This is a genomic window from Polaribacter glomeratus, assembly GCF_002954665.1.
Lineage (GTDB): Bacteria > Bacteroidota > Bacteroidia > Flavobacteriales > Flavobacteriaceae > Polaribacter > Polaribacter glomeratus.
This window is the reverse complement of the sequence record NZ_MSCM01000001.1, coordinates 1,670,480-1,728,150: the sequence shown is the minus strand read 5'-3', so window position 1 is coordinate 1,728,150 and position 57,671 is coordinate 1,670,480. Positions and strand designations below refer to the sequence as shown.

General features: G+C 30.9%; 52 protein-coding genes (1 of these 52 cut by a window edge). 30 read left to right on the top strand and 22 right to left on the bottom strand.

From position 1 onward, the window contains the following. Nucleotides 1-342: the 5' portion of a TrmH family RNA methyltransferase gene (locus tag BTO16_RS07350; protein ID WP_105020966.1), read on the bottom strand. The gene continues 168 nt to the left of window position 1, outside the view; the window shows 342 of its 510 coding nt (coding positions 1-342); it begins with the start codon at nt 340-342; its stop codon lies off the left edge, out of view. Between the two features lie 120 nt (nt 343-462). After that, entirely contained in the window at nt 463-1,347 is an 885-nt protein-coding gene (locus tag BTO16_RS07345; RefSeq protein ID WP_105021547.1) for a helix-turn-helix transcriptional regulator, read from the bottom strand. Nucleotides 1,348-1,541: 194 nt separating this feature from the next. Here BTO16_RS07345 and hemA point away from each other — a divergent pair, with 194 nt between their 5' ends. The 11 genes from hemA to BTO16_RS07290 all read left to right on the top strand — a co-directional run bounded on the left by hemA (nt 1,542) and on the right by BTO16_RS07290 (nt 14,009). Beyond that, entirely contained in the window at nt 1,542-2,777 is a 1,236-nt protein-coding gene (gene hemA, locus BTO16_RS07340) for a glutamyl-tRNA reductase (RefSeq protein ID WP_105020965.1), read from the top strand. Nucleotides 2,778-2,787: 10 nt separating this feature from the next. Then, the gene (gene hemC, locus BTO16_RS07335; protein ID WP_105020964.1) at nt 2,788-4,380 is read left to right on the top strand and encodes a hydroxymethylbilane synthase; all 1,593 of its coding nucleotides are present in this window, start codon (nt 2,788-2,790) and stop codon (nt 4,378-4,380) included. A 91-nt stretch (nt 4,381-4,471) separates the two neighbouring features. Next, complete coding sequence (gene hemB, locus BTO16_RS07330) at nt 4,472-5,437, top strand: porphobilinogen synthase (RefSeq protein WP_105020963.1); 966 nt, start codon at nt 4,472-4,474, stop codon at nt 5,435-5,437. Between the two features lie 88 nt (nt 5,438-5,525). Then, nucleotides 5,526-6,815, top strand: coding sequence for a glutamate-1-semialdehyde 2,1-aminomutase (gene hemL / locus BTO16_RS07325; protein ID WP_105020962.1), 1,290 nt, complete (start codon nt 5,526-5,528; stop codon nt 6,813-6,815). A 67-nt stretch (nt 6,816-6,882) separates the two neighbouring features. Then, nucleotides 6,883-7,911 carry a uroporphyrinogen decarboxylase gene (hemE, locus tag BTO16_RS07320; RefSeq protein WP_105020961.1) on the top strand — a complete coding sequence of 343 codons (1,029 nt, stop codon included), beginning with the start codon at nt 6,883-6,885 and terminating at the stop codon, nt 7,909-7,911. Between the two features lie 176 nt (nt 7,912-8,087). Continuing rightward, the gene (locus BTO16_RS07315) at nt 8,088-8,576 is read left to right on the top strand and encodes a DUF6973 domain-containing protein (RefSeq protein WP_105020960.1); all 489 of its coding nucleotides are present in this window, start codon (nt 8,088-8,090) and stop codon (nt 8,574-8,576) included. Between the two features lie 76 nt (nt 8,577-8,652). Beyond that, entirely contained in the window at nt 8,653-10,008 is a 1,356-nt protein-coding gene (locus tag BTO16_RS07310; protein WP_105020959.1) for a TrkH family potassium uptake protein, read from the top strand. A gap of 1 nt (nt 10,009) precedes the next feature. Continuing rightward, entirely contained in the window at nt 10,010-10,768 is a 759-nt protein-coding gene (locus BTO16_RS07305; RefSeq protein ID WP_105020958.1) for an EI24 domain-containing protein, read from the top strand. Continuing rightward, complete coding sequence (hemF, locus tag BTO16_RS07300) at nt 10,758-11,660, top strand: oxygen-dependent coproporphyrinogen oxidase (protein WP_105020957.1); 903 nt, start codon at nt 10,758-10,760, stop codon at nt 11,658-11,660. The genes BTO16_RS07305 and hemF overlap by 11 nt, the downstream gene beginning before the upstream one ends. A 182-nt stretch (nt 11,661-11,842) precedes the next feature. Next, entirely contained in the window at nt 11,843-13,165 is a 1,323-nt protein-coding gene (locus tag BTO16_RS07295) for a dihydrolipoamide acetyltransferase family protein (protein ID WP_105020956.1), read from the top strand. A gap of 112 nt (nt 13,166-13,277) precedes the next feature. Continuing rightward, nucleotides 13,278-14,009, top strand: coding sequence for a hypothetical protein (locus tag BTO16_RS07290; RefSeq protein WP_105020955.1), 732 nt, complete (start codon nt 13,278-13,280; stop codon nt 14,007-14,009). Nucleotides 14,010-14,114: 105 nt separating this feature from the next. On the opposite strand, the gene BTO16_RS07285 is transcribed toward BTO16_RS07290, so the two are convergent. The 5 genes from BTO16_RS07285 to BTO16_RS07265 all read right to left on the bottom strand — a co-directional run bounded on the left by BTO16_RS07285 (nt 14,115) and on the right by BTO16_RS07265 (nt 19,055). Beyond that, entirely contained in the window at nt 14,115-14,801 is a 687-nt protein-coding gene (locus tag BTO16_RS07285; RefSeq protein ID WP_105020954.1) for a GNAT family N-acetyltransferase, read from the bottom strand. A gap of 64 nt (nt 14,802-14,865) precedes the next feature. Further along, nucleotides 14,866-16,512 (bottom strand): dihydrolipoamide acetyltransferase family protein, encoded by a 1,647-nt coding sequence (locus BTO16_RS07280; protein WP_105020953.1) that lies wholly within the window; start codon nt 16,510-16,512, stop codon nt 14,866-14,868. Between the two features lie 3 nt (nt 16,513-16,515). Beyond that, on the bottom strand, nt 16,516-17,505 hold the full coding sequence (gene pdhA, locus BTO16_RS07275) for a pyruvate dehydrogenase (acetyl-transferring) E1 component subunit alpha (protein ID WP_105020952.1): 990 nt from the start codon (nt 17,503-17,505) through the stop codon (nt 16,516-16,518). 128 nt (nt 17,506-17,633) lie between these two features. Next, on the bottom strand, nt 17,634-18,305 hold the full coding sequence (locus BTO16_RS07270) for a hypothetical protein (protein ID WP_105020951.1): 672 nt from the start codon (nt 18,303-18,305) through the stop codon (nt 17,634-17,636). 78 nt (nt 18,306-18,383) lie between these two features. Next, nucleotides 18,384-19,055, bottom strand: a complete 672-nt coding sequence (locus BTO16_RS07265) for a M15 family metallopeptidase (RefSeq protein ID WP_105020950.1) — start codon at nt 19,053-19,055, stop codon at nt 18,384-18,386. A 64-nt stretch (nt 19,056-19,119) separates the two neighbouring features. Between BTO16_RS07265 and BTO16_RS07260 the strand changes: the two genes are divergently transcribed. After that, nucleotides 19,120-19,527 carry a DUF2721 domain-containing protein gene (locus BTO16_RS07260; RefSeq protein WP_105020949.1) on the top strand — a complete coding sequence of 136 codons (408 nt, stop codon included), beginning with the start codon at nt 19,120-19,122 and terminating at the stop codon, nt 19,525-19,527. A gap of 12 nt (nt 19,528-19,539) precedes the next feature. Here BTO16_RS07260 and BTO16_RS07255 read toward each other — a convergent pair whose 3' ends face one another. The 7 genes from BTO16_RS07255 to BTO16_RS07225 all read right to left on the bottom strand — a co-directional run bounded on the left by BTO16_RS07255 (nt 19,540) and on the right by BTO16_RS07225 (nt 25,055). Next, nucleotides 19,540-20,319, bottom strand: coding sequence for an NYN domain-containing protein (locus tag BTO16_RS07255; protein WP_105020948.1), 780 nt, complete (start codon nt 20,317-20,319; stop codon nt 19,540-19,542). 14 nt (nt 20,320-20,333) lie between these two features. After that, on the bottom strand, nt 20,334-20,843 hold the full coding sequence (locus BTO16_RS07250) for a DUF3124 domain-containing protein (protein ID WP_105020947.1): 510 nt from the start codon (nt 20,841-20,843) through the stop codon (nt 20,334-20,336). A gap of 338 nt (nt 20,844-21,181) precedes the next feature. Next, complete coding sequence (locus tag BTO16_RS07245) at nt 21,182-21,685, bottom strand: nuclear transport factor 2 family protein (protein WP_245892017.1); 504 nt, start codon at nt 21,683-21,685, stop codon at nt 21,182-21,184. A gap of 37 nt (nt 21,686-21,722) precedes the next feature. Beyond that, nucleotides 21,723-22,448, bottom strand: coding sequence for a head GIN domain-containing protein (locus BTO16_RS07240; protein ID WP_170064422.1), 726 nt, complete (start codon nt 22,446-22,448; stop codon nt 21,723-21,725). Between the two features lie 97 nt (nt 22,449-22,545). Then, entirely contained in the window at nt 22,546-24,273 is a 1,728-nt protein-coding gene (locus BTO16_RS07235) for a PspC domain-containing protein (RefSeq protein ID WP_105020946.1), read from the bottom strand. Beyond that, nucleotides 24,266-24,610, bottom strand: a complete 345-nt coding sequence (locus BTO16_RS07230) for a PadR family transcriptional regulator (protein ID WP_104808597.1) — start codon at nt 24,608-24,610, stop codon at nt 24,266-24,268. The genes BTO16_RS07235 and BTO16_RS07230 overlap by 8 nt, the downstream gene beginning before the upstream one ends. A gap of 10 nt (nt 24,611-24,620) precedes the next feature. Continuing rightward, nucleotides 24,621-25,055: a DUF4870 domain-containing protein gene (locus BTO16_RS07225; RefSeq protein WP_105020945.1), complete on the bottom strand. Its 435-nt coding sequence runs from the start codon at nt 25,053-25,055 to the stop codon at nt 24,621-24,623. Between the two features lie 154 nt (nt 25,056-25,209). Here BTO16_RS07225 and BTO16_RS07220 point away from each other — a divergent pair, with 154 nt between their 5' ends. Beyond that, the gene (locus BTO16_RS07220; RefSeq protein ID WP_105021544.1) at nt 25,210-25,662 is read left to right on the top strand and encodes a DUF4442 domain-containing protein; all 453 of its coding nucleotides are present in this window, start codon (nt 25,210-25,212) and stop codon (nt 25,660-25,662) included. Nucleotides 25,663-25,666: 4 nt separating this feature from the next. On the opposite strand, the gene BTO16_RS17565 is transcribed toward BTO16_RS07220, so the two are convergent. After that, the gene (locus tag BTO16_RS17565) at nt 25,667-25,813 is read right to left on the bottom strand and encodes a hypothetical protein (protein ID WP_170064421.1); all 147 of its coding nucleotides are present in this window, start codon (nt 25,811-25,813) and stop codon (nt 25,667-25,669) included. A gap of 151 nt (nt 25,814-25,964) precedes the next feature. Between BTO16_RS17565 and BTO16_RS07215 the strand changes: the two genes are divergently transcribed. Both BTO16_RS07215 and BTO16_RS07210 read left to right on the top strand, forming a co-directional pair. Beyond that, nucleotides 25,965-26,354, top strand: coding sequence for a hypothetical protein (locus tag BTO16_RS07215; protein ID WP_105020944.1), 390 nt, complete (start codon nt 25,965-25,967; stop codon nt 26,352-26,354). Between the two features lie 114 nt (nt 26,355-26,468). Then, nucleotides 26,469-27,269, top strand: coding sequence for a TIGR00266 family protein (locus BTO16_RS07210; RefSeq protein WP_105021543.1), 801 nt, complete (start codon nt 26,469-26,471; stop codon nt 27,267-27,269). A gap of 341 nt (nt 27,270-27,610) precedes the next feature. Here BTO16_RS07210 and BTO16_RS07205 read toward each other — a convergent pair whose 3' ends face one another. After that, entirely contained in the window at nt 27,611-28,327 is a 717-nt protein-coding gene (locus BTO16_RS07205; RefSeq protein ID WP_105020943.1) for a YebC/PmpR family DNA-binding transcriptional regulator, read from the bottom strand. A 165-nt stretch (nt 28,328-28,492) separates the two neighbouring features. On the opposite strand from BTO16_RS07205, the gene BTO16_RS07200 reads away from it, so the two are divergent. After that, on the top strand, nt 28,493-29,644 hold the full coding sequence (locus tag BTO16_RS07200; RefSeq protein WP_170064420.1) for a T9SS type A sorting domain-containing protein: 1,152 nt from the start codon (nt 28,493-28,495) through the stop codon (nt 29,642-29,644). An 80-nt stretch (nt 29,645-29,724) separates the two neighbouring features. On the opposite strand, the gene BTO16_RS07195 is transcribed toward BTO16_RS07200, so the two are convergent. The 5 genes from BTO16_RS07195 to BTO16_RS07175 all read right to left on the bottom strand — a co-directional run bounded on the left by BTO16_RS07195 (nt 29,725) and on the right by BTO16_RS07175 (nt 37,334). Next, on the bottom strand, nt 29,725-30,909 hold the full coding sequence (locus BTO16_RS07195) for an acetate/propionate family kinase (protein WP_105020941.1): 1,185 nt from the start codon (nt 30,907-30,909) through the stop codon (nt 29,725-29,727). 2 nt (nt 30,910-30,911) lie between these two features. Beyond that, nucleotides 30,912-33,005, bottom strand: a complete 2,094-nt coding sequence (gene pta, locus BTO16_RS07190) for a phosphate acetyltransferase (protein WP_105020940.1) — start codon at nt 33,003-33,005, stop codon at nt 30,912-30,914. An 82-nt stretch (nt 33,006-33,087) separates the two neighbouring features. Then, the gene (locus BTO16_RS07185; protein WP_105020939.1) at nt 33,088-34,167 is read right to left on the bottom strand and encodes a hypothetical protein; all 1,080 of its coding nucleotides are present in this window, start codon (nt 34,165-34,167) and stop codon (nt 33,088-33,090) included. A 16-nt stretch (nt 34,168-34,183) separates the two neighbouring features. Continuing rightward, entirely contained in the window at nt 34,184-35,812 is a 1,629-nt protein-coding gene (locus tag BTO16_RS07180; protein ID WP_105020938.1) for an acyl-CoA carboxylase subunit beta, read from the bottom strand. 37 nt (nt 35,813-35,849) lie between these two features. Then, nucleotides 35,850-37,334, bottom strand: coding sequence for a helix-turn-helix domain-containing protein (locus tag BTO16_RS07175; protein WP_170064419.1), 1,485 nt, complete (start codon nt 37,332-37,334; stop codon nt 35,850-35,852). A 128-nt stretch (nt 37,335-37,462) separates the two neighbouring features. Here BTO16_RS07175 and aceB point away from each other — a divergent pair, with 128 nt between their 5' ends. Then, a complete protein-coding gene (aceB, locus tag BTO16_RS07170) occupies nt 37,463-39,058 on the top strand; it encodes a malate synthase A (RefSeq protein WP_105020937.1) in 1,596 nt (531 codons plus the stop codon). An 82-nt stretch (nt 39,059-39,140) separates the two neighbouring features. Beyond that, nucleotides 39,141-40,772, top strand: a complete 1,632-nt coding sequence (locus BTO16_RS07165; RefSeq protein WP_105020936.1) for an isocitrate lyase — start codon at nt 39,141-39,143, stop codon at nt 40,770-40,772. Nucleotides 40,773-40,836: 64 nt separating this feature from the next. Here the strand turns inward: BTO16_RS07165 and BTO16_RS07160 are convergent, their stop codons facing one another. Then, on the bottom strand, nt 40,837-46,332 hold the full coding sequence (locus tag BTO16_RS07160) for a T9SS type B sorting domain-containing protein (RefSeq protein ID WP_105020935.1): 5,496 nt from the start codon (nt 46,330-46,332) through the stop codon (nt 40,837-40,839). A 204-nt stretch (nt 46,333-46,536) separates the two neighbouring features. Here BTO16_RS07160 and BTO16_RS07155 point away from each other — a divergent pair, with 204 nt between their 5' ends. The 12 genes from BTO16_RS07155 to BTO16_RS07100 all read left to right on the top strand — a co-directional run bounded on the left by BTO16_RS07155 (nt 46,537) and on the right by BTO16_RS07100 (nt 57,550). Next, nucleotides 46,537-47,880 carry a coiled-coil domain-containing protein gene (locus tag BTO16_RS07155; RefSeq protein WP_105020934.1) on the top strand — a complete coding sequence of 448 codons (1,344 nt, stop codon included), beginning with the start codon at nt 46,537-46,539 and terminating at the stop codon, nt 47,878-47,880. A 274-nt stretch (nt 47,881-48,154) separates the two neighbouring features. Beyond that, nucleotides 48,155-48,400 (top strand): CopG family ribbon-helix-helix protein, encoded by a 246-nt coding sequence (locus BTO16_RS07150; RefSeq protein ID WP_105020933.1) that lies wholly within the window; start codon nt 48,155-48,157, stop codon nt 48,398-48,400. Beyond that, on the top strand, nt 48,400-48,732 hold the full coding sequence (locus BTO16_RS07145) for a type II toxin-antitoxin system PemK/MazF family toxin (RefSeq protein WP_105020932.1): 333 nt from the start codon (nt 48,400-48,402) through the stop codon (nt 48,730-48,732). Before BTO16_RS07150 ends, BTO16_RS07145 begins: the two co-directional genes overlap by 1 nt. 2 nt (nt 48,733-48,734) lie before the next feature. After that, nucleotides 48,735-49,784 (top strand): hypothetical protein, encoded by a 1,050-nt coding sequence (locus tag BTO16_RS07140; RefSeq protein WP_105020931.1) that lies wholly within the window; start codon nt 48,735-48,737, stop codon nt 49,782-49,784. A gap of 114 nt (nt 49,785-49,898) precedes the next feature. Continuing rightward, nucleotides 49,899-50,258, top strand: a complete 360-nt coding sequence (locus BTO16_RS07135; protein ID WP_105020930.1) for a four helix bundle protein — start codon at nt 49,899-49,901, stop codon at nt 50,256-50,258. Nucleotides 50,259-50,306: 48 nt separating this feature from the next. After that, complete coding sequence (locus BTO16_RS07130; protein ID WP_105020929.1) at nt 50,307-52,268, top strand: AAA family ATPase; 1,962 nt, start codon at nt 50,307-50,309, stop codon at nt 52,266-52,268. Further along, on the top strand, nt 52,258-52,845 hold the full coding sequence (locus BTO16_RS07125) for an NUDIX domain-containing protein (RefSeq protein ID WP_105020928.1): 588 nt from the start codon (nt 52,258-52,260) through the stop codon (nt 52,843-52,845). The genes BTO16_RS07130 and BTO16_RS07125 overlap by 11 nt, the downstream gene beginning before the upstream one ends. Nucleotides 52,846-52,956: 111 nt before the next feature. Further along, nucleotides 52,957-54,192: a DUF6638 family protein gene (locus BTO16_RS07120; RefSeq protein ID WP_105020927.1), complete on the top strand. Its 1,236-nt coding sequence runs from the start codon at nt 52,957-52,959 to the stop codon at nt 54,190-54,192. 42 nt (nt 54,193-54,234) lie between these two features. Next, entirely contained in the window at nt 54,235-54,750 is a 516-nt protein-coding gene (locus tag BTO16_RS07115; protein WP_105020926.1) for a hypothetical protein, read from the top strand. Between the two features lie 127 nt (nt 54,751-54,877). Then, complete coding sequence (locus BTO16_RS07110; protein WP_105020925.1) at nt 54,878-56,566, top strand: hypothetical protein; 1,689 nt, start codon at nt 54,878-54,880, stop codon at nt 56,564-56,566. Nucleotides 56,567-56,766: 200 nt separating this feature from the next. Further along, nucleotides 56,767-57,300, top strand: a complete 534-nt coding sequence (locus BTO16_RS07105) for an NADPH-dependent FMN reductase (protein ID WP_105020924.1) — start codon at nt 56,767-56,769, stop codon at nt 57,298-57,300. Nucleotide 57,301: 1 nt separating this feature from the next. Further along, on the top strand, nt 57,302-57,550 hold the full coding sequence (locus BTO16_RS07100) for a glutaredoxin family protein (protein WP_105020923.1): 249 nt from the start codon (nt 57,302-57,304) through the stop codon (nt 57,548-57,550). The last annotated feature ends 121 nt before the right edge of the window (nt 57,551-57,671 follow it).

Genomic DNA, 57,671 nt, shown 5'->3' with positions numbered 1-57,671 from the left:
TTCATGATTTTTAAAATCAAAATCTTGAATATTGATGCTTTTATCAGTAATTTCTATACCAATAATTGTGTTTCCCTCTGCTTTTAATTGATGAATAATCGTATCAAAATCAGTATAAAAACCATGTTCTATTTGATTGATGGTATTTCTAGCAGTATTTATAACTTTTCTGTTCTCTAGAGAAGGCGAATTTGTATGAAAATAGATTTTTTGCACACCAAAACTTTCAGAAATACGAAAACACATTCCTATATTTTCTGGAGTTCTAATCGCGTCACAAACAATCGTTATTGGAAACTGTTTATGGTTATTTTCGATATCGTAATGCGTAAGTTGTTTCAAAATCTATTTTTTTAAATGTGTAAACTGCCACTGAATACTGCCACTGAAAACTGCCACTGAATACTGCCACTAAATACTGCCACTGAATACTGCCACTGAATACTGCTACTAAATACTACTCTACTGATTCAAACTCATTACATATTTCTTTGGGGTTGTGCCAAATTTCTTTTTAAAAGCTGCAATAAAATGGCTCGCAGTACTATAGCCAATTTGTATACCAACTTCATTCACGTTAAATTGGTTGGTTTCTAGCAATCTTCTGGCGTGTTCCATTTTATAATCAAACAAAAAACTAAACACAGAATCGCCATAAATTTGCTTAAAACCTTCTTTTAATTTTTTGATATTAAGGCCTATTTCATTTGCTAATTCTTGCAAACTTGGTGGTTCTGCCATTCTTGAAATAATAATTTCTTTTGCTTTTCTAATTTTTAAAACATTTTGTTCATCCACTAAAAAAGGACAATATTCACCATCTGCCGTTTCGTCTTTTTGAAAATGCAAGCTTAACAATTCATACACTTTACCTTTTACGTATAATTCTCTTATAGAACTGTTGATGTTAGAGTTGATGATTTGTTGCAAAACAATTGATACTGTTGGTTTTATTTCTTTGTCATCGTAGTATTTTTTATTGCTATTTTCGTTGCTTAAAAAAGGAATGTAACCAGATTCTTTAGAAAATAAAGAGTGAAACTTTTCAATAGAAATCAATAGAGAAATTAAAGTTGTTTTTGGCTGAATTTCTAAATTAATAGGCAAAACTCTTTGCGGATTGTATAATAAAATAGATCTGTTGTCTAAAACATCAAAACAATAAGAACCATTATTAAACAGAAATTTAGAGTTACCGCGCAAACAAAAATGCATCTGGATAAATGTGCTATTAATTTCCCTTTCAAAATTTTGAACAATATTGCTTTCATTCTGAAAATGAAGTACATAAAAACCTTTTTCTAATGTTATTTCATCAAAAGAACTTTCGCCGACATTTTTAAACATAATTTTTGTTTTAGTTCTATTTAGAATCATTCTACATAAAACTTGATTGTACCTTTAATTCTCCTACAAAAATAAGGGTTTCTTTAAATTTATTATGTTAAAATTTAACAAAAAACTGATATCGTTATAAAAAGTACTTTTAGCGACATTTTTTTATTAATGAAGTATTTACTTTTGCATAACTATTACAAATTATGCTAGAGAACAGGCAAGAGTACTTTTACAATATTGGAGTTAGTTATAAAAAAGCAGATGCTAAAACACGCGGTAAATTTTCTTTGTCAAAAGAAAATCAAATCGCTTTATTAGAACTTTCTAAAGTAAAAGGCTATACAGGAGTATTTATTTTATCAACATGTAACCGAACAGAAATTTCTGGATTTGCAGAAAGACCTTGTCAGTTAATAGAGCTTTTATGCGAATTTTCTGAAGGTACAATCGATGAATTTTCCAGAGTATCTAATGTTTATAAAGATCAAGAAGCAATCAATCAGTTATTTAGAATTGGCACAGGTTTAGAGAGTCAAATTTTAGGTGATTACGAAATTGTTAGTCAGTTAAAACAATCTTTTAAATTAGCAAAAGCTGTAAAAACGACAAATGCGTATTTAGAAAGATTGATAAACAGTGTTTTACAGGCTAGTAAACGTGTTAAAAATGAAACTAAATTAAGCTCAGGAACTACCTCTGTTTCTTATGCAGCTGTGCAATATATCATCAAAAATTTACCAGATTATAACTCTAAAAATATTTTAGTTTTTGGATTGGGAAAAATGGGAAAACATACTTGTAAAAATTTAGCAGAGTACACGCAAAATAAATCAGTTTGTTTAATAAATAGAACCGAAGAAAAAGCGACTAGATTTATAGAGGAACATGCCTCTATTAGAAAATCGGTTATCGAAAACTTGTCAGAAGAAATAGAAAAAGCAGATGTTTTAATCGTTTCTACAGGTGCTATTAGACCAACAATTACAAAAAAACATATTGACAAAAATAAGGAATTACTTATTTTAGATTTGTCAATGCCAGAAAATGTTGCTCGAGACGTAACCGATTTTAAAGGTGTTTCTATTATAAATGTAGATGAGCTTTCTAAAGTTACAGACGAAACTTTGGCAATTCGTTTGCAAGAAGTTCCTTTAGCAGAAAGCATTATAGAAACCCACAAAAAGGAGTTTAAAAGTTGGTTAAATCATAGACGGTTTACACCAACAATTACTGCTTTAAAGATTTCTTTAGAGAATATTAAAAATGATGAAATCAAGTTTCAGAAAAAGAAGATAAATAATTTTGATGAATATCAAGCAGAAATCTTAACTTCACGCATCATTCAAAAAATTACAACACAGTTTGTGAAACATTTAAAAGATGAAGAAACTTCTGTGTCCGAAAGTCTTCAAGTAATTAATAAAGTGTTTCAACACTAACAAAAAATACATGCAAAAAATTATAAGAATTGGTACGCGCGAAAGTAAATTAGCTCTTTGGCAGGCAAATAAAGTCCGTAAAGAATTAGAAATTTTAGGCTATCAATCAGTAATCGTTCCTATAAAATCTACAGGAGATCTTATTCAAGATAAACCCTTGTACGAATTAGGAGTTACAGGTATTTTTACCAAAAACCTAGATATTGCCATGCTAAATGGCGATATCGATATTGCTGTGCATTCAATGAAAGACGTGCCAACTGTTTTACCAGAAGGTATTATTCAAATTGCTGTTTTAAAACGTGCAAATTATACAGATCTGTTGGTTTTAAAAGATACAGAGGAGTTTTTTGGACAGCCAAACGGCATCATAGCAACCGGAAGTTTACGCAGAAAAGCACAATGGTTAAACAGGTATCCTACGCATAAAGTTGAGGATTTAAGAGGAAATGTAAATACGCGTTTAGAGAAATTAGAAAATAGCGAAACTTGGAACGGTGCACTTTTTGCCGCTGCAGGTTTAGAAAGATTAGGCATAAGAGATGCTGGCGCAATACCATTAACGTGGATGATTCCTGCACCAGCTCAAGGAGCAATTATGATTGCTTGTTTAGAAGATGATGAGGAAGTAAAAGAAGCTTGCGAACAATTAAACCATTACGAAACTAGAGTTTGCGTTGGTATCGAACGTGAGTTTTTACATCTTTTAGAAGGTGGTTGTACAGCGCCAATTGGTGCATTAGCCTATGTTGATGAAAAAACGCAAGAAATCAATTTTAAAGGAATTTTACTTAAAAGAGATGGTTCTAAAAAAATTACAGTAACCCAAAATGTAAAAATGGGAAGCCACAGACTTTTAGCTAAAGATTGTGCAGATTATGTAATTAATAGAGGAGGAAAAGAGTTAATGTTAGAAGATCAAGATGTTTCTACCAGTCTTCAATCTGTATATTCTACTAAAAAACTTTCTGAAGCTCAAAAGGAAATATTATCTCATGCAATTGGTATTCATGATAGCGATTTTATCAAAATTCGTTTTAATAGAATTTCACCAAAAGTGATGAAAACTCAAATAGAAAACGTTGTTATAACGAGTCAAAATGGAGTAGAAGCAATCTTAAACTCTTTTACAAAGGATGAAATAAAATTCAAGAACATTTTTTGTGTTGGTAGAAGAACTAAAAAATTGATTGAAAATAGAATTGGTAAAGTAGCTCATGTATCAAAAAATGCAAAAAATTTAGCAGAATACCTATCCAAAGAATTAGAAAACAAAGAAGTAACTTATTTTTGTAGTAATGTAAGATTAGATATTTTGCCAGCTTATTTACAAAACCATGATATTGTTGTAAACGAAGTTGAGGCTTATAAAACAATGTTAAGTCCGGTAGAAATTGGTGACGAAGTTGCTGGAGTTTTATTTTACAGTCCTTCAGGAATTGAGAGTTATCTGCAAAAAAATAACACAAATAAAGTTGCTTTTTGTATTGGTGAAACTACTGCATTAGAAGCAAGAAAATATTTTGAAAAAGTAGAAGTTGCCCATCTACCAAGTGTTGATAGCGCTTTGGAATTGGTCAACACTTATTTTTCAAAAGAATAACCTCAATGCTAGAAAGAATAACGAAGCAATCTTACGCTTAAAAAGTAGATTACTTTTGTCTAGCTCAAAATGAAATAAAGAAATTAATTTTATGTTTCGTACAAGAAGATTAAGAAAATCAGAAGGAATTAGAAGACTAGTAAGAGAAACTAAACTATCTGTTGACGATTTTGTATATCCATTATTTATTGAAGAAGGAGAAAATATAGAAACAGAAATTGTTTCAATGCCAGGCATCAAACGTTTTTCTTTGGATAGAATTTCGAAAGAATTAGACGAGGTTGTCTCTTTAAATATTCCAGCAGTTTTGCTATTCGGAATTCCATCAACCAAAGACGATCAAGGCACAGAAACTTGGAATGATAACGGAATTATGCAACAAGCAATTCGTTTTATCAAGAAAAACTACCCAAGTTTATATGTAATTACAGATGTTTGTTTTTGCGAATATACGTCTCACGGTCATTGTGGAATCATCCATGACAATGATGTTGATAATGATGCAACTCTTGTAAATATTGCAAAACAAGTAATTTCTCATGCAAAAGCGGGTGTTGATATGGTTGCCCCTTCTGGAATGATGGACGGAACTATTTCGATGGTTCGCGAAGCTTTAGACAATACAGGTTTTGTAAACTTGCCAATTATGGCGTATTCTGTAAAATATGCATCTGCTTATTACGGTCCTTTTAGAGAAGCTGCAGATTCTGCACCCACTTTTGGTGATAGAAGAACCTATCAAATGGATGCTGCAAACAGAGATGAAGCCCTGCGTGAAGCAACTTTTGACGATCAAGAAGGCGCGGATATTTTAATGGTAAAACCAGCATTATCTTATTTAGATATCATTAGAGATTTAAAAAATAACTTTGACAGACCAATTGCTTGTTACAATGTAAGTGGAGAATATGCAATGATCAAAGCAGCCGCAGAAAAAGGTTGGATTGACGGTGAAAAAGTAATGATGGAAAGTTTGCTATCGATGAAAAGAGCAGGAGCAGACATTATTATTACTTATTTTGCCAAGGAAGCAGCAAAGGTTTTGTTAAAAAAATAACGTTATTACGAAAAAGTACGACAAACTAATCTCTTAATTAATAAGCAGCTTGTTTTAATACGTTCGCAATGACATAAAGCAATAAAAAATGAAATTCGAAAAATCACAAAAATTATACGAAAAAGGATTAGTTCATTTAGTAGGAGCTGTAAATTCTCCAGTTAGAGCATTTACTTCTGTTGGTGGAAATCCGTTATTTATTAAAAAAGCAAAAGGAAGTAAAATTATAGATGCGGATGACAATGAATATATAGATTTAGTACTTTCTTACGGCCCTATGATTTTAGGTCACCGTCATAGAAAAGTGCAAAAAGCAGTTAAAAAAGCACTAAAAAATGGCTATTCTTATGGAGCATCTACAGAAAGCGAAATTGATTTAGCAGAAATAGTTTGTAGCGCTTTTCCAGGAATGGACAAAGTACGTTTTGTAAGTTCAGGAACGGAAGCTGTATTAAGCGGAATTCGTTTAGCAAGAGCATTTACAGGAAAAGATAAAATTATAAAATTTGCGGGTTGCTATCACGGGCACCAAGATGCATTATTAGTCGCAGCAGGTTCTGGTTTAGCAACATTAAGTTTACCAGGTTCAAAAGGTGTTCCTGAGGGCGCTGTAAAAAACACGCTAATTTCAGAATTCAATGATTTAGAAAGTGTAAAAAAACACTTTAAAAAGCATGATGATATCGCTGCAGTAATTATAGAACCTATTACAGGAAACATGGGTGTTGTACTTCCTGAAGATAATTTTTTAGTAGAATTAAAAAAGTATTTAGAATCTAAAGGAGCACTTTTAATTGTTGATGAAGTAATGACAGGTTTCCGATCTAAATTTGGAGGAGCTCAAGAATTACTGGGAGTTCAAGCAGATATTACGTGTTTAGGAAAAGTAATTGGTGGTGGTTTCCCTGTTGGTGCTTATGGTGCAAGAAATGAAATTATGGAGCAAGTTGCACCATTAGGAGAAATGTACCAAGCAGGAACTTTAAGTGGAAATCCCATTGCTATGGCAGCAGGAATTGCAACTTTAACCGAGTTGAAAAGACAAGATCCCTACGAGCAATTTGAAGAGCACGCAAGTATTATAGAAGTTATTCTGGTAGAAACTGCAAGAAAATACAAAGTAAATATTGTTGTTAATAGATTTGGTTCTATGCTAAATCCCTTTTTTAGAAAAGGAGAAGTTACCAACTTTGAAGAGGCAAAAGCTTCTGATGCTAAAAAGTTTGCAGTCTTCTTTTGGGAGATGATTCACAACGGAGTTTTCTTACCTCCAAGTCAGTTTGAAGCTTGGTTTTTAACATCAGCATTAACAGACAAGGATATTAAAAAAATAGCAGACGCAGTTGATAAAGCGATGTTAGCTGTATCAAAAATGTAAAAAAAAATGCTTTACGCAATATGCTTTACGCGCTATGTAGCCTTAAGCAATATATTAAAGATTAAGTATGATAAAAAACGATTTATTTTTAAGAGCCTTAAAAGGCGAAACTGTAGACAGACCACCCGTTTGGATGATGCGTCAAGCAGGTAGATATTTGCCAGAGTTTCAAGTAATCAAAAAGAAATACGATTTCTTTACACGTTGCCAAACACCAGAATTAGCATCAGAAATTACAGTACAGCCAATTCGTAGATACGGCATGGATGCTGCAATTCTATTTTCAGATATTTTGGTAATTCCGCAAGCAATGAATATTGAAGTACAAATGAAACCAGATTTTGGTCCTTATTTACCAAACCCAATTCGTACTCAAAAAGACTTAGATCGTGTAATTGTTCCTGATGTTCATCAATCTTTAGGCTACGTAATGGAAGCAATAAAAGCAACTAAAGAAAAGCTAAATGATGATGTGCCGTTAATTGGATTTGCAGGTTCACCCTGGACAATTTTATGTTATTGTGTACAAGGGCAAGGTTCTAAAAACTTTGATAAAGCCAAAGAATTGTGTTTTACAAATCCGGTTTTAGCGCATAGTTTACTGCAAAAAATTACAGACACAACAATTGCCTATTTAAAAGCAAAAGTAGAAGCAGGTGTAAATGCAGTTCAAGTTTTTGATTCTTGGGGCGGAATGTTATCTCCGGTAGATTATCAAGAATTTTCTTGGCAATATATGCAACAAATTATTGATGCTTTAAAAGATAGTATTCCAGTAATTGCTTTCGGAAAAGGCTGTTGGTTTGCCTTAGATAAAATGTCTAAATCAGGCGCTTCTGCTTTGGGTGTAGATTGGACTTGTTCTGCAAGAAATGCACGTTATTTATCTGGCGGAAATATTACGTTACAAGGTAATTTTGATCCATCAAGATTGTTGTCTCCACCATCAGAAATTAAGAAAATGGTGCACCAAATGATTAATGAATTTGGAAAGGATAAATATATTGTGAATTTAGGACACGGAATTTTACCAAACATTCCTGTAGAAAATGCGAAAGCATTTGTAGATGCAGTAAAAGAATATAAAGTTTCATAAAATAATAATTAGGGCGTTACCACGCAAAAAAGCGTGGTCGCGCTTTTCGTTATATCTTTTTGCCAAAAAAGGCAAAAAGGATGCCACTTCAATCGCTAACGCAAGTCTTTGCCAGCTCATTGAAAATAGAATAACTTTAACGATTTTTAAAAGTTAATAGCCAAAACAAACAATAAATGTCATTTTGGAACATCATTAAAAGTTTAGATTTCAAACAAATATGGGTTTTATTTCTATGGTTTCTAAAACATCCATTATTTATGTTTGCAACAGTAAAGGCTACATTTTTTACAATGAGAATTGCTCAAAGAGAATTTCCATACATACATGGAAAACATAATAAAGCAAATGCATTTAGACATGCTTTGTGGAATTTATCAATAGCAAATCAAAGCAAAAACTTTAGTACAGATTTAGATTCCATTTTAAACTGGACAAAAAAAATCACAGATTGGCACGAGCAATTTTCACCAAATAAAGAAATGCCTAGACTAATGGATTTGCATAATAATGCATTCGGAAGAAAAAAGTTTATAGAATGGCAGCAGCATTTACCCAACGAATTTGTAAATATGCTCAAATACGAACTATCTAAAGCTATTTTGGTAAAACAAAAATCAGATTTTAAGAATTATGAAAACCAATTGGTTTATTTAGAGAAATAAATTAAATTAGAGATATAAATTTATAATGCCATAATAAAGCGTCTAAAAGCAGGTAAATTATAATTGAAAAAGAAAAATGGAAACTAAGTTAAAGAAATTAACTAAAAAATACGCCCTTTTAAAAAAAGGCTGGAGTCCACAACAAAACCTCTTTTATGGTTTTCTAACCTATGTTTTAGTGGGTTTTTTACTTTTGTTGATTCCATTATTTAGTAAAGTTCACGCACCCGCATTAGATCATTTGTTTATTGCAACATCCGCAGTTTCAACAACAGGTTTGGTTACAATTTCTATTTTTGATACCTATAATTTTTTTGGTCAATTTATTGTGATGGCTTTATTTCAGTTAGGCGGAATAGGGTATTTATCATTTACTACTTTTATGATTTTATCTACAACCAGAAAGATTACCGTTTGGCATAAAAAAATACTATCCACAGAGTTTACGTTACCAAATACTATAAAAATAAACGACTTTTTAAAATCTGTAATCCTGTTTACGTTAATCATGGAAACCTTAGGCGCAATTTTGTTTTTTATCGCTTTTAAAAATGAGGGGATGCCTACTTTAGAAGCAGTTTGGTCTTCTATATTTCATAGTATAAGTACATTTTGTACCGCTGGTTTTAGTTTGTTTAACGATGGTTTTACAGGTTATGTAGACAATCATTTTATAAATATTATTATTTCTATGTTAGCAATTTCTGGATCTTTAGGGTTTATTGTGATTACAGATTTTGGAATGTGGATTAAACACAAAGCACATAAACTGAGTTTTACCACTAAAATAATTTTTTATGGTTTTGTTTTGTTATTAGCATTTGGCACCACTTTTTTCTATTTTTTTGAACCAAGTATTACCTCGTTACAAGGCGATTCAAGATTCTTATCTGCTTTTTTTCAATGTATGTCTGCAATGACTACTGTTGGTTTTAATACTGTAGATTTTGGTGCATTTTCTCAAGCCATGCTAATTATCTGTATCTTTTTAATGTATATAGGTGCCTCTCCTTCAGGAACTGCAGGCGGAATAAAAATTACGACATTAACTGCCATTTTAGCAATCGTTAAAAGCAGATTACAAGGAAGCAAAAATGTTACTTTTTTGGGTAAGAAAATACCAATGGAAAGATTATATATTGCAACATCAGCCTTTATATTTTATACCTCATTAATTGTAATTGGTACTTTTTTAATCACTTTTACCAACGATTTAAAATTAGATGATATTGTTTTTGAAGTTTCATCAGCATTAGGTACCGTTGGTATAAGTAGAGGTATAACTTCTGATTTAAATACATTTGGTAAATGGGTAATTATCTTTTTAATGTTTATTGGTAGATTAGGTGTTTTAACTTTTGGATTGGCTATTTGGGCGCGTAAATCTACCAATGAGAATAACGAAATTTTAATAGAAGATATTGCTGTTTAGTATGATTAAAAACATCATTTTAGGAATTAAAGAATATGCAGGAGCTTTTGGGTTAATCTCAAAATTAAAACTCTGGAAATATTTTATAATTCCCATTTTAATAAGCATTATAACGGCGGTTTTAATAGGAATTGAAGCCTATGTTTTATCGGATAATATTGGTATTTATATTGCAAAACTTTGGATTTGGGATTTTGGCAAAGAAACATTTACTTCTATCAGTAATTTTGTAGGTGGAGTTATAATTGTCATCATTGGTTTAATTTTGTATAAACACATTATAATGGCACTATCTGCACCATTTATGAGTGCTGTTTCAGAGAAAATTGAGAAACATTTTTATACTGATACAGCACATTTGTATAGAAAATCGTCATTTACAGAACAATTAGTAAGAGGAATTAGAATAAATCTTAGAAATTTAATAAGAGAACTCTTAATTACAATACCAATTTTAGTACTCAAGTTTATACCAATTGTAAATATATTTTCGACGATTTTATTGTTTTTAGTGCAGGCGTATTATGCCGGTTTTGGAAATATGGATTATACGTTAGAACGACATCTAAATTATAAAAAAAGTGTTCAATTTGTTAAAAAATATAAAGGAGTTGCAATTGGTAACGGAATTGTTTTTATGCTATGCTTATTGATTCCCGTAATTGGCATTATCCTCGTTTTACCTTTATCAGTTACCGCAGCAACCACAAAAACACTATCATTGTTGCACAATAAACAAAAATTAGTTTATGAAAAATAAATTTTACAAATACATAGAAAATTTACAGAATACAATTACCGCTAAGTTAGAAGAAGTAGATGGATCGGCTAAATTTAAAGAAGACGTTTGGTCTAGAAAAGAAGGTGGAGGAGGAAGAACGAGAGTTATAGAAAATGGCGCAATTTTTGAAAAAGGAGGTGTTAATATTTCTGCAGTGCATGGCGAATTACCAGAGGTTTTAAGGAATCAATTTAAAGTAAAAGAAGGTGTTTTTTTTGCTTGTGGGTTAAGTTTAGTTTTACATCCAACAAATCCTTTTGTGCCAACGGTTCATGCAAATTGGCGATATTTTGAAATGTACGATGAAGCAGGAAACATTGTTACGCAGTGGTTTGGTGGCGGTCAAGATTTAACACCGTATTATTTATTTGATGAAGATGCAACTCATTTTCACACGGTTTGTAAATCCGCTTGCGATAAACACAATCAAAGTTTTTATCCGAAGTTTAAAAAAACCTGTGATGAATATTTTTGGAATGCTCACAGAAATGAAGCACGCGGAATTGGGGGTTTATTCTTTGATTATTTAAAAGAAACAGACGATTTTTTAATAGAAGATAGATTTAACTTTGTTACAGAAGTTGGTAATAGTTTTTTAGAAAGTTATGTGCCAATTGTTGAGAAAAGGAAAGAGATTAAATTTACAACAGCCCACAAAGATTGGCAAGAAGTTAGAAGAGGCCGTTACGTAGAATTTAATTTAGTGCATGACAGAGGTACACTTTTTGGTTTAAAAACGAACGGAAGAATAGAAAGTATTCTTATGAGTTTACCACCAATTGTGCAGTGGAAATACAATCATCATCCAGAAAAAAATTCTGAAGAGGAAAGACTTGTACATGTTTTAATGAATCCTAAAGATTGGGTTTAATTAATTAACGAATTACTAGCTTTAGAGTTTAAAAGTAAAAGATATGTTAAAATAAAACATTCTATGGCTTTGTATTTTACGAATAACATAAAATCACTTTATTTATTATTTTATTTTCATTCGTAAATTTGTGTAAAAATCAGTGAATTTTAGTATTTTTGCAATCTGAAAATCAGTTAAAAATGGCAAGATTTGAATTAAAGTTACCTAAAATGGGCGAAAGTGTTGCAGAAGCAACGATTACTTCTTGGTTAAAAGAAGTAGGAGATACCATTGAATTAGATGAAGCTATTGTAGAGATTGCTACAGATAAGGTCGATTCTGAGGTTCCGAGTGAAGTAGAAGGGACTTTAATTGAAATTTTATATCAAAAAGATGATATTGTTGCCGTTGGTGAAACTATTGCAATTATAGAAACGGAAGCAACAGGTGCTATTGCTGTTGAGGCAAAACCTACAGTTGAAACTTCTAAAGAAGTTAAGGAGGTTGAGAAATCAATAGAAAAAGCTGCAGACATTGTTTCTGCTCCAATTTCTAAAACTTCAGAATCAGGTAAATTTTACTCACCTTTAGTAAGAAATATAGCACAAACAGAAGGCGTTTCTATGCAAGAATTAGAAACTATTTCTGGATCCGGCAAGGATGGAAGAGTTACTAAAGAAGATATTCTAACTTATATAGAACAGAAAGTAAAATCACCACAAATAGTAGCTACACCAGCAGCAGTATTAAAAACGGAAACACCTAAACAAGTAGAAAAAATAGTAGCAAAAGTTGCTCCAGTCTCTATAAACGGTGAGGATGAAATTATCGAAATGAGTAGAATGGGGAAACTCGTTGCTAAACATATGGTAAATTCTGTGATGACTTCTGCTCACGTGCAATCGTTTATCGAAATTGATGTTACCAATATTGTAAAATGGAGAGATAAAGTAAAAGATGGTTTCTTTAAAAGAGAAGGAGAAAAGCTTACGTACACGCCAATATTAATGCAAGCTGTAGCAACTACAATTAAAAAATATCCGTTAATTAATATTTCTATTGATGGTGATCATATTATTAAAAAGAAAAATATAAATTTAGGAATGGCAGCTGCTTTACCTGACGGAAATTTAATTGTACCTGTTATAAAAAATGCAGATCAATTGAATTTAGTTGGCATGACAAAAGCAGTAAATGATTTGGCTACAAGAGCAAGAAATAATACTTTAAAACCAGATGATATTCAAGGCGGAACTTACACTGTTACCAACGTTGGTGGCTTTGGTTCTATAATGGGAACACCAATAATAAATCAGCCACAAGTTGCAATTTTAGCTCTAGGTGCTATTAGAAAAGTACCAGCCGTAATTGAAACTCCAGAAGGTGATTTTATAGGAATTAGACAGAAAATGTTTGTATCGCATTCTTACGACCATAGAGTTGTAAACGGTGCTTTAGGCGGAATGTTTATTAGCACTCTTAAAGAAATTTTAGAAGCTTGGGATCTTAACCAAGATTTTTAGTTTTTTTACTACATAATTTAAAACAAAAAACGCTTGGAATTTTCCAAGCGTTTTTTGTTTTAAACTAGTATCTTCGTTTGAACAAAAAAATATTAATTTAAAATCAAAAAAAATGAAAAAATTGTTAGTTTTATTTCTAGTTGTCTCATCCGCAATTAGCTTTGGTCAAGAAACCGTAGTATTAAGATTAAATTATAAAAAAGGAGATGTTTTTAAAGTGAACATGGCTATGTCTCAAGAAATGGGAACCGAAATGTCTATGGGGATGAACATGGATATGGATATAAATGTGATTGATGCTACTGAGGATACAAACACCAGTGAAATGAGGATTACAAAAATGACAATGGATATGTTGCAAGGTGGAAATGTAATGAGTTTTGATTCTACGAAAAGTGACGAAGAATTAGATCCTATGGCATTAATGATGAAAACGCAAATGGCACCAATGTTACAAGCGGTGCTTACAGCTAAGGCAAATAATTTAGGTGAAGTTCTAGAAGTTACTGCAGAACCAAATGTTCCTGGAATGGATGAATTTGCAAATCAAACGAATGTAGTCTATCCAAAAGAAGCTTTAAAAGTGGGGTCTACTTGGTCTTTTCAGAAAGATGAAAAAGGAATGATTTTAGATTTTATGTATAAAGTTACTTCTATTTTAAAAGACAAAGTCGATTTAGAAATTACTGGTAAATCATCAGGATTGGCAACTGGCGATATAACAGGTACTATGGTAGTTGACAGAAAATCTGGAGTTCCGTTAAGTTCTTTAATAGAAATGGGTCTTTCTATTGATGGTCAAGAAATGAATTCGAAAGTTACAATGACAATGACTAAATTGTAAGTTTACTTTTTTAATAAATTAAAAATCCTTGAGAAATTAATTTTTCAAGGATTTTTTTATGCTATTAAAACTTAAATTTTATAGAAATTAGATATACGTATATTGTTACTTTTTACAAAACAACCACCAATTCATATCTCTGGTTATTTTGTATCCTAGCTTTTCATAAAGCCCTATTGCAGGATTTCCTTTGTTGGTATGCAAAATAGGTAGTTTATTTTCCTTTAATATTTGCTTTGTGGTGTATGCAACTAATTGTTTTGCATATCCTTTTTTTGTATACTCTGGATGTGTAACTACGCCACTAATTTCAATAAAATCATCAGTTTGCATTCTTTGTCCAGTAATAGAGATTAATTTGTTTTCTTTAAAGATACCATAGTATAAACCCATTTCAAAACCCCTTTTTTGATAAAATCCAGGCATTACCAACCAGATTAAATCATAAATTTCATCAATATACTTTTCTGATAATAAAACAATATTTTCGGTAATTTCTAGGTCGATTAAATTTTCTAAAACCATCTGGCAACCATCAATTTTCTTTTCTAAAATTACATAATTGGTATCTATTACTGGTATTTGGTTTTCTGAAACTAAAAAGAATTTATCTGCAATTTTTGAATATTCATTTAATGCTTTAGTTGTTTTTGTTTCATCAAAAAAAGCACCAAAACGATTAACATCGGGTTGATAAAATTGCACACCATCAAATTCTAATAGAAATTTTTTGTGAGTTTCGTTTAATGAATACCAAACCGGATTTTTAAGTTTATCTTCTAAATTATTCATTTGTTTTAACTATAAAAAAAGCTCGCAAATTGCGAGCTTTTTTATGAAATATAATTTTAAAAATCTACGCTAACATGGTAACCGGATTTTCTATAAACGTTTTTAATGTTTGTAAAAATTGAGCTCCAACAGCACCATCAACAGTTCTGTGATCGCAAGTTAATGTTAAATTCATTGTATTACCAACAACTATTTGACCGTCTTTAACAACAGGTTTTTGTACAATTGCACCAACTGATAAAATAGCTGAGTTAGGTTGATTGATTATAGAAGTAAAGTTTTCGATACCAAACATCCCTAAGTTAGAAACCGTAAAAGTACTGCCTTGCATTTCTGTAGGCGCTAATTTTTTATTTCTTGCTTTACCAGCCAAATCTCTAACACCTGCACCAATTTGCGTTAAACTTAACTGATCTGTATGTTTTATAACAGGTACTAATAAACCATCATCTACAGCAACAGCAACACCAACGTGGATATGACTGTGATAAACTGTATTTGCTTCTGTCCAAGAAGTGTTAACTTGTGGGTGTTTTTTTAATGCCATTGCACAGGCTTTAACAACCATATCATTAAATGATACTTTGATATCTGGCATTGCATTTATGGTACTTCTAGAAGCCATTGCATTGTTCATATCAACTTCAATATTTAAACTGAAATCTGGTGCACTAAATTTAGAATTCCCTAAAGATTTTGCAATTGCTTTACGCATTTGAGAATTCTTAACTTCTTCCGATTTTTCCTCACCAGGAGCAACATAACTTATTGTAGGTGCAGTAGTAGTGTTTGTAGTAGCGGACTCAGTTTTAACAGCTTCAACTGGATTAGCAGAAGGTGTATAGTTTTCTATATCTTTTTTAATGATTCTTCCATTTTCTCCAGAACCATTTACATCTGCTAAATTAATTCCTTTATCAGAGGCAATTTTCTTAGCTAAAGGCGATGCAAAAATACGTCCTCCAGAATTATTTGTTGAAGTAGTAGCCGCTGAAGTTGTTTCAACTGTCTCTTCTTTTTTCTCTTCTTTTTCTTCGGATGAACTTGCTTTCTCTGTAGAATCATTAGAAGATGTACTTCCTCCATTTGCAACAATTGCAGAAACATCAGTACCTTCAGGCCCAATAATAGTTAAAAGGCTATCTACAGGTGCCGTTTCACCTTCTTGAACACCAATGTATAAGATTGTTCCTTCATAGAAACATTCAAATTCCATTGTTGCTTTGTCAGTTTCAATTTCTGCTAAAATATCTCCTTCTTCAACTTTGTCTCCAACTTTTTTTAACCAAGTAGCCACTGTACCATCTGTCATTGTATCACTTAAACGGGGCATCGTAATTACTTCTACACCTTTAGGTATTACAACAGCATCAGTATTTGAAGTTTCAGAAGTTTTTTCTTCCCCTTCTTTTTCTTCGGTTTCTAATTTTGTAGTTTTAGAACTGTCATTTAAGATTTCAGAGATATCTTCACCTTCATCACCAATGATAGCTAGTAAAGTGTCTACAGGAGAAGTTTCACCTTCTTGAATACCAATGTATAATAAGGTTCCTTCATTAAAAGACTCAAACTCCATTGTGGCTTTATCTGTCTCAATTTCGGCTAAAATATCGCCTTCCTCAATTTTATCTCCAACACTCTTTAACCATTTTGCCACAACACCTTCTTCCATGGTGTCGCTTAGTCTGGGCATGTTTATAATTGTAGCCATATTTTAACTTATAAAAGGATAATCTTTTTGTTCATAAACCATATCATATAATTGTTGTGGTTCTGGATAAGGTGAATCTTCTGCGAACTTTTCGCATTCTCTCACCATTCTTTTTACTTCTTTATTGATAGCATCTATCTCTTCTTCTGTTGCGTAATTTTTTTCTTTAATTACATCTAAAACCTGAGTTATTGGATCTATTTTTTTATACTCTTCAACTTCATCTTTAGTTCTATAATGTTGTGCATCAGACATTGAGTGACCTCTATATCTATATGTTTTCATTTCTAAGAAAGTTGGCCCATCACCACGTCTAGCTCTTTGAATCGCTTCATCAACAGCTTCTGCAACTTTTATTGGATTCATAGCGTCAACTGGTCCACAAGGCATTTCGTATCCTAAACCAAGTTTCCATATATCTGTATGATTTGCCGTTCTGTCTACAGAAGTTCCCATTGCATATCCGTTGTTTTCAACAATAAAAATTACGGGCAATTTCCACAACATAGCCATGTTAAACGCTTCATGTAAAGATCCTTGTCTAGCAGCACCGTCACCAAAACAAGTTAAAGTAACAGCGTCGCTTCCTTTATATTTATCAGCAAAAGCTAAACCAGCACCTAAAGGTATTTGACCACCAACGATTCCATGTCCTCCATAAAAACGAAATTCTTTAGAGAAAATATGCATAGAACCACCCATTCCTTTAGAAGTACCAGTTACTTTACCATACAATTCTGCCATTACTTTTTTAGGATCTTCACCCATACCAATTGGCTGAACGTGATTTCTGTATGCAGTAATCATTTTATCTTTCGATAAATCCATTGCATGCAAAGCTCCTGCTAAAATAGCTTCTTGACCGTTGTAAAGGTGTAAGAATCCTCTAACTTTTTGTTGAATGTAAACTGATGCTAATTTATCTTCGAACTTACGCCAGAATAGCATGTCTTTGTACCAATCTAAATAGGTTTGTTTGGTGATTTTTTTCATTCTTGATTTATTGTTTGTTGTATAAATTATATATTTATCTTATATAACCGAGTTACAAAAATAACTGTTTTCTAAAGAATAAAAAAACTTGAGTTTTTTAAATTAGCGCAAACGATTTCGTTGGCTATTTATTTGTCTTTAGCAATTATTATTGTAGCTTTTGCATCTGTTGCTAAATTCCATTCGTTAGAAGAAATTAACATTCCTGCATCATTATAAACTTTAAAAGCGGCAGTATTTGGCCCAGAAGTACCTTGGTTTAAGGCTTTAAAAGCAATTTTGTTAATACCAACTTCTAGAGGGATATTAAATTTTTGATAACTATTAGTTAAAACTATATTGTGCACAACAGGAATTTCGTTTACAAAAATAGTAACTCTATCACCATCTGGATATTGAAAATCTCTACAAATAATATTTACACTTTTAGAATCTGTTCTAAAACTACCTAAATCTTGATCTATTTTAGGAATATAATATTGGCCATTTATTTTTTTGAATGATTTTAAAAAGTTTTCTTCATTTATTTTCTCTTGAGTAAGAATACCTTTGTTTTTTAAATCGTCTTCTTTTTGTTTCTCTTTTAGTTTTTCGTTTTCGTCATCAAACGCTTTTTTAAAACCATTTGAGCCATCTAAATCTAACGCTTTTGGTTTACTAACTTCTTTAGAGTTGTTTAAAATAATTGCTTTTATTTTACCTTTTTCTTTGCTGCCATTATTGCCATCTAATTGCGCAGTTAATGTTGCTGTTAAAAACAGACAACTTACAAAAAGTAAAGTATTAAAAATTGATTTCATATTTAATTTAATTTCTAGCAATCTACTTTACAAATATAATGCCGATTTTTTTGCAAGCTGTTTTTAAACTGTTAAAAATTAACCTTTAATAGGAAAGTTAAAATAGGTTATTGGAAAAGGTTCGTTTCTTAACGTAAAATGCCACCACTCATTATTGTAAGGTTTAAAATTATTTGCCATCATAACCTCTCTTAGATAAAACCTGTTTTTTTTCTGTTTTTCTGATGTATTTTTATAAAAAGGATGAGATTCAACTCCGAAGAAATCATACGGACTTCCCATATCTAATTCTTTGCCTGTTTTGATATCTATAATTGTTAAATCTACCGTGCTACCTCTAGTATGACCAGATTTTGATGCAATATACCCTCTTTTAAATAATTCTGATTTTGGCACTTCAGGATAATACTGATGTTTCATTAAAGTATCATTTAAAACTCTTGCCCATTTTACAAAATGATCTACTGCTTGTTGTGGTCTATAAGCATCAAAAACTTTAAGACCCAAACCTTTTTTCGTCAAAACTGTTTGCACTTTTTGCAAAGCATCTGCGGTTTCTTTGGTAACAATTACACAATTATCATAATAACCATTAATTGTTTTGCCAATAAAATTATTGTTACTTAGGTATCTTAATTCAGATTGAATGGTGGCATCAACATCAGAAAGAAATACAAAACCTTTAGGCAGCTTTTGTGCGCATACGGTTAGACTTATAATGAATGTAGAAAGGAGAACTATATTTTTCATGTTTCAAAAATACAAAATTGATTTTATTCATTTAAACTAGAAAATTTATTTAATTTTGCTTTTTATGGAAGAACTTACTTTAACAACACCAGCCGTATTATTTTCTGCAATTTCATTGATAATGCTAGCGTATACAAATAGGTTTTTAGCTTATGCGGCGGTTATCAGAAATTTACATGATAAGTATTTAGAGAAAAAGGATGATTCTTTATTAAGACAAATTAAAAATTTAAAATTGCGTTTAAATTTAACTCGATGGATGCAGATTTTCGGAATTTCGAGTTTGCTTTTTTGTGTTTTAACAATGTTTATTATTTACATTGATTATCATAGAGTAGCGGAATATGTTTTTGGTTTTGCGCTTATTTTGTTAATTATTTCTTTAGCACTTTTGATTAAAGAAATACAGATTTCTGCTGAAGCTTTACAACATCATATTGCAGATATTGAGGAACATTTAGAAAACAAATAACAAAATAATCTTTTATTTCATTCTTAATAATGGATGATTTAAACCGCCAACTTCATTTTTAATTACTTCAAACTTATCGATACTTTCAAAAAGTTTGGTTAAGTTTTTAAAACCATAACTTCTAGGGTCAAAACTAGGATCAATTTTTCTGATATTTAAGCCTAACGTTGAGATGTGTGCTTTGTCTTCTTCGTTTATTGAAATGTCAAAAGCTTTGTCAATTGTTTTAGAATCTTCTTCGGATAGTTTTATTTTCTTAGTAACTGCTTTTACCTTTTTACTTGGAGTTTGTTTTTTTGATTTAGGTGTTGTTTTGGTTTCATTTTCTACAACTTCTTCTATTTCTTCAATCTCAACAGTTTTTAAGTTTTCTGTGTAGGTAAAAACTTCACATGATTTTACAAAAGCCGTGGGCGTTTTTTTCTCGCCAATACCCATTACAAACAAGCCTTCTTCTCTAATTCTTTTGGCTAAACCAGTATAATCACTATCACTAGAAACAATGCAAAAACCTTCTGTATTTTTACCATGTAAAATATCCATAGCATCGATTATGAGTGAACCATCCGTAGAGTTTTTACCTGTTGTGTAAGAAAATTTTTGAATAGGACTTATAGAATGTTGATTAATAATTGCTTTCCAACTATTCATTTGCTGCGAGGTCCAGTCTCCATAAATTCTTCTTATGGTTGCTTTGCCGTATTTAGAAACCTCTTCAATAATCTCTTTTATTAATTTTGGTTGGGCATTATCTCCGTCTATAAGTACTGAAATATTAAATCTATTTTCCATGTTTTGTTGTGTAATTATCTAATTCTTTTTGCATAGGTTGTAAAAGACAAACCTTGTTGCCCAATTGTTGAGCTCATAATACCTTCAAAAAGAGGTTCTGGGCAATTTTTAGGAATCTTCCACTCAAAGATAAAGTTAGAACCGGTTCCGCCAGCAACATCAATTTCATCAATTATTATTTCTGTAGTTTCCATAGGAGCTAAATAGATTGGAAAGTCAAAATATTTTCTGATAAGTTTTCCATGTGTATCATAATAAAATGCTTTAAGAATGTAAATTGAATCTGTATCGCTGGTATTTCGCAAACTGGCCATTGCTGTTAAATTATGCGTTTTATGTTCAGACATGCTATAGATTTGAGAATAAATGGATAAGTAAGATTTACCGTATTCAAGCGAATCTTTAGTGCTCATATTTGCAGTTCTCTTATACCAGTTTTCTAAATTTATAGAGCTTAGTTCCTTTTTTTCGTTGCAACTAAAAAGTACTATTAATAATAAAATTGATAGCTGTTTTATTTTCATTTTTAGATTTTATTTTAAACGATATTAAAATATTATTTAAATTATTTTAAACATTCAATTAAGATTAGTAAAACTAACTGAGATTATTAAATAAATTATTTCTATAAGTAAAGAAGCGAAGTTAATTTTTTTAAAGTTTAGATACAAATTTAATAAGATGCTTAAATTGTTAAAGCGACTCTAAAAAAAACTTTAATAAAAAGTAGCAGCAATACTACATAAAAAAAGTAAGCGCCGTTTTTAAAAAAAACGACGACTTACCAAGTAAACTAATAAAACCAAGTATTAGTACTGCTATTAGAGTTAGCTATTCTAATTAATACAGTTTTTTTAATATTTTAATGAAGGCTAATAACTTTTGTCATTTTCCAGTTTTCGTCTTCTTTTTTCCAAACTACAATAAATTTACTAGGAATAGATGCAGCATTAGGTTCTAGTTTATTGTAAAATTTATGATAACCAATTTGTATTGCGCCATAATTATTTATAGTATATACTTCTACACTTCCTTTAATTAAAGTTCTTGTTACTTTATTACAAATGTTTTCTTCTAACGATTTTAATAGCACATCTTTATCAGTTAATAAACCACCTTTGTCATGAAAAAATTCAATTTCATCAGCATAAATAGCAGCTTGCGTTTTTAGATCACAAGTATTATAAGCTGTAAAGTAGATACTATCCATTTTTAAAATGTCATTATACAAATCAATATTTAATGGTTTGTATGCAGGTATTTCATCAACTTGTGCAGCGGTTATCAAACTATAAAAGAAGAATGCAATAGCAAAAAGTACTTTTAAAATGATCGATTCTCTAAAAGGAGTTAAAAATGAATTCATGGTTGGTTTGGTTTAAGCTTATGGATTTTTCTTTAAATTATTGCGCAGAAATACTGCCACCAGAAGATGATTTTTTATCAACTTTTTTAGGGTTTCCTTTAAAATCGATGTCTCCGCCACTTGTAGCTTTTGCATTGATACTTTCGGTTGCAAATACATTAATAGCTGCGCCACTGGTAACTTTTACAGTTGCATTTTTGCTTTTTAACTTGTAAGCATCTATAGAAGCGCCGCTTGTAGCATTAGAAAAGTAGTTGTTAGTAAGTCCAGAAATTTCAATATCAGATCCACTTGTTGCATTGGTTTCAAGAGTATCTGCATCCACAGAAATTTTAATGTCTGCACCACTTGTTGCACTAATTTTTAAATTCGTTACTTTAAGGGTTTCTTTAGTGTAAACATCTGAACCACTTGTTGCTATTAAATTTTCTAGACTATTTATAGTAACATGTATTTTTCTAGCTTTTGCTCTCCAAATATTTTTTTCTGAATAAATTTTTAGCTCGCCATTAATCACTTCTGTTATAATAATTTCTTGTAGATTTTCGTCAGCTTCAACAGTAATTTTGTTTTTAGCTCCTTGAGAAATATACAAATCTAAACCGGTACTCACTTTTATTTTCGTAAAAGCTTCCTTTGTAGTTCTATCTTCGGTAACGACGTTTCTATCTCCATTAACTCTATTAAACATATTTATATTACAAGAATTTAAAAATGTTGCAAGAAACAGAACGGTTAAAATTTTAGTGGTTGTTGTTTTCATTATTTTTTATTTTATAGATACATCAAATGTCTTTAAATTGCTGTTTAAAAAGAAAAGGAAGTAACTCAGTTGTCATTTTTTTAGGTTGAACTGTTTTTTAAATTGTTTCTTCTAATCTTTTATCCGAAGAATTATCAATTTTATTGTTGATTTTCTTTTCAATCACATCTTTTTCTTCTTCAATTTCAGCTACACAATCGGTACATTTTAGGGTGCTTTCTGTAACTAAAAAGTAATGATTTACCATTTCTTTGTCATAAATTTCGGTTTCATTATCTACATCATCTAAAAAGTTTTTTGTAGAATTATCAAAATATACAATTGCATTTTCTACAACATAAATGGTGACGTTAATTTCTTCATCTTTCCACATATTTTTATATGCTGATAAAAAGTAAGCATCTAACACAATTGTATTATCAATAATCTCGTATTTATACTTTATGTTTTGCGCGTTTTTGCTCGCATTACTTTTATTTTTCCCTCTAGATTCTCTTTGAATAATTACATAACTTTCATCGGTAGCGCTTCTTTTTACATCTACTTTTATATCATTTGAATAGGTCATCATCTTACCATCAATTTCTACTTCTTCTTGAGACGAATTTCTTCTTAAATTATGACGATAATAAATGGTATCATCATTAATCATTTTTATGGTTAACGTATCGTTTTTAGCAATATTTAAAGTATTTTTTTTAGTAGAATGACCATAGTTAGCGTAAGATGTACCGTACTCTAAACCTGTAAAAATCATTGCTAATAATGCCAAAATCCAAACACCTAAAAGGGTTAAAGAAGCCGGTCTGCTTAGTTTTCTTACACTGCTTGATAAAATTCGTAATCCTAAAATAAATAAGATTAAAAACGGAATACCAATTAATAAAAATACACTTAAAACCAGTAACCATTTTGGCAACGCTGCGTCATAGAAAAATGGTGGATATTGTAAAAACTGACCATCTACATTTAACCATTCTAGACTTCCTACAGAAAACCCTCCAATAATTAGAGATAAAATAACGGCAGCAGAAACAAATATGATAATTACGCCAATAAACTTACCGATTACTTTAAAAATGGCAAGAATAATTTTTCCTAAAGTTTCAAATAAATCTTGAATTCCGTTATTTTTTTTTGTCTTTCCTGAAAAAGTTTGATTCATTTTTTCTGAAAATTCGCTAGCGCCATCTTTTATTTTTTCGGATGCTTTATTTGCAAATTCTGACACATTTTCTGATACATTATTAAATTCTTTACGAATCTTTTTCTCAATATTATCAATATTTACTGGTTCACCTTCCATTTGTAATTTCTCTGCCGTTGTTTTTGCTTCTGGCAATAAAACCCAAAGAATAATGTAGATTAAAAACCCAAATCCTGCACCAAAGAAAAGTGCTAACAATCCAAGACGTACCCAAATGGTATCGATATCAAAATAATGAGCGATTCCAGAAGCAACTCCTCCTAAAAATTTATCATCACCATCTCTAAATAATTTTTTTCCAGATGCACTGTTTCTATTATAAGAATAAGAAGATTCGTTATAGCTTTCTTCCGGCTCTGCATAATCTTCTGGTTGCCCCATTATTTTGATAATATCATCTATATCACTTTCGTTTACAACTTGCCTTGCGTCTGTGATTTTTTCTGATAAAAGCTCACTAATTCTAGCTTCAATATCAGCAATAATTTCATTTTTTCCTTGAGGGTCGTCACTTAACGATTTAGAAATTGATTCTAAATATCTTCTTAGTTTCTGATAAGCTTCTTCGTCAATATGGAAGAAAAATCCGCCTAAGTTTATGTTGATTGTCTTATTCATTTGTGGTTGATTTTTTACTAGTTACTTGGTGAACTGAATTTACTAAATTATGCCATGTTTTGTCTAATTCTTTTAAAAACATGCCTCCGTTTTCTGTTAATACGTAATATTTTCTTGGTGGTCCTGAGGTTGATTCTTCCCATCTATAGGTTAATAAACCAGCGTTTTTTAAACGGGTTAATAACGGATAAATGGTTCCTTCAACCACAATCATCTCTGCACTTTTTAAGCTCGATAGAATTTCAGAAGTATATGCATCACCATTTTTTAAGATGGATAAAATGCAGAATTCCAAAACACCTTTTCGCATTTGTGCTTTTGTGTTTTCAATCTTCATGTATGTGGTTTTATTTTATAAATTTTATTGTAAAAGGATACTTATAATTTTCGCCTTCTTTTGCTTTTAAAGATGCAATGATAACTAACGCAATCCCTAATAGATAAACAATACCTGTAATAGAACCTAAACCTATAAATCCGTACAGATTATCAAAGTCAAAGTCAAAATTAAACTGATTATTATTCCAGAAATCATTATTATTTCTAAAAATAGAACCTATTGCAAAAGGAATAAACGTTAGCGTTAAAAGAAAAATATAAAGCGTGTAACTAATATTAAAATTTACAGCTTCTTTGCCTTGTTCGTCTAAAAAAGTACTTCTATCTTTTAATGTTTGCCATGCAATTAATGGCGTAATTATATTGCCAAAAGGAAACATAAAACCAGCAAAAGCAGAAATATGGATTAAAAAAGCGTTTGTATTTTCGTTGTTTTTTTTCATGATCTAAAATTATATATAATACTTTCTTATGCAAATATATATCCTAAAGATAGTATTATGCAATACATAGTACTAAAATTAACATAATTTTAACATTTGTGTTTTCTGTTTTATTTCATAAAAAAGTGGTAAATTGCCAGTAAAATCAGTACTTATGAAGATAACTCCTAGTAAAATAAATACGTTTATGTTTTTTAAATTACCATTAGGTTGGTGGTCTGGAATGCGTGTAATAAGCTTAACAGATACAACTGCAATTGTAAAAATTACCCATAAATGGATCAATCAGAATCCTTTTAAAAGTATGTTTTGGGCAGCACAAGGTATGGCTGCAGAGATGAGTACAGGTGTGTTAGTGATGCAAGAAATAGAACATTCTAAACGTAAAGTTTCTATGTTGGTTACGCATCAAGAAAGTGATTTTTTTAAAAAAGCTACAGGTACTATTTTGTTTACGTGTCAAGGAGGAGTTGAAATTAGAAAAGCTATTGAAAAATCAGTAAAAACGGGCGAAGGTCAAGTTATTACACTAATTTCTGAAGGTGTAAGTGAAGATGGAGTAGTCGTTTCAAATTTTAAATTTCAATGGAGTTTAAAAGTAAAGTAATATACTAGTTTTTATTTTTTTTTTGATGAGTTATTTCTTCAGTTGCATCACAATCTTGAAAAATGCCGCAAGAAATACTTTTACGTGCTAACGATTTTGTGATTTCAAATTGTTTATAAAAAGCTTCTATTTCAGGAGATAAGTATTTCATCGTTTTTAGATTTCTAATTATAGTTCTTTTATCAAAGATAAGATTTTTTATAAAATTTGATGAATAATTGAAACATCAACCTAAAATAAGAAGGGTTATGAAATATTGGTATAAAGTTTGATTTGTAGAGTGAAACTAAAATTTAAATTTTATGAAACTAAAAACACCCTATTTTTTCATTCTTTTTATCTCGATATTATTTTTGCAATGTAGCCCAAGACTAAATTATTTAGGTAATTATAGTTCGCCAACAGAAAACGTTTCTATCTTTTTTAATGCTGATGAAATAGATCGAGAATATGCAATAATGGGTTTATTAAATACTGTTTTTGTGCCTAGTTTTTTAAGTTCTAATGAAGAAGATATAACAAATTCAATTATCAATAAAGCAAAAAAAGTTGGTGCAGATGCTGTTTTAATCACCAGGTTTTCCAATGAAAGATATCAAGAGTTAGCAGAAGATATCAATACAAAACAAGTAGTAACTCAAAATACGAACAACATATCAATTGAAGCAAAATTTCTTAAATTTAAAGATTAATTAGAAATTCTTGTAACAAAACATGCTAAAAGCACTCTTATAATTATAACTTAAAATATTTTTACGATGTTCCAAGATAATCTACCAAACAATCCATCAAACAGAAATAACACAATGAATTCGCATGAAATTGATTATAAGATTTTCGGTGAAGAAATGCAATTTGTAGAAATTGAATTAGATCCTCAAGAAGGTGTTGTTGCAGAAGCTGGTACTTTTATGATGATGGATGATAACATTAAAATGAATACAATTTTTGGTGATGGTTCAAATCAAGATAAAGGAATTTTAGGTAAAATATTTTCTGCTGGAAAACGAATTTTAACTGGCGAAAGTTTATTTATGACCGTTTTTACAAACGATGGAATAGGAAAAAAGCAAATTTCTTTTGCATCTCCTTATCCAGGTAAAATTATTCCTATTGATTTAAATGAATTTGGCGGAAAATTCATTTGCCAAAAAGATGCTTTTTTATGCGCTGCAAAAGGCGTTTCAATTGGTATAGAATTTTCTAAAAAATTAGGAAGAGGTTTATTTGGTGGTGAAGGTTTTATCATGCAAAAAATGGAAGGTGATGGTTTAGGTTTTATTCATGCAGGTGGAACCATGGCAAAAAAAGTATTAAAAGCTGGGGAGGTTTTAAAGGTTGACACTGGTTGTATTGTTGGTTTTACAAAAGATGTACAGTATGATATTGAATTTGTTGGTGGCATAAAAAACACGGTTTTTGGTGGCGAAGGTTTGTTTTTTGCAACTTTACGTGGACCAGGAACTGTATATATTCAATCCTTACCTTTTAGTAGATTAGCAGGCAGGGTTTTGGCAATGGCTCCACAAACAGGAAATGGAAGTAGAGGAGAAGGTTCTGTTTTAGGTGGTATTGGTAATTTGTTAGATGGAGATAATAAGTTTTAAAAACTCTAATTTTCTGCTAAAAAGTTAACGAATTGTTAGTTCGAGTCATTTCGATTTTTCCCGAAATTGTATCGAGAACTTTTTAAATCAACAAATAAATATTTTTTTTCGATAAAAATTTATTTGTTACATCTAAACTAATTTTTATTAATATGTTCTATTTCTCATTCATAAACATAAATTCTGATAGAAAACAACCTTATCCTTTTGATGTTCTTGCAGTTAAATTTGCTTTATAATTAATTGTCACAAATTCATGAATTATATTTTATGAAGTTTAAAATTCTTAAAAAAAAATCCCAAACTGCACGTTTGGGATTTTGTGTAAAATATTTATAAAATTAAGATTCCATAGAATGATATACATTTTGCACATCATCATCTTCATCCAATTTTTCTAATAATTTTTCAACATCAGCTTGCTGTTCTTCGTTTAATTTTGTCGTCGTTGTAGGAATTCTCTCAAATCCAGAAGATAAAATTTCGATATTATTTTCTTCAAAATACGATTGTAAAGAACCAAATTGCCCAAAAGGAGCATATATAATTACACCTTCTTCATCATCAAAAATTTCTTCTACTTCATAATCAATTATTTCTAATTCTAATTCTTCTAAATCAACAGTAATATCTTCTTTTTTAATAGTAAAAGTACATACATGATCAAACATAAAAACAACCGAGCCAGAAGTGCCTAGATTTCCATCGCACTTATTAAAAGCAGATCTAACATTAGCAACTGTTCTGTTATTATTGTCTGTTGCAGTTTCTACAACTATTGCAATTCCATGAGCTGCATAGCCTTCAAACAAAGCCTCTTTGTAGTTTTCAGTATCTTTATCAGAAGCTTTTTTTATGGCACGTTCTACATTTTCTTTAGGCATATTAGCTGCCTTGGCATTCTGAATAACTGCTCTTAAACGAGAGTTTGTCTCAACATTTGCACCACCATCTTTAATAGCCATTACAATGTCTTTACCAATTCTGGTGAAAGTTTTAGCCATTGCTGACCAACGTTTCATTTTGCGACCTTTTCTAAGTTCGAATGCTCTACCCATTTCTAATGATTGTTTTAATTAAAATGTAGACAAATGTAAAAATTAGAATGCTCTTTTGCACTATTATCGATAGAAATTTCTGAATAATAAATACCTATTTATAGGTATTTTTTTATCCATAACTTTTCAATACATTTAATTATATATAATTTTAAAAAAAATATGATGAAAAAAACTACTTTTTTATTTTTTACAATAATCTCAGTTTCTCTTTTTGGGCAAACTAAACTAACTTCTAGTTTATCTGAGTATTATGATGGCACAAATTGGGTGAGTTCTAATAAAACAGCCTTTATCTATGATGCCAACAATAATTTAACAGAAGAAAAAGAGTTGTCTTGGGATGTTTCCTCAAACCAATGGCAAACGGATCGTAAAAATTTGTATACATACAATTCAAACAATAAAACAATAGTTGAATTGTATCAGTCTTATGATGCGAACACTATCGTGCATCAAAGTAGAACTACAAACACGTATAATTCTAGTGGTAATTTGATGCAAATTTTAGATGAAAAATATGAAAATTCAGTTTGGATAAATTCTTCTAAAGTAGATATTACCTATTCAAACAATAGAATTGTTTCTGGTTTAAGCTACGATTGGAACGGAACAGCTTGGGCATATGGTGATGATTCAGGACAAACAATAATTAATTACAATACAAACGGAACGATAAGTAGTTCGGTTTCTGAAAGTTGGGATGGAAGCAATTGGGTAGCAGATTATAAAGCTGCATATTCTTATAATGTAGACAATAAAGTATCTATGGAGGAAGATCAAACCTGGGATGGTACTGCATGGATTGTAGAATATAGAACAGAATATACGTATGATGCTAATGGAAATGTTGTAGGTGAAATGCAAACTTATTTTAATGAAGGAGTTGAAGCCGGTTCTAATAATGAAACGTATTTTTTTGATACTACTAAATTAATGTCAAGTTTTACACATCCTTTTAACGATAAAACAGGTATTGAATATTTATTTTCAGTAAACAAATTTGTAAACAAAATTCTAAGTGAAGCAAGTAATAATTACCGATTAACATATAATTACGGCGAAGCAACTGCAGGTGTAAATGATTTTAGTTTGGTTAATTTTGCCGTTTATCCAAATCCAACAAACAATAAGTTATCTTTAGATGATAGTGGATTTTCTTTAAAAAATGTTGAACTTTTTAATATCCTTGGAAAAAAGGTGATGACATCAACGACCAATCAATTAAATTTAGAAAACTTAGTAAATGGAATTTATGTACTAAAAGTACAAGATGAAAAAGGAAATATTGCTTCAAAAAGAATTGTAAAGAACTAATTCTAAATGCTTTTTAGAGTTTCTTGTAACAAAAGACCTTTCAGTTTTAAAAAATTGAAAGGTCTTTTTGTGAATGTATATTATTTTAAAAGTTGATAAGATTGTTTTGCAATTTCAATTTCCTCATTAGTAGGGATTACCAATATTTTTACTTTTGATGTTTTTGACTGAATTTCTGTAATTTCTTTCGATCTAATTTTGTTTTTAAGCTCATCTAACTCTATGCCTAAAAATTCTAGATTTTCACAAGCCATTTCTCTCATTAAACCAGAATTTTCCCCAATTCCTGCTGTAAAAATAAGTGCATCTAATCCGTTTAAAATGGCAGCATAAGCGCCAATATATTTTTTAATTCGATGACTTGCCAAGTTTAACGCATTTTGGCAATTGAGATTTCCTTTAGTTGCTTTTTCAGAAATTTCTCTTAAATCAGAAAAACCGGTTAAACCCTTTAAACCAGATTCTTTTTGCAATATATTATTTACTTCTTCTGCTGATTTATTGAGTTTTTTCATCAGAAAGAAAATTACAGATTGATCAATATCTCCAGCTCTAGTACCCATAATCAACCCATTTGTTGGTCCTAAACCTAAAGAGGTTTCTATACTTTTCCCATCTTTTATGGCAGTCATACTGCAACCATTTCCTAAATGGATGCTAATAATATTGGATGATTTTTCTCCTAAATATTCGATTGCTTTTTCTGATACATATTTATGACTTGTACCGTGAAAACCATACGCTCTAATTTTGTAATCTTCTAAATATGAATTCGGAATTGCATATTGATACGCCACTTTTGGCATTGTTTGATGAAAAGCAGTATCAAAAATAGCAATTTGTTTTGCGGATGTAAAAATCGTTTCGGCAATTTCTATTCCCGTTAAGTTTGCAGGATTATGCAAAGGAGCTAAATCAAATAATTCCCTAATATTATCTTTAACTTCTTTATTTATAAGTGTTGTTTTACTAAATTTACTTCCTCCATGAACAACTCGATGACCAACCGCTTCAATTTCATCCACAGTATTTATAACACCAATTTTAGCATCTAATAAAGTCTTTGTAATTTTTTGTAAACCAACTTTATGATTTAAAATTGGTAAAATTTCAGAATATTTATCTTCCGATTTTTCATGCGTAAAAATGGCATCATCCATGCCTATTCTTTCAATTAAACCAACACATTTTACGGTTTCACTTGGCATTTCAATTACTTGATACTTTAACGAAGAAGAACCTGCATTTAAAACTAAAATATTCATATTTATTCTTGATTTGCTTGAATAGCCGTTAATAAAACGGTGTTAAAAATATCTTCTACAGTGCAACCTCTACTTAAATCGTTTACCGGTTTGTTTAAACCTTGCAACATTGGGCCAATAGCCAAAGCACCTGTTTCTCTTTGAATTGCTTTGTAGGTATTATTACCCGTATTTAAATCAGGAAAAATTAATACAGAAGCTTGGCCAGCTACTTTAGAATCTGGCATTTTTGTTTTTGCGACAGACATATCTACTGCTGCATCATATTGAATAGGACCTTCAATTAATAAATCTGGATTTAATTTTTTAGCAATTTCTGTAGCCTTTCTAACTTTTTCTACCTCTTCACCTTTTCCAGAACTTCCAGAAGAATACGATAACATGGCTACTCTTGCTTTAATACCAAATGCTTCCGCAGATTGTGCCGATGAAATTGCTATTTCTGCTAATTCTTCTGCATTCGGATTTGGATTTACAGCACAATCGCCCATTACAGAAACTCTATCTGATAAACACATAAAAAAGACAGAGGAAACTACATTAACTCCGGGTTTGGTTTTAATAATTTGTAAGGCGGGTTTTATCGTGTGCATCGTTGTATGAACTGCGCCAGAAACCATTCCGTCGGCCAAACCGTTTAAAATCATTAAAGTTCCGTAATAAGAAACATCTCGGGTTAAATCCATTGCTGTAGTTTCTGTTAAGCCTTTGTGTTTACGAGCTTCATAAAGTGTTTTTGCAAAGTCTACATTATGAATAGAATCTTCAGGATTTAAGATATTTATTTTCTCTAAATCAATTTGTAATCCTAATTGATCTGCTTTTTGCTGAATTTCTCTTCGATCGCCTAAAAGTGTTAAATCAACAATATTTAATAATTGTAAACGAGCAGCAGCTTCCATAATTCGCTCATCATTTCCTTCTGGTAAAACAATATGTTTTCTGCAGCTTTTTGCTCTTTGCAATAAATTGTATTGAAACATGCTCGGCGTTAATTTATCCGAACTAAATTTAGATAATATTTTATTAAGTCTTTCTACATTTATATAGGTGTCAAAAGTATCTAAGGCTAACAATATTTTTTTACTGTTGGATGCATAAATTTTAGATTTTACAGCACCAATTTTATTTGATATTCCAAAAGTTCCACCATCTACAGAAATAATAGGAACGGTAGATTGGATCCCTTCAATTAATTTTAAAATAGAATCTTCTGGAGTTAAATTACCTGTTAAAATAATTCCTGCAATTCTTGGATAATTGCTAGATGCGTTTACTTGTATTGCGCCTAAAATAATATCTGCTCTGTCTCCAGGTGTAATTACAAGAGCGTTTTCTTTGATGCGTGTCAAATAATTTCGCAGTTGCATAGCTCCTGTGCTGTAGCTTCCTATGGAATTATCTAAAAACTGTTCACCAAAAAGTATTTTTCCGTTTAAGGCTTCAGCAACTTCTTTTACAGTAGGGTTTGCTAAAAAATTTACTTTAGGAACTACATCAATATGTATTTCTTTCGGAATTACTTTTCTTAATTCAGTTTTTATATACTCCATTTCATCCACTTCAATTTTATTGGCAATTACACCAATAACATCTACTTCTTTTTGAATAAATGAATTGTAAGAAAGTTGCATTGTATTTATAAAATCTTTCTTCTTTTTATCATTTCCAGCACCAACAATTAACACAGGAATTCCTAAGTTTTTTGCAATCATTAGGTTTACATCCAATTCAGTAAAACCACCTTCGCCAGAAAAATCGGTACCTTCAACTAAGACATAATCGTATTTTGCTTCAAGGCTTTTATATTTTTTAATAATATCATGTATAACTTTTTCTTTTTTTCCTTCGCTTAATAATTCAACAACTTCACTTTGTTCAAAAGCATAGCAATCTTCATATTTTATATCTAGATTAAAAAAATTAATTGCGGTGTATGTATGATCGTCGTAAAGGCCGTTTTTGTCTTTGTTGATGATAGGTCTAAAATAACCAACTTTAGAAGATTGATTTAGCATCATTCTTAAAAATCCTAAAGACACTAAAGATTTACCGCTGTTGGGTTCTATAGTAGTAATATAAATTGATTTACTCATTTTCTAGAAATTATTATACAAAAATAAGCCATAAAAAAATGACTAATTGTGATATTAGTCATTAAATTAGGATCCATATTGTTTAGTAAAGGTGCGTAAACTCCATTATGCCTCCCTTTTTTATAATCTCTTTTGCTTTTTGGTGATTTTCCTCAAAAGTTTCTAAGTCAGTAAACTTGCAAATTCCATAAGAATAATGGTATTTAATAATTTCAAAATCTAATTTTGTCAATTCTTTTTTACTAGAATTACAATTAGAAAATACACTATTACAAGGTAGTTTTGATGTTGTAAAAAAACGACCTAATGTTTGATAAAAATTTTGAAGTAAAATAGCCGCATTTTCTTTTTTATCAATTGTACTATTTTCTAATAGGTTGATTTCTAATTTTGTATCATAAATTCTTCCTTTATTCCAATTGATATAATAATCTACATATTTATTTTTTTTTAAATTATCAGAATATTGATAGCTATTTTTATCATCAATTTGATATATAATATAGTTAGATTTATTGAGATTTTTAACAAACGAAATTTGTAAAGAATCTATAGAAGATAGTTCTTTTACGGCCTTTTTTATAGCTCTTTTATAGTGTTTGTCTAATTTTGGCGCAAAATAAATTTTTATAGGCGCTTCCCATAAACGCATATATTCTTTTTTTCCTTTACGGATGTTGCCATAAGAATTGTGTTTTTTGAAAACTACATCTTTGTAGGTCTTTAAAAACGCATCACTTTTTGGCTCATACGGAACAGAAACTCGTTTTTGATTTTTATAAAAATCTTTATCACTAATAAGTATTAAGGTATCTTTTTCTTTAAAAAGAAAATTGATTGAATCTTTTTTAGTGATTGCTTCTTTATGTGTTTTTTTATATTGCCAAAGTGGCATATAAGCTCTCGAATGATTTTTAAAAGAAATTTCTTTTACTTTTGAAGCTTTTCTTCTAAATTTTTTAAAATTCGTAACGAGTACTAAGGTGTCCCCACCTGTAATTTTAATTCTTTCTGAAGCTATATTTGTTAACTTTTCGTTTTTAAAAACTTTCTGATAAAGTTTTAACTTTATATATGTAGAGTCTTTATGTATTTCTTTTTTCTGACCAAAAATAGCGAAGGAATAAAGAGTTATTAAAGTGATAAAAATTATGTTTTTCATAGCATTTTTTTTCTTTTTAAACCTGCAAAATTCCCATATTAAATTTCTTTTCAATGGGTGCATGGTTTGCAGCTTCGATTCCCATAGAAATCCAAGTTCTGGTATCTAACGGATTTATAATTGCATCAGTCCAAATTCGTGCAGCTGCATAATACGGAGAAATTTGTTTGTCGTAACGCGATTTTATTTTGTCAAATAATTCAGCTTCTTTTTCCGGAGTAATTTCTTCTCCACGTTTTTTTAGCGACGCTGTTTCTATTTGTAGTAACACTTTTGCAGCAGAATTTCCGCTCATAACTGCCAATTCAGCACTTGGCCAAGCAACGATTAATCTTGGGTCGTACGCTTTACCGCACATTGCATAATTACCCGCTCCATAAGAATTCCCTATCACAATCGTGAATTTTGGAACTACAGAATTGCTAACTGCATTAACCATTTTTGCGCCGTCTTTTATAATACCACCATGTTCAGATTTACTACCAACCATAAAGCCGGTAACATCTTGTAAGAATACTAATGGTATTTTTTTCTGATTACAATTTGCAATAAAACGAGTTGCTTTATCTGCAGAATCATTATAAATTACACCGCCAAATTGCATTTCTCCTTTTTGTGTTTTTACTAATTTTCGTTGATTTGCAACAATACCAACTGCCCAACCGTCAATTCTGGCATAACCAGTTAAAATGGTTTTTCCGTAACCTTCTTTGTATTGTTCAAACTCAGAATTATCAACTAAACGTTTAATGATTTCTACCATATCATATTGCGCATTTCTTTCTTTTGGCAGAATTCCGAAAATATCATCTTCTTTTTCTTTTGGCGGAAAAGATTCAGTTTTGCTAAAACCAGCTTTGTCGTAATCGCCAATTTTATCAATAATAAATTTTATTTTATCAAGTGCGTCTTTGTCATCTTTTGCCTTGTAATCTGTAACTCCAGATATTTCACAATGTGTAGTTGCTCCACCTAAAGTTTCGTTGTCAATACTTTCGCCAATGGCAGCTTTTACCAAGTAACTTCCGGCTAAAAATATACTTGCAGTTTTGTCAACAATTAAAGCTTCATCGCTCATAATTGGTAAATAAGCACCACCAGCAACACAACTTCCCATCACCGCAGAAATTTGCGTAATGCCCATACTACTCATGATTGCATTGTTTCTAAAAATACGTCCAAAATGTTCTTTATCAGGGAATATTTCATCCTGCAAAGGCAAGTAAACACCAGCAGAATCTACTAAATAAATAATAGGTAATTTGTTTTCTATGGATATTTCTTGCGCACGTAAATTCTTTTTTCCTGTGATAGGAAACCAAGCACCCGCTTTTACAGTAGCGTCATTTGCAACAACAATACATTGTTTATTTTTGATATATCCAATTTTTACAACAACGCCTCCTGATGGGCAGCCACCATGTTCTGCATACATTTCTTCACCTGCAAAAGCGCCAATTTCTATTGATTTAGAATTGCTATCTAACAAATAATCAATGCGTTCTCTTGCCGTCATTTTGCCGTTTAAATGGTGTTTATCAATTCTTTTTTGACCACCGCCTAATTTTACTTTTGCAAAACGTCTGCGCAAATCTGAAACTAATAACTTATTGTAATCTTCGTTTTTATTGAAGTTGATATCCATGAAAATGTTTGTATTTATCTGCTAAAATAATAAAATTTTAACTGTAAGAATTAATAATAGTGTCTACTGTTTTTGCAATTTCTCTATGTTGATTTCGCTTTTCTAATCGGGCTGGAGCTGCAATTCTTTCTGCGCAATTTTTTACAGAGCAAGTTTCGCAAGTTACGCCAACTATGTTTTTCTCAAAAGTATTTTCTTTTAAGAATGTAAGTTTCTTTTTTAAATGTGGGGAAAGTAACATTCCTAAGCTCACGCTTCTGTTAATATCTTCTCTAAAAGGATCTGGAGTAGCTGATGAAAGTACTAAGTATTCGTTTTTTTGATTTTCATAAGAAGAAATTTGAATGCCAAAAGTGGCTCTTTCTTTTGACGATTTTTCTAAATCCTGAATGGTTTTAATAGATATCCAACGTCTGCAATAATGCTCATGATTCCTGTTTGCATGCGGTGCTTGTTGCTGTGTAATATGCAATTCTTTGCTTAATTTATATTCTAACGAATCTTCTTTGTGTGTAAATCGTAAGAAAAACAAATTCTTTATATTAAAATATTTAGGTAAAATAGTTGTTAAACGTTGATAAAAGGTTTCTTGAGAGCAATTGTAATGTTTAATTATTTGATGTAATTTTAAAGGTTTCCACTCTTCTAATTCAAAGAAATTTGTTAGTTTTTCTGTAAGAGAATTTCTAGAAATAATTAAAGCACCAGCAAAATAAGACGCAATAAAATTATTTAAAACTTGGTCAAAACTTTCAAATTTAACCCACGGAAACGTATAAAGTCTATCTTTAATTTCTAAATAATTATACGCCAATTCTTTTGCGTAAATAAATGTTTTTTGAGCTTCAGAAATATTTTTATCAATTAATAAGGTTTTGTTTTTTGGGATGTAAATATTTCTTAAAACACTTAAATTATCATATTTAGAAAGTTCTTGATCATCAATTTTGTAGCCAAATTCTTCAATTAATATTTCTTCTAAATGTGCGGATGAAATTCTTTTTGATAAATCTAAATGATAGGATTTAGCAAATTTTTCTACATCAATTTCTATGTCTTCAAAATAATTATTATGCGCTTCTTGGTAAGAACGCAAAGAGGCTAAAAAGAAACTTTCTCTTGTTAGGTTATAGTTCTGTGCAATCTTTATAATAGTGCTAATAAAGGCATTTACTTTTGCGGGCGCATTGGCAATAATGTCGATTAAATTATTTTCTTTAATACCAAACAACTCTAAAGGTATTTCTTTTAAGATTTTAGATTGTAAAATATCGCCAATTGGCGCAAGGTTCTTGTCTAGTTTTAAGGATACAAAATGGTCATAAGGAACTTCTAAACTCTCTGAAAGTAATAAAATTTTATCTGTCTTCGGATATTTTTTTCCTTTCTCAATTTCATTTAAATAGGATTTTGAGAGTCCGGATAATTTTGACAAACCAAATAGCGAAAGGTTCTTGTCTGTGCGTATTTGCTTGAGTTTTAAGCCGAAAATTAATCGGATGTATTCGTCTTCTACCATCATATAGTCAAAGATAAGAATAAATAGCGAATGAATTAAAAAAAAGTTTTTTAGTAATTTAGCGAACGTTCGCTTGTGGAGTTCAAAAATTAATTATATCATTGCAGTGTAGAAATTAAATTAGTCTAATTATGGAAGAAAATACAATTACAAAAGAAATCAGTTTTAATGGCTTTAAGGTTTCTGATTATCAGGATGTTTTAACAAATGAAGCACAATTATTTTTGTTAGAATTACATGAAAAATTCAATCAAAGAAGATTAAAGTTATTGGAGGAAAGAGAGGTTGAACAAGCTTATTTTGACGCTGGCAATTATCCATCTTTTCCAAAAGAGACCAAAAAAATTAGAGAATCCGATTGGGTTTGTGCTCCTTTACCAGCAGATTTGTTGGATAGAAGAGTAGAAATTACGGGTCCTGTAGATCGTAAAATGGTTATCAATGCGTTAAACTCCGGAGCTAAAACTTTTATGGCAGATTTTGAAGACAGTAATTCTCCAAATATTCATAATAATTTACAAGGTCAAATTAATTTAAGAGATGCCATTAATAAGACAATTACCTATCAGGATGACAAAAAGAATAAAACGTATCAATTAAATAATAATACGGCAACTTTAATTGTAAGACCAAGAGGTTTGCATTTAAACGAGAAGCATTTTGCGATTGCTGGCGAAGAAATGTCTGGTTCTTTAGTAGATTTTGGATTGTATTTTTTCCACAACATTAAAACATTACAAGCACAAAATTCTGCAACCTATTTTTATTTGCCAAAATTAGAGCATTATTTAGAGGCTCGTTTATGGAATGATATTTTTGTTTTTGCGCAAGATTATTTACATATTCCTCAAAACACGATCAAAGCAACAGTTTTAGTAGAAACAATTACGGCAAGTTTTCAGTTAGATGAAATTATTTATGAGTTAAGAAATCACATGGCTGGATTGAATTGCGGTAGATGGGATTATATTTTTTCATATATCAAAAAATTTAGAAATCATGCAAATTTCATGGTTCCTAATAGGGATCAAGTAACTATAAAAACGCCTTTTATGCGGGCTTATTCCTTGTTGGTTATTCAAAGATGTCATAAAAGAAATGTACATGCAATGGGCGGAATGGCAGCTCAAATTCCGATTAAAAATGACGAAATAGCAAATAACAATGCGTTTGCAAAAGTATATGCAGATAAAGAGCAAGAAGTAAAAAATGGGCATGACGGAACGTGGGTTGCGCACCCAGGATTGGTTTCTGTAGCTATGAATGTTTTTAACGAAAATATGCTGACGAAAAATCAAATTCATGTAAAAAGAAGTGATGTAAACGTTGGTGTAAATGATTTGGTTGAAATGCCAAAAGGAACCATTACTGAAGAAGGAATTCGTAAAAACATCAACGTCGGAATTTTGTATATAGAAAGTTGGTTGCGTGGAAACGGAGCAGCAGCAATCTATAATTTAATGGAAGATGCGGCAACTGCAGAAATTTCTAGAACACAGGTGTGGTTATGGCTTCAAAAGGAAGTAACAATAGAAAACGGAGAAACATTTAATACAAAAGTTTATGAAAAATTCAAACATCAGGAGATTGAAAAAATTAAAGAGTATGTTGGACAAAGTGGATTTGATACTGGCAAATTCAAGGAAGCAATACAGTTATTTGACGAACTTGTTTTAACAGAAAATTTTCAAGAATTCTTAACCTTAAAAGCGTACGATCATATATAAAAAAATGTCTCGCAACTACTGAAATAGTTTACGAGACGGAATTATCAAAATCTAGAAAACCTTAATAATTAAATACAAAATTATGAAAAATTTATCACAAAACAGTTATAGTTCAGCTTTAGACGCCGTAAGAAATTTAAAACAAAAATATGGTACTTCTTGGGATGCTATAAATTCTGAAAGTGCAGCAAGAATGGTTTCTCAAAACCGATTTAAAACGGGTTTAGAGATTGCAAAATATACTGCTGCAATTATGCGAAAAGACATGGCAGAATATGATGTAGATTCATCAAATTATACACAATCTTTAGGTTGTTGGCACGGTTTTGTGGCGCAACAAAAAATGATTGCAGTTAAAAAACACCACAAAACAACAAGCAAAAGATATTTATACCTTTCTGGATGGATGGTTGCTGCTTTGCGATCGGAATTTGGTCCGTTACCAGATCAATCGATGCATGAAAAAACAGCAGTTTCCTCTTTGATCGAAGAAATTTATGATTTTTTACGTCAGGCAGATGCAATTGAGTTGAATGATTTATTTAGAAGACTTGAAAAAGGCGAAGATGTACAAAGTAAAATAGATAATTTTGATTCACATATTGTACCCATAATTGCGGATATTGATGCCGGTTTTGGGAATGAAGAAGCTACTTATTTATTGGCTAAAAAAATGATTCAGGCAGGCGCTTGTGCTATTCAGATAGAAAATCAGGTTTCTGATGCAAAACAATGTGGTCATCAAGACGGAAAAGTAACGGTGCCTCACGAAGATTTTATTTCTAAATTAAATGCAATTAGATATGCGTTTTTAGAATTAGGCGTTGACGAAGGAATTATTGTTGCAAGAACAGATTCAGAAGGAGCAAGTCTTACTCAAAAATTACCGGTAAGTCAAGAACCTGGCGATTTAGCTTCGCAATATTTAGCTTTTGTTGAAGCAGAAGAAATCGGAATAAACGAAGCAAAAGAAGACGATGTTTTGTTAAAAAGAGATGGTAAATTAGTTCGTCCGGTAAGATTGGCAAACGGTTTGTATAAATTTAAAGACGGTTCTAATATTGATAGAGTTGTGTTAGATTGTATTACAAGTTTACAAAATGGAGCCGATTTATTATGGATAGAAACGCCAACTCCAAACGTAAAACAAATAGCACATATGGTAAACCGAGTAAAAGAAGTTGTGCCAAATGCGAAGTTGGTTTACAATAATTCGCCTTCATTTAATTGGACGTTAAACTTTAGACAACAAGTTTATGAAGAAATGCTTAGTGAAGGAGAAAATATGACGGGTTACGATCAAAATAATTTAATGGCAGAACAATATGATGCTTCAGAATTAGGGTATCGTGCAGATCGAAAAATTAAAACTTTTCAAATTGATGGCGCAAAAGAAGCTGGTATTTTTCATCACTTAATTACATTGCCGACCTATCATACAACAGCTTTACATATGAATGATTTGACTGAAGGTTATTTTGGTGAAGAAGGAATGTTAGCGTATGTAAAAGGTGTTCAAAGACAAGAAATTAGAAAAGGAGTTGCTTGTGTAAAGCACCAAAGAATGGCAGGTTCTGATTTAGGTGATGATCATAAAACTTTTTTTGCAGGTGATAAAGCGTTAAAAGCTAGTGGTGAAAATAATACTTCAAATCAGTTTGAAGTTGCTGAAGAGTCTAAAAAAGTTAGAAATAAAATAGGAAAAGTAGCCTAATGATTTAAGTTAGTTAGTGGATAAAACCTCTTTGAAGTATTTCAAAGAGGTTTTTGTTTGTCTTCTATTTTCGAATCAAAGAAAAATTTCCTTTTTTGCTGATGGTTGGTTTTGTGGTATCCGCAGGAATTAGCGTTATATTAAACCAATAATCATCCGAAGAAAGTGTTTTTCCACCATAGGTTCCGTCCCAGCCTTGGCCGTCAATTGCTATTTGAGCAACCAGTTTTCCGTATCTATTAAATATGTTGATGCTACTATTTGGATAAAAAGTTTTGTTGGCACCTTTTACAATCCAAGTATCATTCTCACCATCCGCATTTGGTGTAAAGAATTTTGGAAACTGAATTACAGAAACTAGCAACGTTGTGTCTGGTGAACATCCGTTTTTGTCATTTACAAGTATTTTGTAAATTCCGCCTTCTAAATTTTCGAAAATAGGTTCATCTTGAAAACCAGCAAAAGGAGTTCTTGTGTTATCTTCTGTATTTAAAATTGCAAATTGATAGTCGCCTTGTCCTAGGTCATTATCAATTGTATTTATAGAAATTGACAAATTACTTTCACTACCAATATTGTTAGATTCATCAATAATGGTAATAAAACTACGTTCTAAATTTGCAATATTCGATTCGTTTATAACAATTGTTTCTGTTCTAGAGCAATTAGTTCCGTTTGTTGTAGTTGCTGTAATGGTATAAGTTCCTCCAGAAGTAATGTCGATGTTGTCCTTTGTGCTGATGATAGTTCCGTTTGCATTTTTCCATTCATAGGTGTAAACGGCTCTCGGATTTTCTACCATACTATTTAACGGCAAATTATTTAAACATAAAATTTGCGGAGTGGTTACTGTAAAATCTGGCAACGGATTTACAATAACATCAAAAGAGGCATCATCATTTATACAGCTAGTTTTTTTGTTTTGAATTCGCACAAAAATAGTTTCTGTGGATGATGCATTTTCATAAGGTGATGAAATTGCGGCAGTACCAGAAGTTGCATTTGCTTTGGATGCATGAAAAGTTACCTTAAAGTCATCAGAATCTTGAGAAGTGCCTAAAATTTCAGGAATTTTTCCGTCTAAATCGATGGTCTGAATAATCCCGTTTGCATCGTCAAAATCATCATTATTATCGCATTCCGAAAGATTAGAAATTGTTTCGAAAGTTGGTTCTGGGTTTATAAGCACATCAAAATTAGAGATTCCGTTTGCACACATCGTATCCGAATTAAAAACGCGAACATATATAGTTTGTCTATTTGCAGTTGAGTTGCTAAAAGGAGATGCCTGCGGATTTGTTCCGTTTTGGGCTTCAATTAAATTACGATGATAGGTTACTTTGTTAACAGCTGCATCTTGAGTTCCTAAAATCCCTGCAGTCTGACTTTCTAAATCGATAGCATCAGAAAATCCGTTTCTAGCAGAACCATCAGTGTTGTCATCACAAACCTCTAAATCTTCTACAAAATTGGCAATTGGTAACGGATGTACAATTAAGTTAAAAGTAGTGTGATCCGTAAAACAGCCCGTTGTATTATTGGTAACTCTTACATAAATGATTTGTAAATCGCGAACTGTATTTGTAAAAGGTGATGTAAGAGGATCGTTTCCAGAATTTGCATCCGCAGTAGAAAGGTGATAGGTAACTTTAAAATCTGATGTATTTTGAGTGCCCAAAATAGTTGAAGTCTGACTTTCTAAATTGAAAGATTGAACAATTCCGTTTGTGGCATTACCGTCATTTGCATTATCACATACTTCTAAATCATCAACATTCGTTGCTGTTGGAACCCTATTTGTTTTTAAATACAATTCTCCTGTTCCGCTACAATTATTGTTGTTTTTATTGGTAATTTTAAAATATATGGTTTGTCTATTTATATTTGATGGAAAACCAATATTTCTATACTTAGAAATGTCTGCAATTTTGTTAATAACAGCAGTTCTGTCATCTCTAGTTTCATAATAAGAAATTTCTAAATCAGGTTTTAGAGCAGGCGGGAAAAATACTAAAATTTCCGATTCAGCCGCACTAAAATCAAAATTTGTAATTCCGTCTGTATCATTATTTAAATTGCCATTTGTGCCATCAGTTTGCAGAAAATCATCGCAAACCGCTGGGAATTCTTTGTTGTAAATAACATCCGCAGAAGCTTCAACTTCTAAATTAATTTTAGAGATGTTATAACAGTTTTCCGATGAAATAGTTCTAGCCCAAGCTTCTCCATTTTGATTTACAGGATAACGTAATTTATCGGCAACTTCTGGAGATCCTGCAATTGCATCCGCTTCTGTTTCAAAGTAGGTAAAAGTTTCATTTTGATGATTTGATGAGATGCTAATTTCTGCTTCTGTAAGATTTACGGTAGAAATTCTGTCTAAATCATCATCACATTGTTTTAATGTTACACTAGCTGTTACTATTGGTTTAGGATTTACGGTTAAAGTAATTTCATTAGAAGTTACCGCGCAAGCATTTCCTGTTCTGCCTAAAACCACTCGGTATCTATTGTTATTATAAGATAAAGGTGTGTTTGTAATTTTTAAAGAACTTGTGGTGCTTCCGCTATAAATGGCATCATTTGTGGTAATGCTCCAACTAGAGCCGTCAATAGAAACCCACCATTGAAAACTATCTGCAGTGGTTTCTATCGTAATTGTGTCTGTTGATTCCTCACAAAAAATTACATCTTCAAATTTTGTGATTTCTATTGGTGCACTTGTTACATAATCTAAATTAGGGCTTGTGTAGCCATTTGTAGTGTTTAAAACTTTACCTTTTGTACTCACTTGAAACGGATTTGTATCTATAATTCCGTTGTTATTTGCATCTGTAAAACCAGCTTCTTTTACGTCAAAACAATTGTCATTATCTGCATCTAATTCTAAGAAATTTAAAAGCTTATCTCCATCCGTATCTGCAATAGTGTAATTTAGAATTGCGCTATCTGCGGATGTTTCTAAAGTGTTAATTAAACCATTATTACCAACGGTTGTTGCATTTGCATCATCTATAATTCCGTCATTATTTGCATCTGCTAAATTATGACCAGCTTCTACTGCATCAAAAATTCCGTCATTATCAGAATCTACATCTCTGTAATTTGGAATCCCGTCATTATCTGTGTCAATATTTGTAATAATTCCGTTAAAAACATCATCTAATCCATCTTGATTTGCATCCGTATTTGATAGCGTAACTTGAGGAGAAGAAGCTTCTGAAATATCGGGAATTCCGTCATTATCGGAATCTAAATCGAACATATTTTCAATTCCGTCACCATCAGAATCTAAAGAAAAACAAGTAAGTTGGATGTTTCCGCTATAGGTTGAGGTTGCTGTAATTCCTGTTGATAAATGTGTGAAATCAATTTGTTCTACCTGATTCGCTAAAAACTGAAAAGTACTTGCTGCTCCCGTTGTATTTGATTTGTATTTAAAGTGAATTTCTGAGGCAGAAATAGTTGTAATTGCTTCTTCAAATTCGCCATCAAAATTGGTGTCAATTAAAAGTTGATCATCAGGATCTAAAAGTGTAATATTTTTAGAATTTGGACCCACTTTTAGGATGAAAAATTCGCCATCCGTAATTGTATGATTAAAACTTTTATTCTGAGTAAATTTAAAGTTGATATTTTGATTGAATTTGAGTTTATAATTTAGGTTAGAATTTGTGGCAGGATTTATAGTAGATTCAAAATTACCAATGTTAGTTCCTGTAAATGAATTGCTAGTTTCGGTTTCTGTATAATTGCTAGAAACAATTGTATTATTTGTAGAATTATCCTGAAAAATAATAGAAGGTGCGTTGCTGTCTAAAATATTTAAGGTTGCGTTTCCTAAAGATTCATCGCAATTTAAAATACCGTCATTATCAATATCAACATCTAAATTGTCTATAATTAAATCGCCATCAAAATCGTCAGGACAAATACTTACAGGTATTTCTATAGATTCAAAAGTAGATCCGCTACAATCAATAACGCCAGTTAGCTTGTATTTGCCAGGTTTTAAAGGCTTGTAATTTGGATCTGTGCTTTTTTCATCCCAAACCATTGTAGTTTCATTGTAAAGTTCCCATTTATAACTATCAAACAGTTCTATGTTTGCAGCCTGCAAAGTAACGTTTGGGATACAACTTCCTAAACTTGAAACTGTAGTTTTAAAATTAATTTCTGGAGCAGAAGGAAATCCGGAGTAAAAACTACCAGAAGTTGCTGCACCGTTTTGATTAAAATAAGCACAATATAATTCGCCACTACTTTCTACGCTTACATTTCCTGTAAGATTGGTAATTTTGTAAGTAATATATTTTGAGTTTCCGGTAACAGTTTTTGGTCCGGTAGATGAAAAAGAAGTAATTGGCAACCCATTTATCTTTACTGTAGCATCTGAGTTTGTAACAATGGTAATTCCGCCTGTAAACGTAACGCTTCCAATTTTTTCAATATTTGGAATGTTGTCTACTTTTCTGCTGTTTTCACAACTTAATGGTGGTACAAAAAATATTCCTTGATTTGCTTCGCTATTATTGGCACCAATTCCTTGATACGCAAAAACATCTTTTGTTGTTGCAACATATAAGTTACTATTTGTACTAAAGTTATTCCCTTCAATTAAACTATATTCTCCGGCATTTAAGGTTGCAAAAACGGTATTGCTTCCATTTAATCTAACTTCTGTATTATTTTCATGTGCAACAATTAATACATTTTCCCAACCGTCACTTCCATCACCTTTTACAAAAATATATTCTTTACCAACTTTATCAAGTCCTACAATTTGATCAATTCCGTAATCTCTACCACCACCAGAATGAAAACTACCGTTTGCTGAGCCTATATTCACAATAATTGGTTTATCCGAAGTAATTAAAGTTCCAATTAAAGCGTCTCTGTTAATTGTATTATCAGCTGCATTAGTAGCAATTATATAGCTTTCGCCTTCGTTTAAAAGAATATTAGAAATTGGTAAAGTGCCAGAATAATTTTTTATAAGTATGCCTGCGGGTAAATCATCAAAAGTAACGCGAGTGTTATTTTCTGAAGCCATAACAGAGATAAAATTCAAATAGTTAGTTTGTGGATTTTCGTTGGTAAACATTCCTGCTCTAAAAACGGTACCTAAAGCAGACGACCCCTTGCTTACTAGTGCTCCTGCTTGCGCTCCAGCACCAGCTAAAACCCTAATTGAAACATAAATAACATCCGAAGCTTCAATGATATACCCTTTATTAGTATGAACAATACTTGTAGTTCTAGAATCTACAAAAAGTTGGCTATTTCCGGTTCCAATAAATATTTCTTGAGAATTATTTTTAGAAACGATACCTTGAATATTAGTTGAGGTAGGTTGGCCAATTTGCTTAATTGTAAAACTAACATTTTGAGTATTTGGCGTAGAAATATAAAAGTATTGGTTTTCTGGATTTGCATTTCCAGATTCAGCATACGTTAATGGCGGTATAAAATGTTTTTTGCTTAACTGTGCATTTATATCTTGAAAAGCATTTAAGCTTAAGAAAAATATTAGAAAATAAAATAAAGTGTTTCTTAACATAAAATATAAGATAAAAGAATAAATATACTTTGTAAAAATAGCTAGAAATTAATCATAAATTCAAACAATAAAATATTTACTTAGAATATCTGTAACAAAAAAGGTTTAATGCCTACATATAAGTAATGTAATATTTCTTTTAATTAAAAAAAATAACGAAATTGCTTTTTTAAAAAATTGTCTAACCTTAAAAATATAAAAAATATGTCTAATGATTTTGATTTACTAGAAACTAATTCTAATGAGAAAACTGAAAAGGTTGATGTAAACTGGGGGAAAGCTATAGATACCATGAAATCTAAATTAGCGCAAGAAGAGGATCCGCAATCGCGTCAAAAAATATTAAACGCTACGTTAGACGATGTAGTTCACATGGCAGAAAAAGATAGATCTACTTTGTTAGATGCTATTAAAGACTTAACAGATTACCAAGATGAAGTTGGTATTATGTTCGAGAAATTTTCATCATTAAATCCTAGTGAGCAAAAAGTAATTGATGATGCTCAAAAAGCGTTAGAAAGAGCAAGAATTGAGTTAGAAGATGCAGAAAATAAACCAGATACTTGGTGGAATAACCTTTGGGGAAGAAAAAGCAAAATTAAAACAGAACAAATTGAGTTTAAAGAAGCAGAAAAAACTAGAGCTGGAGCAGATAATAAAGCAAAAGCACTTTTTCAAGTTCGTATAGAAAGTGCAGATATTCAAACACTTTTAAGTGAGCTTTCTTACAAATCTCAAGCAGCAGTAACTCGTTTAAAAAACAGAGAAGTTGAAATTAAGGAAGTAGAAGAAAAATTAAAAGACGCAATTGTAGAAGCTTCTAAAAATCATACAAAATCACTAGAGAAAAAGAAAGAAGTAGAAGATCAATTAGAAACTCAATATGCTTTGTTAAAACAGTCGCGTCAAGAATTAGATGAAATTGCAGACAAGCAATCTACCGCATATTCAGAAGCGATAGGAAAAGTAACCACAATTGAGCAAAAAGTTGAAGAATTAGAAGGGCTTAAAAATGCTTATACAACACTAGCGGCAAGTAAAGATAGCTTTGTACATAAGCATAATTTAACCATTAAGGTATTAACTTCTTTGCGTTCTAATTTACAAACTCATAGAGCAAAGTTAAAATCGGATACAGAAGAAAGATTAAAATATTATGATGGTTATGTAGTTGCGTTAAAAGCGAGGACAGATCAAGAATTTGCTGCAATCTTAGAGCATTTAGGCGTTAAGACTGATGAACATATTGGCGAAACGTTAGCTTCTATGCATTCTGCAAGTGCAAGAGCGCGTCAAGAAATGATGGATAATATTCCGGTGCATGAAAAAGTTATGAATGGTGTTTATAGTTCGTATGCAGAAGCTTTGCACGAAATTAGAGAGAAAGATATTGATATTCAGAAAAATTTTGCTGACAGATACGGAATTGACATGAAAGAGATTTTTGAGGATTATTACAAAGCCAATGCAGAAGCTTCTAAAAAAGTAGGGGAGAATCCATCAGAAAAACCAAAAGCAATTACCACTAATGACGATTTGTTAAGTTAATTTCTTTGCGAAAGAGATACGATTGATGCAATCTATTTATAAAAGTATATAAATAATAATTTGGGCGTTACCCCAACGAAAAATTGGGGTCAGGCTTTCCATTTTATCTTTTTTGTGAAAAACAAAAAAAGGATGCCATTTCAATCCTTAACGCGGGCATATTTAAATTAAGTTTAATTGTAAAAGGAATGTTATTTTTTAAATAAGTTAAGGTTTTAAAAATTAGAAGTACAAAATATAAGTAATATTTATATTTGTAAAAAATAAATAAAGAATGGCAACATTTACATCTTCTTTACCAGATAGTCTTTTAGAAAAATTATCCAATTTAGCAAAAGAGTTAAAGCTTCCTAAAAATAGGCTTATAGAAAATGCTTTAGAACTTTATTTAGAGCAATTAGAAAAAGCGAGTTATATAAAATCGTATCAACAAGCTGCTACAGATCAAGATATTTTATTGGTTGCCAAAGAAGGTATGCATGATTATTTTAATATAATTAATGATACAGAAGCCAACTAATGAAGCAAGGAGGAATTTGGGAATTGTATTTGAATCTGACAAAAGGAAGTGAGCAAAATGGCCCAAGACCAGCAGTTATTATTAGCGGGAACATGCTAAATAAATATTTAGAAGTCGTAATTGTTTGTCCTTTAACCACGAGTGTTAAAAATTATAAAGGAAATCTTATTTTGAAACCGAATGAAACTAACGGATTGTCTAAAATTTCTGAAGTTTTAACTTTTCATGTCCAATCGGTTTCAAAAACAATGCTTGATAAAAAAATTGGTCAGATTCCATTAAAACAGGTAGATGTTATCAAAAAAACTTTAAACGATATTTTGAAATATTAACCATGATTACAACTCCTTTAGATTCAGCTGTTTTAAACTCGAAAGAGCAATATGTATTTTACCATAAAATGGTAGATTTTGCACTTAAGGAATTGATTGTTAGAATGCAGCAACATCAACTTTGTACGCATCAAGAATTAATTTTTTTTAAACAATACTCAGATTTGTTATTGTATTCAATTGATGCAATGCGAATTAAATATATGTATGATGAAGAGGATCATATGAAAATCGATTTAACAGAATCAGGATTTCCTAATTATCTAGAATTTAGATTTTTGTACAATGATTTGGAGTTGAGAAAAGAATATGTAACTAAATTAGTAGATACAGAAACGTTAAAAGAGTCTTTTTTAGACACACTTTTACGTCAAAAACAATCCATTAAAAAAAGGGATTTATTCAAAGCGGCATCTATTATTTATTATACATCTGTAAAAAGAGAATTTATTTTTAACAGATTTGTTCAAGGAAAAATTTTAGAAGCGCCAAAAGGATCAAATTATCAGTATGTAACAAGTTGGAGCTTTTTTGATGTAAGTCATAATAGACCTTTTATATGTTTTATGTATTTTGATTATGACGGCAAAAATATTGAGAAAGCGAAAGATGAACTTTATGAAGTTTTAAAAGAAAGTGCAGATAGAGAAATGGCGCTTGATACAATGGCATATGCGATTGATAGAAAATTAGCAGAAATTCATCCGAAGCATATTAAAAGAATCGATTTAGGTCCGTTTCATAATGTGTTTGCAAAAGATGAAAACGAAATTACCCATGCTATTTTAAGCGGAATTGCCAAAAAAGAAATCTCTTTAGAATCGTATGCTTTATCATTAAAAATTGATGAGGTTTTTTCCGGAGATACCTTTAAAGAAGGAGGGTTTTTCTCGAAACAAACCATGCAAAAATGGAGTGAGGTAGTTTTGCAGAAATATGTTTTTGCGCCACACAGAATTATTCAATTATTGTATAATCAAACGCCAGAAGTTTTACATAAGTTAGCGAAAGAGCCAATTCAAATGGCAGATTTGAGAATAAGTAATCAGTAAATTAGTTGGCAGTTTGCAGTCAGTTTTTATAAAAACATAAAATAATAGAGTATAAATTTAAATAACCTAAATCTAAAAGCAAATTGCAAGCTGATTACTGAAAACTAAAAAAAAATGAGTTTTAAAACATTATTGGCATATCAAAAAGGATTTAGTTTAGCTATGGAAATTTTTCATTTAACTAAAGATTTTCCGAAGTCAGAACTTTTTGGCTTGACATCTCAAATGATTCGTTCAAGTCGTTCTGTTTGTTCAAATATTTCTGAAGGATATAGAAAACGACAATATAAAAAACATTTTAAAAGTAAAATTTCTGATGCTGATATTGAAAATTCTGAAACTCAATTATGGTTAGATTTTGCTGAAGCTTGTGAATATATTTCGTCAGAAAAGAAAATTGAATTACAAAATAAAAGTGAAGAAGTAGGTAAACTTCTAAATTACATGATAAATAATCCTGGCAAATTTAAATAAAACTAAATCTGACTGCTTACTGCAGACTGATGACTGAAGACTATAAAAATGAATCACAACTCAACTTTTCCTATCAAACAAAATGAACTAGATATGCTTCGCGACGAAGCTTCTGGTTATTTAAAATCTGTTCAATGGGAGCAAAGCAATAGAGCAAAAAACAAAGATAAAGACGCAAAAGACGATTCGATTTTACTGTATTTGTCAAGAGCAAATAACGGAAGCAATGTTGAAATTACAGCTGTTTCTAAAACTATTTTGGGGTTAAAAAAGCGGTTATTACCAGATTCAATTGCAATTCCAGTATATTTAAATCAGACTTTATATGCAGTTCAAGAAGGACTTACTTTAGGTATTTGGATAAAAGATAGTTATTATGATGCATCAGGATTATCAAGTTTAAATGATCGAAAGTCAGCTTTAGATGTATCAGGAAAAAGAGAATTTGAAAGTAAGTTGCAAACTGCAACCGCGTTTCAATTATTTGCAATTTCGTATAAAGTTTTACACGATTTAAAACCACATGCTTCTGATGATTTATCAGTAATGAAACAAAAGTTTGCAGGCATTCCTGAGGTTTCTTTTGTGTCTCCTTTAAAAGGAATTGCATGTGCCTTATTTTATTTTGATAAATATTTAGGACATCCAGATATTGTAAAATCTGATAAAGATGTTATTGATTTTACGGTGGTTTATTTTGAAGCTTTAATTGATGAAATTCAGCTTCGAAAAAGTAGTTTAGAATACACAGAAACGATTGTTGATAGAACGTATAAATTAGAAAATTCTGATTTTGCAGTTTCAGGTTGGAGCAATATTTTTCAAGGAACGGCAAAAAGTGTTGAATTTAATAAAATAAAGTTCGAACAAATTGTTGGTAATAAAGACGCCAAACATTTTGCGCGCAGATTAACAGAAAGAATGTTGAGTTACGATTTTGAGGCGAAGAAGAATCCGTTTCAGGAATTAGGCGGATTTATGCCTGTTTTTATGGGTTATGGAATTCCGGGAACAGGAAAATCGATGTTAATTGCTGCGATTGCAACGCGTTTAAAAGAACACTGTGACACTTTAGACATTCCGTTTTTATTTCATCCAATGCCAGATACGTTAATTTCTACTTTTCAAGGAGGAAGTGCCGAGAAAATGGTAGAATGGATGAAGCCAATGCAAGATCCCACAAAAATTATTTTTGCGCCAATTGATGATGCAGAAAATAATTTACAAGAAAGAACTGCACAAGGAGTTTCTGCAGGAGTGAAAGAAGTAATTGGTGTGTTTTTAAGATATACAGAAGGCGCTTATGCGGTGAATTATGGAAATTCTTCTATCGGATTATTTACAAATCTACCAGAAATGTTAGACAAAGCGGTAATTTCTAGAGTGCAAGGAAGGTTTAAAATTGATGGAGCAAGAACAGAACACGATTTTTTAGACCAAGATTATATTTGGTGGAAGAAATTTGAAAAGACTATTCCGGATTTTGTAAACATGCAGAATCCTGAAAATTATCAGTTTTTAAAAGATCAAGGATTGGCGAAAAATATGGGAGATATTTTAAATTCAGTTGAAAAACCATCCGAAGAACGCGTTTTAGAAGCCTACGAAAAGGCAGAAAAACAACACAAAACAAGCGAACATTTATTCTTTGCGAGTTTGTATAAAGAAATTCAGAAAATATTCCCTTTCTTTTCATCCAGAGATATTAGAAACATTCAGTCGGCAATTTCTTTGCGATTAACAGATTTTGATTTAGAGCAAGATTGGTTTGAAAACCCTGAGATTTATTTTAAAAAAAATTACGAAACCAAGTTTAATATGTTACAAGAATTAATGAAAAGTAACATGAAAGGTTTAAATTTTTCTGAAATTAGAAGGCAAGAAGTGGTGCGTTATTTAGATAATGTTGCTACAATTGCAGATACAGATTTTAAGAGAAAAGTAGATACAAGAGTGAATCAATTAAATATTGATTTAGAAGCAAGAAAAAAATTTGAGAATGGAATTTAAAGAGAAGATTAGTAATGTAACATCCAAAGTAATTTCTAGTTTTTGGGGAACTTTAGAGCATGTCAATTTTGATTTTAGGTTTAAAAACGGAAAATCGGCAAACTTAACCCATGAAGTTTATGGTAAAAATGATGGAGTTGCAATTTTATTATACAATCCATCAACTAAAAAAGTAATTTTATCCAAGCAATTTAGAATGCCAGTTTATGTTGCAGGAGTTTCCAACGGATTTTCAATAGAGCTTGTTGGTGGTGCAATTGATGACAACGAATCGCCAGAAAATTGTGTAATTCGTGAAACGGAAGAAGAGGTTGGTTACAGCGTTAAGAAAGTGAAAAAAGTAGCAACTGTTTTTTTATCGCCAGGTTTAATGAAGGAGCGAACATATTTATATGTAGCTTCTTATAATGAGGATAATAAGGTTGATAACGGCGGAGGTTTGGCATCAGAAAATGAAGAAATCGAAGTGTTGGAAACCTCATTTAAAACTGCTTTAAAAATGATTGAAACCGAAGAAATTATTGATGCTAGAACAATTATGATGTTGCAGTATTTGCAGATAAATAGATTAATTTAAAAATAGTTTTAAAACAGAGTCGCATAAAGTTTTCACAGAGATTCTCTTAGAAAATGGTTTTAATTATCTGGGAATCTCTGTAATTTCTTTGTGAAACTCCGTGTAATAGATATGAATAAACTAAAACAAGCCAATTTATACAGAAGCGAACTAATTTCTATCAGTGGAAAATTAGTAGAACGTTATAATAAATGTTTAGTAAAATTAGGTTTTTCGGCAACCAAATTAACTTCATTTTCTGTAGACGGAATTGGTTGGAGTCCGGAAATTGCTGAAGAAAAAAAGGAAGTTTATTATTTGAATAACGGAGAAGCGAATCCGCATGCAATCATTATTTCACCTTTGCAAAACGGATTGCCTATTTACAATCCTTTTCATTCGTATGATACCGAATTGATGAAGTTAGTATTTAAAAAGCATCAGCAAAAAATTCAAAATATTACTAGAGACTCGGCAATTTGTATAGATTTTGATCAAAATATTGATGTTTTTTACGAACCTTTAGATGTTTTAAAGTACAAAGATGTACTCATTAATTTTCATTTAATTGATGATTTAGAAAAAGCGAAAAAAGAACAGCTAGCATTAATTGAAACTTTTAATAGAGATTATAATTTTATTGATGAAGATTTGCACGAACAGCTCTTAACATCCGCAAAAAACTACGGAGATTTAAGAAAACGAGATATTACTTTAGAGTCGATAAGCTTTACCACAGATTCTTTTTTTACAAAAGCATTTGGGGGAATTTATTTGTTACGTAACTTTATTTCACCCATTTTAATTTTTGAAGTTAAAAAAGCGTATCAAATTGCTATAAATGATACAACTTTTGATGTTTTAATGTTTCATATTTCGCAACCGGAATTAATAACTCAGTTAAGAGATCATTTAATTATTGAATGTAATTTAACCGAAGAGGTTGATTTGAAAAGATATGAGCGTGTTAAAAAATTTATATTTTCTGAATATTTAAAAGATACCCAACATCCTATAAAAGATATCTTAAATGATAACATGCTTTTTAAGAGTTATTTGAATAAAATCGATTTAGAAGCGCGTAAAAAAGTGATGAGTGTTGAGCGTTATTTAGAGAAAAAAGCAATCAATAAAGACACTAAAATAAAAGATATTGTTGATGAAGAATTTTATTTTGCACTTCACAAACCACATTCTTCATTATTGGCAAATCATCAAGATTTAATTTGGCATTTGTTGGTAAATATCGCGCCAAAAGATGTGTTGTTTTTCTATTGGTATGACAAAGAACAGTTTTATCAAGTTTTTAAAACTTGGGATGCATCGATTCAGGATTGGACGATAGAAACAATTTGTAACAATTTTTAGAAAAAAAAGACTAACTTTATAAAGACTTCAAACTCAAAAATTATGACACTAGAAATTATCGTATTTATCGCCTCAATTTTATTTGGCGTTGTTATTTACTGGCGGGAATCTCAAGGAAATAAAATGTATCGTTTTTTTAATAAAATGATGAATTCAAAAGAATTACAAATGACAATTACTGATAAAAAAGGTTTTGTTTTTTTGCAGACATTTTTATTAAGATTGGTTTTTATTTCTGCTTTATTTTTGATTGTTATTGTTATCACGCGATTTTTAATTCCCATTGATTTAGCAACAATTTCATTATTCGCTTCTATTATTTTTGGAACTTTAATAGGAACCTATTTCGCAGGTTTTATTTTTAAATCATCAAAAATTATTGAAGAACAATCTGATTCTTTAGAAGGTAAATTTCAAGAGGTGATATCAAAAGGAAAAGATTTTGTTGAAGATCTAAAAACTAAAGATGCCGAAGAAGTTGACGTTGAGAAAAAAGCACCAATAAAATCAGAAAAAAGTGCTAGAGAACGCTTGAAAGATAAAGGTTTTTTAAAGTAGTAAGTGTGAAGTAGGATTCTCGATAAACTATAAAAATAACAAATAATTAGGAATAAGAAAACGGTAAAATAGTAGGTAAGAGTAAGGCATTTAAAGCTTTATACTACCTGCTTCAAACTTTTAAATTATGATTAAAAATTATTGGAATAAAGGCGCAAGACAAAAGAAAATAACCATCATTTCAAGTATAATAATTTTAACATTATTGTTCTTCTTAAGAGATGATTATCAACCTGTATTATTGTTTTTTAGAAAATTTATTTTCATTATTATATTGTGTTTAACTGTCTTGTTTTTAGGATTGAGGAGCTTTCGGAAATCACCAAGCACAGGAAATAGAATCGGAATTTTATTGATGTTGACTTTGTTTTTTGGGGCTATCTATTTTGTAGGTTTTTACTTTAAAATGTACGATTATATGAAAACCTACAATGTTTTTAATAGTTTAAATCGTTTGGAAATTGTGGAGTTGCCTTTAACTCAGAATGAAAGAATTCAGCCTTTAAGAAATATTTTTTCTATGGCAAACGAATCAGTTGGGGAAACGAAAGATGTGTCACTTCCGCATTTGGTGAGAGTTGATGGAACAAATCAATGGACAATGGCAATTCAGCCAACAGAAAAATATGTTTGGCAAGGAATTAAAGACAACACAGAAGAGGTTTTTTCGGTGTCAAGTACCACTCCTTTTCCACGTTTTTCTAGCGAAAATAGAATTCCTGTTACGTTTTCAATTGGCGAATCTTTAAAGTTTAGTAGAAATACTTACAATGCTGTTGTGCAGCGCCTAAACCCTTGGATGTTATTTAATTACGAGCCAAGCGATACTTATTATATGAAAAATGATAAAGGCGCTTGGGTTGAGGTGGTGAGTTTAATAAAATGGAAAGGTTTCTTTTTTCCGTATCCAACTTTTGGAGGAGTGATGGTAATTGATAGTGGAAAACATAATTTTAACGATTATGTAGAAAGAGTTTTAATAGGAAAAGGAACGTATATTTCTCCAGAAGAAATGAAAAATCACGAGTATTTAACAAGACAAAATACGTTATCCGAAAAAGTATCTCGTTTGCAAGCAGAAAGTTTAAAGTTCTTAGCAGGATTCTCTGATCCTTTGCCTTGGAATATGAAAACTGCAGTTAAAATTCCGGATTTACCAGACGACCAAAATCAGCAACCATTTGTAACCGATTTCGATTTTTCTGATACAAAAACAGGCGCTTATAGTGGTTTGTATCACTGGTTTGGTTTAGAGCCAGTTGGCGATGAAAGAACAAGTTTAACGTTTAGTGTTTTTATCCCGGCAGATGGCTCAAATGCGCTCTATTTTTATGATCATGCATCAAAAAAACAAGGCTATGCAGGTGTTTCTGCAATGCCTTTAAAAGTAATTGAATCTAGAAAAGAGTATGATTGGTCTGTAAATAAGCCCGTTGAATTTAGACCTTACATCAAAAATATTGCAGGTAGAAAAAGGATGTTTTTTTTAAGTACAATTTCTTCAATTAGACAAGAAAACGCTCAGTTTGATGGTTCTGCAACTCCAGATTTAGCCTTAATTGATAGTGAGTATAGAGATGTTATTTGGATTGATGCAAAAAAACCAAGTACTTGGGATGAAGCAGTGTACAATCAATTAAACGAAGCTTGGCGAGCAAGTGAACATATCAATATTTATTTCGAAAAAGAGAAAACTATTTTAGAGAAAAATCAGCAAATATTAGATTCTATAAAGTTGCTTTCTAAGCAAGAAAAAGGTGTTAAAGAAATTGAACGTCTTCAAAAAGAGATAGATTCCATAAAAATAAATCAATAAGTTTTTTTATTACAACTTCGAATACTTAAATAGATTAAATCCTTTCACAAATATTTCCTTGGATTTATTTTCCTTGGTAAATAAATTTAATTTTTGTAACTTTGTCCATTATAATCGATGTAAAAAAAATAGAGAAAAGGCACAGTTTTAACTAAAGTATAACAACTACATCGCATAAACGTATAAAAACGAAAGTAATTATGAAGAAAGTATTAGTATTTGCAGGAAGCACAAGTTCAACATCTATCAATAAAAAATTGGCAACATTCGCTGCACAAAATTTAGAAAATAGTTCTTTTGATGTAATCGATTTAAGAGATTTTAATATCCCGATTTACAGTACTGATGAAGAGCAAAACGGATTTCCAGCAGATGTAAAAAAGTTTACGTCTCTGTTAGATAACTATGACGGCTTTATACTTTCGTTAGCAGAACACAATGGCTCTTATGCCGCAGCTTTTAAAAATGTATATGATTGGACTTCGAGAATTGAAGCAAAAATTTTTAGAGACAAACCATTATTATTAATGGCAACTTCTCCGGGAGCTAGAGGTGGCAAAACGGTTTTAGAAACAGGTTCTCAAACATTTTCTAGAATGGGTGCAAAAGAGTTAATTTCATTTTCATTACCAAGTTTTAATGATAATTTTAAAGAAGGTAAAATTATAAATGAAGAATTATTAGCATCACTAAAAGGCAATATAAATAAATTCGAAAATTTTTTAAATCAATAAAATGAAGATAGTTTTGTACGGTAAACAAGGTCATGCATATACAGTTGCCTTTAAAAATTTTCTAAATTCTACGGATGTTCCTTATATTTATAAAGACGTTTCTAAAGATGCAGAAGCACGAGAGCATAGCAAAGAGTTGTATGAGGGTGTTGTTAAATTCCCAACTTTATTTGTTGATGATAAAATTTATCTAACGCCAACAACAGAAGAGTTTAATAAAATAATGCAAGATTTAAGATTAAGAGCATAGGTTTTTAATTTTAGAGAAAAGAAAAGAGAAAAGAGTAGTTAAACATTGTTTTAACCAATCCAAATTTTTAATTTTTCGATTACTGATTACTGATTACTGATTACTGATTACTGATTACTGA

Coding starts and splice junctions, on each gene's coding strand:
- BTO16_RS07345 (WP_105021547.1), bottom strand. CDS start 1,347: ATGTTTAAAAATGTCGGCGAAAGTTCTTTTGATGAAATAACATTAGAA.
- hemA (WP_105020965.1), top strand. CDS start 1,542: ATGCTAGAGAACAGGCAAGAGTACTTTTACAATATTGGAGTTAGTTAT.
- hemC (WP_105020964.1), top strand. CDS start 2,788: ATGCAAAAAATTATAAGAATTGGTACGCGCGAAAGTAAATTAGCTCTT.
- hemB (WP_105020963.1), top strand. CDS start 4,472: ATGTTTCGTACAAGAAGATTAAGAAAATCAGAAGGAATTAGAAGACTA.
- hemL (WP_105020962.1), top strand. CDS start 5,526: ATGAAATTCGAAAAATCACAAAAATTATACGAAAAAGGATTAGTTCAT.
- hemE (WP_105020961.1), top strand. CDS start 6,883: ATGATAAAAAACGATTTATTTTTAAGAGCCTTAAAAGGCGAAACTGTA.
- BTO16_RS07315 (WP_105020960.1), top strand. CDS start 8,088: ATGTCATTTTGGAACATCATTAAAAGTTTAGATTTCAAACAAATATGG.
- BTO16_RS07310 (WP_105020959.1), top strand. CDS start 8,653: ATGGAAACTAAGTTAAAGAAATTAACTAAAAAATACGCCCTTTTAAAA.
- BTO16_RS07305 (WP_105020958.1), top strand. CDS start 10,010: ATGATTAAAAACATCATTTTAGGAATTAAAGAATATGCAGGAGCTTTT.
- hemF (WP_105020957.1), top strand. CDS start 10,758: ATGAAAAATAAATTTTACAAATACATAGAAAATTTACAGAATACAATT.
- BTO16_RS07295 (WP_105020956.1), top strand. CDS start 11,843: ATGGCAAGATTTGAATTAAAGTTACCTAAAATGGGCGAAAGTGTTGCA.
- BTO16_RS07290 (WP_105020955.1), top strand. CDS start 13,278: ATGAAAAAATTGTTAGTTTTATTTCTAGTTGTCTCATCCGCAATTAGC.
- BTO16_RS07285 (WP_105020954.1), bottom strand. CDS start 14,801: ATGAATAATTTAGAAGATAAACTTAAAAATCCGGTTTGGTATTCATTA.
- BTO16_RS07280 (WP_105020953.1), bottom strand. CDS start 16,512: ATGGCTACAATTATAAACATGCCCAGACTAAGCGACACCATGGAAGAA.
- pdhA (WP_105020952.1), bottom strand. CDS start 17,505: ATGAAAAAAATCACCAAACAAACCTATTTAGATTGGTACAAAGACATG.
- BTO16_RS07270 (WP_105020951.1), bottom strand. CDS start 18,305: ATGAAATCAATTTTTAATACTTTACTTTTTGTAAGTTGTCTGTTTTTA.
- BTO16_RS07265 (WP_105020950.1), bottom strand. CDS start 19,055: ATGAAAAATATAGTTCTCCTTTCTACATTCATTATAAGTCTAACCGTA.
- BTO16_RS07260 (WP_105020949.1), top strand. CDS start 19,120: ATGGAAGAACTTACTTTAACAACACCAGCCGTATTATTTTCTGCAATT.
- BTO16_RS07255 (WP_105020948.1), bottom strand. CDS start 20,319: ATGGAAAATAGATTTAATATTTCAGTACTTATAGACGGAGATAATGCC.
- BTO16_RS07250 (WP_105020947.1), bottom strand. CDS start 20,843: ATGAAAATAAAACAGCTATCAATTTTATTATTAATAGTACTTTTTAGT.
- BTO16_RS07245 (WP_245892017.1), bottom strand. CDS start 21,685: ATGAATTCATTTTTAACTCCTTTTAGAGAATCGATCATTTTAAAAGTA.
- BTO16_RS07240 (WP_170064422.1), bottom strand. CDS start 22,448: ATGAAAACAACAACCACTAAAATTTTAACCGTTCTGTTTCTTGCAACA.
- BTO16_RS07235 (WP_105020946.1), bottom strand. CDS start 24,273: ATGAATAAGACAATCAACATAAACTTAGGCGGATTTTTCTTCCATATT.
- BTO16_RS07230 (WP_104808597.1), bottom strand. CDS start 24,610: ATGAAGATTGAAAACACAAAAGCACAAATGCGAAAAGGTGTTTTGGAA.
- BTO16_RS07225 (WP_105020945.1), bottom strand. CDS start 25,055: ATGAAAAAAAACAACGAAAATACAAACGCTTTTTTAATCCATATTTCT.
- BTO16_RS07220 (WP_105021544.1), top strand. CDS start 25,210: ATGAAGATAACTCCTAGTAAAATAAATACGTTTATGTTTTTTAAATTA.
- BTO16_RS17565 (WP_170064421.1), bottom strand. CDS start 25,813: ATGAAATACTTATCTCCTGAAATAGAAGCTTTTTATAAACAATTTGAA.
- BTO16_RS07215 (WP_105020944.1), top strand. CDS start 25,965: ATGAAACTAAAAACACCCTATTTTTTCATTCTTTTTATCTCGATATTA.
- BTO16_RS07210 (WP_105021543.1), top strand. CDS start 26,469: ATGAATTCGCATGAAATTGATTATAAGATTTTCGGTGAAGAAATGCAA.
- BTO16_RS07205 (WP_105020943.1), bottom strand. CDS start 28,327: ATGGGTAGAGCATTCGAACTTAGAAAAGGTCGCAAAATGAAACGTTGG.
- BTO16_RS07200 (WP_170064420.1), top strand. CDS start 28,493: ATGAAAAAAACTACTTTTTTATTTTTTACAATAATCTCAGTTTCTCTT.
- BTO16_RS07195 (WP_105020941.1), bottom strand. CDS start 30,909: ATGAATATTTTAGTTTTAAATGCAGGTTCTTCTTCGTTAAAGTATCAA.
- pta (WP_105020940.1), bottom strand. CDS start 33,005: ATGAGTAAATCAATTTATATTACTACTATAGAACCCAACAGCGGTAAA.
- BTO16_RS07185 (WP_105020939.1), bottom strand. CDS start 34,167: ATGAAAAACATAATTTTTATCACTTTAATAACTCTTTATTCCTTCGCT.
- BTO16_RS07180 (WP_105020938.1), bottom strand. CDS start 35,812: ATGGATATCAACTTCAATAAAAACGAAGATTACAATAAGTTATTAGTT.
- BTO16_RS07175 (WP_170064419.1), bottom strand. CDS start 37,334: ATGATGGTAGAAGACGAATACATCCGATTAATTTTCGGCTTAAAACTC.
- aceB (WP_105020937.1), top strand. CDS start 37,463: ATGGAAGAAAATACAATTACAAAAGAAATCAGTTTTAATGGCTTTAAG.
- BTO16_RS07165 (WP_105020936.1), top strand. CDS start 39,141: ATGAAAAATTTATCACAAAACAGTTATAGTTCAGCTTTAGACGCCGTA.
- BTO16_RS07160 (WP_105020935.1), bottom strand. CDS start 46,332: ATGTTAAGAAACACTTTATTTTATTTTCTAATATTTTTCTTAAGCTTA.
- BTO16_RS07155 (WP_105020934.1), top strand. CDS start 46,537: ATGTCTAATGATTTTGATTTACTAGAAACTAATTCTAATGAGAAAACT.
- BTO16_RS07150 (WP_105020933.1), top strand. CDS start 48,155: ATGGCAACATTTACATCTTCTTTACCAGATAGTCTTTTAGAAAAATTA.
- BTO16_RS07145 (WP_105020932.1), top strand. CDS start 48,400: ATGAAGCAAGGAGGAATTTGGGAATTGTATTTGAATCTGACAAAAGGA.
- BTO16_RS07140 (WP_105020931.1), top strand. CDS start 48,735: ATGATTACAACTCCTTTAGATTCAGCTGTTTTAAACTCGAAAGAGCAA.
- BTO16_RS07135 (WP_105020930.1), top strand. CDS start 49,899: ATGAGTTTTAAAACATTATTGGCATATCAAAAAGGATTTAGTTTAGCT.
- BTO16_RS07130 (WP_105020929.1), top strand. CDS start 50,307: ATGAATCACAACTCAACTTTTCCTATCAAACAAAATGAACTAGATATG.
- BTO16_RS07125 (WP_105020928.1), top strand. CDS start 52,258: ATGGAATTTAAAGAGAAGATTAGTAATGTAACATCCAAAGTAATTTCT.
- BTO16_RS07120 (WP_105020927.1), top strand. CDS start 52,957: ATGAATAAACTAAAACAAGCCAATTTATACAGAAGCGAACTAATTTCT.
- BTO16_RS07115 (WP_105020926.1), top strand. CDS start 54,235: ATGACACTAGAAATTATCGTATTTATCGCCTCAATTTTATTTGGCGTT.
- BTO16_RS07110 (WP_105020925.1), top strand. CDS start 54,878: ATGATTAAAAATTATTGGAATAAAGGCGCAAGACAAAAGAAAATAACC.
- BTO16_RS07105 (WP_105020924.1), top strand. CDS start 56,767: ATGAAGAAAGTATTAGTATTTGCAGGAAGCACAAGTTCAACATCTATC.
- BTO16_RS07100 (WP_105020923.1), top strand. CDS start 57,302: ATGAAGATAGTTTTGTACGGTAAACAAGGTCATGCATATACAGTTGCC.